The organism is [Zimmermannella] faecalis ATCC 13722, assembly GCF_000381765.1.
Taxonomy (GTDB): domain Bacteria; phylum Actinomycetota; class Actinomycetes; order Actinomycetales; family Microbacteriaceae; genus Gulosibacter; species Gulosibacter faecalis.
In genome coordinates this window covers 57,672-114,992 of record NZ_KB907074.1, presented here as the reverse complement: position 1 = coordinate 114,992, position 57,321 = coordinate 57,672, and the positions used below count along the sequence as shown (strand labels likewise).

Below are 57,321 nucleotides of genomic sequence, written 5' to 3'. Positions count from 1 at the left end.
ATGACGACCGGAACGACCTGCACGGGCCGCTCGCACTCGAGAATCATGCGGGCGATGCCGGTGCGGCCGCGGTAGAGCCGGGCGTCGGGGCTGCGCGTGCCCTCGGGGTAGATGCCGAGCCATTCGCCGCGGTTGAGCACCTCGAGGCCAGTGCGCAGCGAGGCCTCAGAAGCCTTGCCGCCGGAGCGGTCAATCGAGAGCATCCCCGTCGACTTAAAGAACCAGCGCACGAACGTGCCCTTGATGCCTTTCCCCGTGAAGTACTCCGACTTTGCAAGGAAGTAAATGCGGCGGCGCAACACGAGCGGGAGCAAAAACGAGTCGATCACCGAGAGGTGGTTCGACGCGAAAATCACGGCGCCCTTCTTCTTCGGCAGATGCTCGGCTCCCACAATATCCGGGCCAAAAAGGCTGCGGAGGATGGGGCCAGCCACAATGTGCTTGAGCAGCCAATAAATCATGCGGGACCATACCTCCAATTGCGCGACTGCAATCATACCCGCCTGGCATACCCTCACGGCGCCGCCGCCTAGAATGATGCGAACGCAAGCGCACCGTGAACACTCAACGAGGAGGCACCCCGGATGTCCGAGAGCCCAAAGGCCGAGATCACACGAGATGGGAATCGGGTCATCGAACGCGTCTCTCCCCCGATCGTGCCGGCGGACCCCGAACTCAACATCACCGACCTCCTGCTGCGACAGGTCGACCTGCGCCCGAACGCGCCGCTCTTCGCGGTGCCGGAGGGCGACGGCTGGCGCAACATTTCGACTGCCGAGTTCGCGTCCGACGTGAACGCCATCGCGAAGGGACTCATCGCCGCCGGTGTGCAGCCGGGAGACCGCATCGCGTTTCTCTGCGTCACGAGCTACGAGTGGACGCTCGTGGACTACGCGCTGCTCACCGCGGGCGCCGTCATGGTGCCCGTCTACGAGACGAGCTCGCCCGCGCAGCTGCAGTGGATGCTCACCGACTCCGGGGCGAAGGGCCTCATGGTGGAGGATGACGCGCTCGGCTCGCTCTACGACAGCATCTCCGCCGACGCCCCCAAACTCACGTGGCGATGGAACCTCGCGAACGGCGCGCTCGACGAGCTGCGCTCCGCCGGCACCGAGGTGACGGATGCGCAGCTCGAGCAGGCGCGCAGCGCGGCGAAGGCTGACGACGTTGCGACGATCATCTATACGTCGGGCTCGACCGGCCGCCCGAAGGGCACCGTGCTCACCCACAGCAATTTCGTCGAGCTCGTGCGGAACGTGGAGTCGCCGCTTGGCGCGCTCGTGCGCAAGCCCGAGGCGTCGACGCTGCTGTTCGTCACGCTCGCGCACGTGTTTGCCCGGTTCATCTCGATCCTCTGTGTCTCGACCGGTGTCAAGGTGGGGCACCAGCACGACACGACGCAGCTCGTGCAGTCGCTCGGAACCTTCCACCCGACGTTCCTGCTCGCGGTTCCCCGCGTGTTCGAGAAGGTCTACAACTCGGCGCTGCAGAAGGCGACCGAGGGCGGCAAGCGGAAGATCTTCGAGCGGGCCGTCAAGGTTGGTGTCGCGTACTCTCGTGCGCTCGACGAGGGCAAGGTGCCGCTCGGCATCCGCCTTCAGTTCAAGCTCTTCGACAAGCTCGTGTTCGCGAAGCTGCGGGAGACCCTTGGCGGTCGCGTCGAGCACGCCGTATCGGGTTCGGCCCCGCTCGGCCTGTTCTTGGGGCACTTCTACCGCGCGCTTGGCGTGCAGGTGCTCGAGGGCTACGGGCTCACCGAGACGACCGCGCCGGTTTCAGTGAACCTGCCGGGCGCGTTCAAGATCGGCACCGTCGGCCCGCCCCTGCCGGGCGTCAGCGTGCGCATCGCCGACGACGGCGAGGTGCTCGTGAAGGGGGTCGATGTGTTCCGCGAGTACCTCAACAACCCCGAGGCCACGACCGAGGCGTTCACCGAGGACGGCTGGTTCCGCACGGGTGACGTCGGTTCGCTCGACGACGACGGGTACCTCACGATCACGGGACGCACGAAGGACATCATCGTGACCGCCGGTGGCAAGAACGTGTCGCCCGCGACGTTCGAGGATCCGATCCGTTCCGACGCCATCGTGGGCGAGTGCGTGCTCGTGGGCGATCAGAAGCCGTTCATCGCGGCGATCATCACCCTCGACCCCGAGATGCTGCCGAAGTGGCTCGAGACGCAGGGGCTGAACCCGAACATGTCGCTCGCCGAGGCGTCGACGCACGACCGCGTGCGATCGCACCTGCAGTCGGTCATCGACCGCGCGAACACGCAGGTATCGCGCGCCGAGTCGATCCGCGAGTTCCGCGTGCTCGACTACGTATTCTCGATCGAAGACGGCACGCTTACGCCGAAGCTCTCGATCAAGCGCAAGGTCGTGCTCGAGCGCGTCGCGCCCGTGATCGCTGAGATCTACTCGAAGACGAGTTCGGTCCCGACGCTGTAGCGCACCCCTCGCCGAGAGCGGCTGGTTCTTAGAACCAGTCGCTCTCGCGGATTTCCCGCAGGGCGCGGCGGCGCTCATCCTTCGAGAGCGTGTCGACGTACACCGTCCCGTCGAGGTGGTCACACTCGTGCTGCAGCATCTGCGCCATGAGGCCGTCGCCCTCGAGCACGATCTCGTTACCGTCGAGATCGGTGCCGCGCACGCGAGCGTGCGGGTATCGCTTCGTCTTGAACCAGAGTCCAGGCACTGAGAGGCAGCCCTCGTCGATCTCCTCGGGCTCGCCCGAGAGCTCCTCGACGACCGGGTTGAGGATGTACCCGACCTTGCCCTCAACGTTGTAGCTAAAGGCGCGCAGCGAGACGCCGATCTGCGGCGCGGCGACGCCGGCGCGGCCATCCATGTCGGTCGTCTCGACGAGGTCGGCGACGAGCCCGCGGATGCGGTCGTCAATCGTCGTGATCGGGTCGGCCTTCGTGCGCAGTACGGGGTCGCCGTAGTACCGGATTTCGCGGATGGTCACGCGCTCAGTTCCTCCTCCGCCTTCAACAGGGCGTTTTCGATGATTTCGGTTGCGGCCGGGTGCGGCCAGTACTGCCCGCGCGCGAGTCCGCGCACGGATTGCACGAAGCTCGCGGCCTGCACGAGCGGTTGCAGCAGAATCGGCGCGTCGGGGCCGATGATGTGCGCGCCGAGGAGCTTTCCGCTCTCGCGCTCGACGACGAGCTTCGCGAAGCTCGTCGTGTCGTCGAGGGCCCAGCCCCACGCGGTCCAGCCGTAGTCGTGCCGCACCTCGAAGGCGTCGAGGCCAGCCTCGCGAGCGGTATCGAGCGTTTGCCCGAAGTGGGCGACTTCGGGGGCGGTGAACACGGCGTACGGCACCGGCCCGAGGGTATTCGCGACGAGCGGCTCCCCCGCGCGCTCGCGCAGCAGGTTGGTCGCGACGATGCGCGCATCCTGGTTCGCGACGTGCTTGAGCTGGTGCGGCGAGCTCACGTCGCCCAGGGCATAGATTCCTTCGACGGCAGCGCCGTCGCGCACGACCCGCTGAAACTCGTCGACCTCGAGTAGGCCGTCGGACGCAACGTCGAAACCGGCCGCGGCCGCGGCGACCCGGTCGGTGTTCGGAACCCGGCCGGCGGCGACGAGCACGAGCGAGGTGTCGAGCTCGGTTCCGTCGGAGAGCTCGAGGTGCACGCCCGCCTCGGTCGTGCGCGACGAGGCGACCTCGACGCCGCAGCGCAGGTCCCACTGCTCGCCCGCGAGCTTCGTGAACGTCTCGGAGACGTCGGCATCGCCCGAGCGCAGCGGCGCCGAGCGGACGAGCTGGGTCACCTCGGCACCGAATGACGAGTACACGGCCGCGAACTCGCACGCGACGGCGCCACCGCCGATGACGACGACGCGGTCTGGGAGCGCGTCGAGGCGCAGTGCGTCGTCGCTCGAGATCACGCGGTCGCCGAACGGGATGGACGCGAGCTCGCGTGGTCGCGAACCGGCGGCCACGACGATCCGGTCGCCATGAAGTCGACGGCCCGACGTCGTGCGCAGCTCACGCTCCCCCGTGAAGACAACGGTTTCGCGCACGAGCGAGATATTCGGTTCGCCGTGATCGCGGTACTCCTCGCCGCTGTGCGAGATCGCGTCGATGCGGCCGAACACGCGGTCGCGCACGGACGGCCAGTCGAGCGTGGCCGTGCCGCTAACGCCGAGGTGTTCGCCAGTGCGCACGTCGCGGGCGACGTCGGCGGGGTGCACGAACATCTTCGTCGGGATGCAGCCGGCGTTGAGGCACGTGCCGCCGAACCAGCGGCCATCGTCGACGATCGCGATGCGCCAGTTGGCGAACTCGGGCGACGCGATCGTGTTTCCCGATCCCGCCCCAATGATGATGAGGTCGAACGATTCGGTCGCGCTGGCAGTCGCCACGGGCATCCCCTTTCGTGCCGGGGATGCCCGTGCGCGCCTACGAGTCGCTCGTCACACCCCGGTGGAGTCGTCGGGTCGGATGACGGCAACGAGGTCGCCGTTGTCAACCGACTGCGGTGCCTGGAGCACCACCCGGTCAATCGTACCCGCGCACCCGGCGGTGATCGCCGCCTCCATCTTCATGGCCTCGATCGTTGCGATCTGATCGCCCTGCTCGACGTGCTGGCCCTCCTCAATGCGCACCGTGACGGTGCCCGAGAACGGCGCGGCAACGTGGCCGGCGTTCGATGGGTCGGCCTTCTCGCGCTCGACCTCCTCGACCTTGATGCTCCGATCGCGCACGAGCACGGGGCGCAGCTGGCCGTTCAGGGTCGCCATGACGGTGCGGGTACCCGACTCGTCGGGCTCGCCGATCGCCTCGAGCGTGATGAACAGGTCGACGCCGCGCTCGAGCTGCACCCGGTACTCCTCGCCCGGCTCGAGGCCGTAGAGGTAGTCGAGCGTGTCGACCATCGAGAGGTCGCCGAACAGGTCGCGAATGTCATCGAAGATCGCCGTGGGCTGTGGGAAGAGCAGCCGGTTCAGTGCCGCGCGACGCGTCGCCGAGTCGGCATCGAGGGCGGCCTCGTCGGCCGCCGTGAGTGGCTTCACGTCGACGTTGGGGTTCTGGCCGCGCAGCGCCTTCGTGCGGAACGGTTCCGGCCAGCCGCCGGGCAGGTCGCCGAGCTCGCCCGCGAGGAACCCGATGACCGACGCGGGCACGTCGTAGTTCTCGGGGTGTTCCTCGAAGTCCTTCGGGTCGGCGTTCACCGCGACAAGGTGGAGGGCGAGGTCACCCACGACCTTCGACGACGGCGTCACCTTCGGCAGTCGGCCGAGGATCCGGTCGGCGGCCTCGTACATGTCTTCGATGCGCTCGAAGTCGTTCGCGAGGCCGAGGGCGATCGCCTGCTGGCGCAGGTTCGACAGCTGCCCGCCGGGAATCTCGTGGCGGTAGACGCGACCCGTGGGCGACGGCAGGCCCGACTCGAACGGGCGGTAGATCGCGCGCACGGCCTCCCAGTACGGCTCGAGGTCGGTGACGGCCTCGAGGTCGATGCCGGTGTCGCGCTCGGTGTTCGCGAGGGCGGCGACGAGCGCGCTCATCGACACCTGGCTCGTCGTGCCCGACATGGGCGCGGCCGCGACGTCGACGGCGTCGACCCCGGCGCTCGCCGCGGCGACGAGCGTCGCAAGCTGGCCGCCCGCCGTGTCGTGCGTGTGGAGGTGCACGGGCAGGTCGAAGCGTTCGCGCAGCGCCGTGACGAGCTTCGCCGCTGCTGCGGGCCGCAGCAGGCCGGCCATGTCCTTGATCGCGAGCACGTGCGCCCCGGCGTCGACGATACGGTCGGCGAGCTCGAGGTAGTAGTCGAGCGTGTAGAGCGACTCGTTCGGGTCGAGCAGGTTGCCGGTGTAGCACATCGCAACCTCGGCGACGGTCGTGCCGGTCGCGCGCACGGCCTCGATCGCGGGGCGCATCTGCTCGACGTCATTGAGCGCGTCGAAGATGCGGAAAATGTCGACGCCCGTCTCGGCCGCCTCGCGCACGAACGCGTCGGTGAGCTTCGTCGGGTACGGCGTGTACCCAACGGTGTTGCGCCCGCGCAGCAGCATCTGGATCGGGAGGTTCGGCATCGCCTCGCTGAGCTGCGCGAGACGGGCCCACGGGTCTTCCCCGAGGAACCGCAGCGCCACGTCGTAGGTCGCGCCGCCCCACGCCTCGACCGAGAGCAGCTGCGGCAGCTGGCGCGACACGAACGGGGCTGCTTCGAGCAGGTCGGCGGTTCGCACGCGAGTCGCGAGCAGCGACTGGTGCGCGTCGCGGAACGTCGTGTCGGTGACGCGCAACTGCGTGTCGTCGCGCAGGCGCTTCGCCCAGGCCTCGGGGCCGAGTTCGCGCAGGAGCTGCCGCTCCCCCGCGGGCGCCTCGGCCTCGCCGAGGGCGGGAAGCTTCACCTTCGGCTGCAGGTCGCCGGGGCGCTCACCGTTCGGCTTGTTGACGGTGACGTCGGCGAGCCAGTTGAGAATCTTCGTGCCGCGGTTCGCCGACTTGCGGTACTGCAGCAGCTCGGGTCGCTTCTCGATGAAGTCGGTCGAGACCTCCCCCGCGATGAAGGTGGGGTCGGCGAGCACCTTCTCGATGAAGGGGATGTTCGTCGCGATGCCGCGGATGCGGAATTCTCGCAGGGCGCGCAGCGCGCGGCGCACCGCGGTCTGGAAGTCGCTTCCGTGCGCGATGAGCTTGAGCAGCAGCGAGTCGAAGTAGGGCAGCACCTCGGCACCCGTCGCGACCGTGCCGCCGTCGATGCGGATGCCCGAGCCACCCGCCGACCGGTAGGCGGTGATCGTGCCTGAGTCGGGGCGGAATCCCTGCGAGGGGTCTTCGGTCGTGATGCGCGCCTGGATCGCGTATCCGCGCCGCTGAATCGTCGGCTGCGTGAGCCCGAGCTCTTCGAGGGTCTCGCCCGACGCGATGCGCATCTGCGACTGCACGAGGTCGACGTCGGTGATTTCTTCGGTGACGGTGTGCTCGACCTGAATGCGCGGGTTCATCTCGATGAACACGTGCTGGCCCGCGCGGTCACCCTCGGTGTCGACGAGGAACTCGACGGTGCCGGCATTGACGTAGTCGATCGACTCGGCGAACTTCACGGCGTCGCGGTAGATCGCGTCGCGGATGCCCTGGTCGAGGTTCGGGGCGGGGGCGATCTCGATGACCTTCTGGTGGCGTCGCTGCACCGAGCAGTCACGCTCGAACAGGTGCACGGTCGAACCCGACTCGTCGGCGAGCACTTGCACCTCGATGTGGCGCGGGCGCAGCACGGCCTGCTCGATGAACATCGTGGCGTCGCCGAACGCGCTCTTCGCCTCGTTCATTGCCGACTCGAGCGCGTCGCGGAGGTCTTCCTTGCGCTCGACGCGGCGCATGCCGCGACCGCCACCGCCCGCGACCGCCTTTGCGAACACGGGGTAGCCGATCTCGTCGGCCGCCGCGATGAGCGCCTCGATGTCGGTCGAGGGCTCGCTCGAGGCGAGCACGGGCACGCCCGCGGCGATTGCTTGCTCCTTCGCGTGCACCTTGTTGCCCGCCGAGGCGAGTACGGTCTGCGACGGACCAATGAACTTGATGCCGTTGTCGGCGCAGGCCTTCGCGAAGTCGGCGTTCTCTGACAGGAACCCGTAGCCCGGGTAAATCGCGTCGGCCCCCGAGAGCTTCGCGACGCGAATAATCTCATCGATGTTGAGGTACGCCTGAACGGGCGACCCCTCTGAGCCAATCTCGTAGGCCTCGTCGGCCTTGAGGCGGTGGAGCGAATTCCGGTCTTCGAACGGGTAGACGGCAACCGTCTTCGCTCCGAGTTCGACGGCGGCACGGAATCCGCGAATTGCAATTTCACCGCGGTTCGCGACGAGTACCTTCTTGAACACGCTTCCCCTCACTCTTCCGGGTCTCGGAAGTGGCTGTACTTCGTTGTCTGGGTGGAATCACAGTAACCCGCTGAAGGCCCGGAGTTAACAAGCTGTACACACGAATTGGAACGCGCCGTCACAGCGTTGTGTCGGCCCCCAGGGAAAACGCCGAGATCGCGAACGATTCATACAAGTTCGCGATCTCGGGAAAGAAATTGGTTAGCTGACGCGCTTCCGGCGACGCGCCGCGAGCTCGTCTTCGGGCTCGGCCTGCTCGGTCTCGATGTCGACGAGGTTCGTCTCAACCTCGCGGAGCACCTGGCCGACGAAGATGCCGAAGACGCCCTGGCCGCGCTGCACGAGGTCGATGACCTGGTCGTTTGAGGTGCAGAGGTAGACGCTCGCGCCATCGGACATGAGGGTCGTCTGCGCGAGGTCGGTAATGCCGGCGTCGTGGAGCTGCTCGACGGCGACGCGAATCTGCTGCAGCGAAATGCCCGTCTCAAGCAGGCGCTTCACGAGCTTCAGTACGAGGATGTCGCGGAACGAGTACAGCCGCTGCGACCCCGAGCCCGACGCATTCTTGATGGTCGGCTCGACGAGCTGCGTGCGTGCCCAGTAGTCGAGCTGTCGATACGTGATGCCCGCGACCCGTGCGGCAACGGCGCCGCGGTACCCGAGGTTCGGGTCGAGGTCGGGAAGCCCGTCGGTGAACAGCAGCTCTCCGTGCAACGGCTGCCCGTCTGCATCTTCGCGTGCGCCCATGGCGTGTCCCTTTCCAACCGAGCCGTGCCGGTCTGCTGTGTGCGCGATGTCGCGCAAGTGCGTTGCAGTCAGTCTTACGCTTCGCCTCAGACGCGCGGGCGCGGCTCGCCGAGCAAGTCGCGCATTGCACATCCAAGATGAAGGTCGGCTCATCCCAGTGTAGGCGAGCCCGCGTCGTTCATCGAGGTCGAATTACAACGATGAAATCGTGTCATTGATCGGCGCACTAGCGCGGTGACTCGCCGCAACCCTCAAGTTCAAGTTGAGGGTGAGACCAAACCGTGATCTGCGGCCGCGTCGGTTACCCGCGGCGGTCGCGCAGACCCTGCCGCAGCAGCGACGTGCGCACTCGCTCGAGCGCGGTGGCGAGCTCGTCGGCCTTCGCGTCGGCCCGGGCCTTCGCCGACGCATCGCGGCCACGCTTGAGCGGCGTGATCGCGCGCTCGACGAGGCCGAGATCGTGCTGCGCCGCCGAGCGGTACGGGCGCAGGTGGCGCGGCTGGATGCCCGACTGCTCGAGCTCGACGAGGGTTGAGAGGAGGACGAGCTCGTCTTCGCCATAGCGCATGGCGCGCGCGATGAGGCCAGCGGTGTGCGCCGCCTCGAGCAGATCGCGTGAGGCGCCCGAGCGCTGCAGCAGCTCGTCGCGCCGCAGCTCGAGCCCCGTCTCGAGAATCCCGAGGGCGGCCGCGGGATTCGATTCGGCGGGCTGGCGCGACGCCGCGGTAGCGCCCGGAAGCTTCGGCGACTCGCCGCGGTCGACCGCCTCGAGGTACTCGCCGATCACCTTGAGCGGGAGGTAGTGATCGCGCTGCAGCGAGAGCACAACGCGGATGCGCTGCACGTCTTGGTCGGAGTACTTGCGGTAGCCCTTCTCGGTGCGCGCGGGATGCACGAGCCCCTGTTCCTCGAGAAACCGAATCTTCGAAGGCGTGAGCTCGGGATGCTCAGCGCCGAGGCGCTGCAGCACCTGCCCAATCGAGAGTTTCGGTGTCGAGCCAGCTGGCCCGGCAGCCGCGGTTGAGGCGGCCACGGGCTACTGCGCCGACTGTGCGGTGGGAACGTCGAGGGGCGAGGCGTAGAAGGTGAGTCGGTACTTGCCGATCTGTACTTCGCCGCCATTCGAAAGCTGGGCCTGGTTGATGCTCTCGCCGTTGTAGTACGTGCCGTTGAGCGAGCCGAGGTCGCGCACCTGGAACGTGCGACCCGTGCGCGTGAACTCGGCGTGACGGCGCGAGACGGTCACGTCGTCGAGGAAGATCTCGGCGTTCGGGTGACGCCCGGCGATCTGCAGGTCTGTGTCGAGCAGGAACCGCGCACCGACATTGCTCCCCCGGCGAACGATGAGCAGGGCCGAACCCGACGGCAGCGCGCCGATCGAGTCCATCTCCTCCTTCGAGACGCCACCCGCAATGAGTGCGGCGAGCTGGGCGCTGAAGTCTCCCGTGAACGACATCGTCGACGACTGCTCTGCTGACGCGTCGGCGTTGCCGCGGGCCTGATTCAGGTCGCGCTCGTCGTTCTGCGACATGTATTCCTCCTGCTCGATGAGAGCAATCAGCTTAGCGCACGCCGAAACAAGGAAGGTGGGCGCGGGCCAGTAAACTCACGGTCATTATGGACGACCGGTACGACAACGACCCGATTGCCCGGATGCGCGAATCGCGCCGCCCGAAGGGACCGCGGCCGGTCGCCGCTCGCAAGGGGATGTGGCTCGAAGATCCCGGCACCGAGTTCTTCGGTCAACTCGTCGGCGCCGACCGCGAGACGGTGACCCTGCGTGACGCCGACGGCGCGCAGCGCAAGTTCCCTCGGCACGGCCTGTTCTTCGACGACGACGGCGCCGTCACCCTGAAGTTCGGCGCGCCGCGATCCAAGACACCTTCCCGGAGCGCCTCGGGCTCGGTGTACGTCGAGGGGGCGCGAGCCCGCGTCGCTCGAGCCGGGCGCATCTTCGTCGAGGGCCGCCACGACGCCGAGCTCGTCGAGAAGGTGTGGGGGCACGACCTGCGCATCGAGGGCGTCGCGGTCGAGTATCTCGAGGGTGCCGACCACCTCGAGGAGGTACTGCGCGAGTTCGCCCCAGGCGGCGAGCGCCGCGCGGGCATCCTGCTCGACCACCTCGTCGCAGGTTCGAAAGAGACCCGCATCGCCGATGGCATCATGCGCCAGTTCGGGAGCGACTGCGTGCTCGTGCTCGGGCATCCCTATATCGACGTGTGGCAAGCGGTGCGACCCGAGCGGCTCGGGATGCGCGAGTGGCCGTACATCCCGCGCGGGCAGTCGTGGAAGCACGGCATCTGCGCGCACCTTGGCTGGCCGCACGAGGAGCAGGCCGACATCGCGCGCGCCTGGCAGCGCATCCTCGGCCAGGTACGCAACTGGAACGACCTCGAGCCGTCGGTGATCGGCCGCGTCGAGGAACTCATCGACTTTGTAACGGCGCCGGGCGCGTAACGCGACCGGCTCCAGATCTCGACAAGGCGTAGAGTTATGCCATGTCGATTCGAGTGTGGCAGGCCCTGCGACTCATCCTTCCGGCCGTGTGGCTCGGCCTCATCATCGCCATTGACCTCATCGAGGCGCCGCTGAAGTTTCAGGCGCCCGGCATCACGATTCCGCTCGGGCTCGGGATCGGCCGGCTCGTGTTCCTCGCGATGAACTTCACCGAACTCGTCATTGCGCTCGTGCTCGTCATTGCACTCTGGCGTGGCCGGGCGGATCGCCGCTCATGGTGGCTCGCGATCAGTGTTGTCGCGGTGTTCGCCGTGAAGTTCACAATTATTCGCCCTTTGCTCGCCCGACACACGAACGAAGTGCTGGCAGGTGGCGAGGGAGGCTCGCTCACCCACTACTTCTATATCGGCGCCGATGCCGTGTTGTTCGTGCTGCTCGTGTGGTTCCTCGTCACCCAGGCCCGGCGGCTCGTCGGCGTGCGCGAGGAGCGTGTCGTAGGCTCGCGCTAGCCTGCGAGCATGCGCATCCTGCACACCTCTGACTGGCACATCGGCCGCACCTTTCACGGTGAGTCGACTCTCGAGCACCTCGACACGGTGCTCCGCGCCCTGACCGACTTCGTGCCCGAGCACGGGGTCGATGTCGTCGTCGTCGCTGGCGACATCTTCGACTCCGCGGCGCCGGCGGCCGGTGCCTTCGACTTCCTTTCCGACGCCCTGCAGCGGCTGCGTGCGACGGGCGCCGTGGTCGTCGTGTCGAGCGGCAACCACGACTCCGCCGCACGCCTGCGCTTCCCGGCCGCGTGGGCGCGACTCGCGGGCATCCATATCTCGGCCGACCCGGCGCAGCCCGTGGCACCGGTCGAGCTCCACGATTCGCACGGCACGGTGCGCTGCTACCCCATCCCCTACCTCGAGCCGGCGCTCGTTCGTCATCTCCCAGGCGCCGAGGCGGTGCGCACCCAAGAAGACGCGCTGCGCTGGGCGACCGACGCCGTCCGCGCCGACGTCGAGGCGAACGGCGCCGACGGCGACCGCACGCTCGTGCTCGCACACTGCTTCGCCGCCGGGGTGCCCGAGACGACCCCCGGCGACGACATCGAGCGCGACCTCACGGCCGGCGGCATCGACGTCGTGCCCACGTCGCTCTTCGACGGCTTCGACTACGTCGCGCTCGGGCACATTCACTCGCACGTCGAGTTGACCGAGCGCGTGCGGTACTCGGGCGCGCCGCTGCACTACTCCTTTAGCGAGGCGGGTGCCCCGCGCGGCGTGTGGCTCGTCGACCTCGACGGCGACGGTTTTGCCGGAGCACGGTGGCTCGATCTCCCCGTACCGAGGGCGCTCGCCCGGCTGCGCGGTGAACTCGAAGCCCTGCTGCACGACGACGACGCGGCCGCCGCCGAGGGCGATTGGGTGCAAGCGCAGCTGACCGACGCGGCGCGGCCGATCGACGCGATGCGCCGCCTTCGCACGAGGTTCCCCCACGCGGTGCATCTCGAATACGACCCACCGAATGTCAGCGCGAACGCGACCGCGCACCTCGAGCTGCTCGCCGAGCACACGAGCGACGAGCAGCGTCTGCGCGGATTCATCGAGTTCGTGCGCGGCGAGGCGGCGACCCCGGCCGAACTGCGCGAACTCGACGACCTGCTCACCGAGGCACGCTCGAAGGAGGCGCAGCGATGAGGATGCTCCAGCTCGCGTTCCGCGGCTTCGGCCCGTACCGCGACGCCCAGACCATCGATTTCGCCGGCCTCGCCGACGACGGCCTCTTTCTCATCACCGGCAAGACGGGCGCCGGCAAATCGACCGTGCTCGACGCGATCGCCTTCGCGCTCTACGGCAGCGTGCCGCGCTATGACGGCTCAGTGGGCCGAGTGCGCAGCACGTTCGCGAGCCTCGACGACCCGACTGACGTCACCCTCGAGTTCGAGCACGGCGGCGAGCGGTACCGCATCGCGCGTTCCCCCGAATACGAGCGCCGCAAGAAGCGGGCCGGCGAGGGCACGACGACGCAGGCGGCGACCCAACAACTCGACCGCTGGGATGCGGTTGCCGACGATTGGATCGGCGTCGCGACGAAGGCGGGTGTTGTCGCCGAGGAGCTCGCGCGCATTTTCCCGCTCACTGGCGACGAGTTCTTTCAGGTCGTGCTCCTCGCGCAGGGCGACTTCCAACGCTTCCTGCACGCCGATTCGCAGGGCCGGCAGGAGCTGCTCCGCAAGCTGTTCCGCACGCAGCACTACCGCGACCTGCGCGAGCTCGCGCAGGAGCGTTCCCGTGCCGCCGCGCAGGAATTGCATGACCTGCAGCAATCACTGCGGGCGATCGCTCGCGAACTCGAACTCGGCGACGACGACGCGGCCGTCACCGAGGAATCCCTCACCAGCCTGGCGACGGAAGTCGCCGCCGAGGTCATGAGGTCGGAGGCCGAACTCGAGTCAGCGCGCACGGCGAGCGATGCCGCGGCCAAGCGGTTGCGCGAGCTTGAACGCCAGCTCGAACGTCAGCAGCGCCGCGCGGCGGCGACCGCGCAGCTCGAACGCCTCGAGGCCGAACGCGACGCGATCGTCCGCGAGGTCGACGAACCGTTGCGTCGCGACCGGCTCGCATCTCCCCTCATGCCCGTCCTCGAGGCGCACGCACGCGCCGAGCGGGCCCGAGCCGACGGCGTTCGGGCGCACGAGGCCGCCGCCGCGGCCCTCGACGCGCGACTCGCGCGCGACGACGCAGCCGAGCTGCGCGAGCCTGTCGCATCGGGCGCCGACCTGCCAACGTGCACCGCCGTCCTCGAGCAACTGCGTGAACACCTCGGCACCCTTCGCGCCGGCGAGTCCATCGACCAGCGGGTCGATGAAGCACAGCACGAGGTGACCGACACCGAGCGTGCACTCGAGGCCACCCGCACCCAGCTCGCCGAGCTCCGCGCCGCCCGCGGGGGCCGACCAGAGCAGCTTCGCGCCTTCGAACGAACCGTGGCGGAGCTCGAGGCCAAGGCCGAGCAGCTCGAAGCCGCAAACACGCGCGTCTCGGCCCTCGCGGCGCAGCTCGCCGCGGCGCAGGATGCCGCAAAGCTCCGCGAGCGGGCCGAGCAGGCACTCGCCGAGCGCGAGCGGGCCGCCGAGGCGCTCACCCGTGCGTCCGAACGCGACCGCGAGCTCATCGCGCGTCGGCTCGAGGGCAGCGCCGCCGAGCTCGCGAGCAGGCTCACGCCCGGCGAACCCTGCGCCGTCTGCGGCTCGACGACGCATCCTGCCCCCGCCGAGCCCGCGGGCGCGCCCGTCACCGATGCCGATCTCGACGCGTCCTCCCTCGCCGTCCAGGCGGCGAAGGACGTCGATACGGCCGCGCGCGAGGCCTACGACGCGATCTCGACGACCCTCGCGAAGCGAACCGGCGACGCTTCGGGACTCACCCCCGACGAGGCCGCCGCCCGCCATCGCGAGGCACGCGACCACGCGGAACAGCTGCAACGCGCCACGGAGAAGCTCGCGACGACCCGCGAGGCGGCCGCCAAGCTCGAGGCCCGCGACGCCGACGACGCCGTGCGTGAGGTGGAACTCACCGCCCGCGTCGACACGCAACTCGCCGCGTCGGCGGCCGCCGTATCCGAGCTCAGATCCCTCACATCACAGCAGCGGGCGCTCCGCGGCGAGTTCGACAACGTCCGCACGCGCCGCGAGATGACCGAATCAGTGGCCGACGCCCTCGCGGCGACGATCGCTACGCAGCGCGCCGCCGACGCCGCGGCAGACGCCGCCCGCGACGCGGCAACGCGTGCGGCCGAGCGACTCGTGGCAAGCGAGTTTGCCGACGAGGCGCAGGCCCGCGCCGCTGCGCTCTCCGATCAAGCGCGCGGCGAGCTCACCGAGCGCCGCCGCGCCCACGATTCGGGCCTTGACGGCGCCCGCAAGACGCTCGCCGAGCCCGAGCTGCAGCACCTACCCGACGCACCCGTCGAGATCGAGCCTGCCCGCGAGGCCGCGCGGCTGGCCGCCGACGCCCTCGGCGAGGCGCAGCGCGCCCACGGCGCCGCGACCTCCCGGCGCGCCTCCATCGACGCCGCGATCGCCCGCGGCCGCAAGTTGCTGCAGGGCGCGAGCTCGACACTCGCCCGGGCGCGCCTTCGCCAGCAGCTCGCGGGTGAGCTGCGTGGCGACAACGCCCGCAAGCTGAACCTTGAGGCGTACGTGCTCGCGGCGCACCTCGAAGAGATCGTGCAGGCCGCGAACGTTCGGCTCGGCGAGATCACCGCAAACCGCTACTCGCTCGTGCGCGACGACTCCCTCGCCCGGCGGGGCGCCCAGTCGGGCCTCGGCCTCGAGGTCGCCGACATCTACACGGGCATCAGCCGCACGCCGCAGTCACTCTCGGGCGGCGAAACGTTCCTCGTTTCGCTCGCGCTCGCGCTCGGACTCGCCGACGTCGTGTCGGCGCAGGCCGGCGGCATCAGCCTCGACACCCTGTTCATCGACGAGGGCTTCGGCTCGCTCGACGCCGAAACCCTCGAGACCGCGATGCGCACGCTCGACCACCTGCGCGCATCCGGCCGTACCGTCGGCGTCATCAGCCACGTCACCTCGATGCACGAACGGATTCCCACCCACATCGAGGTGCGGCAACTCGACGACGGCTCGAGCAGGCTCGAGACCCGCGATGCGGGTTAGCGCACGTGGATTCCTTCGAGGAAGCCGCGCACGTCACGAAGCTCTTCCATCGACACCTCGTGGCCGAGCTCCGGGTACCGGTGGATCGTCGCGCGCGTGTGCGTGCGCAGCCACTCCTCGGTGAGCTTGAACGCGGCGCGTGAGATCGACGAGTCGTCCTGCTCGCCCCAGCCGAAGAACACGGGGCAGTCAAGCTCGGTGAGGCGCTGATCGGACTCTACGGAGCTCTTCTCGGTCGGCAGCACGAAGCCCGACAGCAGCACTGCCGCGGGTACCCGCTCGGGTCGCGCGCGCATGAGTTCGGCGGCCATGACCGCGCCCTGCGAGAACCCGATCGGTACGATCTTGCCCTTCGGCAGCTTCTCATCGAGCGTCGCGAGCAGCAGCTCGAGCGACTTCGCGATCGCCTCGTCGTCGAGCGCGTCGAGCTCCTCGCTGATGTGGCCACGCTTCGTTTTCGCGTCGAACGGGAACCACGCGGCGCCCGTCATCTGCGGCACCGGCAGCGGGGCGCGAATCGAAAGAATGTCCCAGTTCGGCGGCACGTCGAGGGGGCTGATGAGCCCGAACAGATCCTGCTCATTCGCGCCGAACCCGTGCAGCAACAGCAGCGTCGGCCCGCCACGCAATCCGGTCGGTGAAATCGTGTGCAAAGTGGTCATAGCGCGATTCAAGCACCGCCTGCTTGCGCTTCGTCTGAAGAAAACGGCCCGCACCACAAATTGGCGCGGGCCGTTATCAGTTCGTTGGACTACTCGGCGGTTTCGCCGCCCTGTTTCGGAGCTGCCGGAGCCGCCGGCGCCGCGCCGCGCATGCCCCGCGCGAGTGCGTCGCCCGTGCGCTCGCCCTCAACGCTCGACTGAATGAGCGCGCCAAGGTCGATGCCCGTCGCGTTCTTAATCGCGTCGAACGGCGCGCGCATCGTCGCGGCCGACTCGGCGACCTGGTGCTGAGCGCCACCGTCGGTCGTGATGACGGTGTAGCCGTCGATCGCCTGCTGCGCCTTCGCGAACTCGGCAACCATCGGCACGAGCTGGTCGATGAGGCGCTGCGTGATGAGCGCCTGCTCGTGCTTCTCTACCGCCTCACCGAGGGCGAGCTGCGAGGCCGCCTCAGCCTCACCGGCCTTGCGGATCGCTTCGGCCTCCGCCTCGGCTTCGACCCGGCGGGCGTGCGCGTCGGCGTCCGCCTTCGCGCGGCGAGCGGTCGCCTCGGCCTCGGCGGCCGTCGTGCGGGCAACGGCCTCACCGCGGGCCGCGGTCGTGCGGGCGGCCGCGTCGGCCTCCGAGACGAGCTTGCGGGTCTCGGCCTCCTTGCTCTGCTGGTACGCGGTGGCGTCGGCACGGCGTTCCTGCTCGTAGAGGGTCGCGTCGGCGACCTTCTTCACCTCGGCGTCGAGCTGCGACTGCTTGTTCTGCGCCTCCTGCTCGAGCACGGCCTGCTGGAGCTCGGCACGGCGCAGCGCCTCGGCCTGCTCAGCCTCCGCGTTCGCGCGGCCAACCTTCGCCTTCGCGGCAGCCTCGGACTCCTGGAACGCGGTGCGCTCGTAGAGGGTTTCGGTGTTCGTCTCGATCTGGCGCTTCGCGACGGCACGCTCGGCGTCGATCTTCGCGGTGTCGGCCTCGCGGTGCACGCGCTGGAGCTCCTGTGCACCGAGCGCCTCGATGTAGCCGCCCTGATCGGTGATGCCGAGAATCTGGAACGAGTCGAGCACGAGGCCCTGGCGCTCGAGGTCGGCCTCAATACCCTCGGCGATCTGCTCGGCGAGCGCCTTGCGGTCTTTCATGAGCGTCTCAACGGTGAGCGTCGCGACGACGCCGCGCAGCGCACCCTCGAGCACCTCAGTCGTGAAGGCCTCGATCGCGCGGTCCTGCGAAAGGAAGCGCTCGGCGGCGCGACGGATCGCCTCGGGCGCCGAACCGACCTTGACGAGCGCGATGCCCTCAACGTCAACCGTGACACCGTTCGCCGCCTGCGCGGTCGGCTTGATCTCGATCGACCGCGAGCGCAGCGAGAGCTTCGACGAGCGCTGCGTGAACGGGTTCACGAAGAGGCCACCACCCGAGATCACCTCGATCTTCGAGTGCTCTTGGCCCCGTTTCGCCTTGCCGGTGATCACGAGGGCCTCGTCGGCGGCGGCCGTGCGATACCAGGTGCGGGAAATAATGATGAAGACGATGAGCGCGATGATCGCGACGGCGATCACCACGACGAGGATGATGACGCCGAGCGCGCCAGCAAAGATGTCCACAGGGGGTCCTTTCACAACGAGGAACGCGCGCCCCGCTGCGGCGTGAGGCGTCGCTCCTCAACTGTGGCACGCGCATCCGCCGCGATCGAGTGGCGCGAGATGTATCGACATCACCCGCGAGGCGGATGCGCGTTGTTACGATCGGGCGGATGCCGCAGGACACGCCTTTCGATCTCGTTCGCATCGGCCGTGGCCTTCCCGCGGCCGGGCTCGTCGGGCAGCTCGGCGCCTCGCTCGCGGAACCGGGCTCGCGCGCCGTGGTCGCGGCCCCGCCCGGTTCGGGCAAGACGACCGTCGTTCCTCCCGCCGTCGCGGAGCTCGTGGGCGCCGGCTCGCGTGTGGTCGTGACGCAGCCGCGCCGGGTCGCGACGCGCGCGGCAGCCGCTCGGCTCGCCGAGCTCACGGGCACGCCGCTCGGCGAGCTCGTCGGCTACTCGGTGCGTGGCGAGCGCAAGCTCGAGCGCGGCGCCCGCATCGAGTTCGTGACGGCGGGGCTGCTCGTGCGCCGACTGCTCGCCGACCCGGAACTTCCGGGCGTCGCCGCGGTCGTGCTCGACGAGGTGCACGAGCGCTCGCTCGACGGCGACCTCGCGGTTGGGCTCCTCGGCGAGGTTGCCCAGCTGCGCGACGACCTGCGTCTCGTCGCGATGTCGGCGACCCTCGATGCGGAGCGGTGGGCGACGTTGCTCGACGCCGAGGTGTGCGAGGTGGAGGTCGCGCCGCATCCGCTCGAGGTGCGCTGGGCGCCGCCGCCCCGCGACGCGCCCGCGCTCGACGCGCGCGGCGTCACGCGCGGGTTCCTCGACCACGTCACTCGGGTGACCGCCGACGCGTTCTCGGCCCTGACCGACCCGGCCGCGAGCGCGCTCGTGTTCGTGCCGGGCGGCCGCGAGGTGGATGCGGTGGTGACGGGCCTGCGCGCTCGCGGCATGGATGCGGCGCCGCTCACGGGATCGCTTTCGCTCGCGGAGCAGCAGCGGGTGCTGCGCCCGACCGGACGGGGCCGCGTGATCGTCGCGACCTCGATCGCCGAGACCTCGCTCACGGTGCCCGACGTGCGGCTGGTCGTCGACTCCGGGCTCGCGCGCGAGCCCCGCGTCGACCTTGCCCGCGACATGCCGCAGCTCGTGACGGTGTCGGTCTCGCGCGCGGCCGCGACCCAGCGCGCGGGGCGCGCGGCGCGCGTGGGACCGGGCACGGCCATCCGCTGCCTCGCCGAACTCGACTGGGCGCGCCTGCCGCGCGAGGCGACACCCGAGATCGAGACCGCCGACCTCGCGCCCATGGCCCTCACGCTCGCGGCGTGGGGCACCCCCGACAGGGCCGACCTCCCCCTGCCCGAGGCACCACCCGCGGCGGCCCTGCGGCGAGCGCAGACGACGCTGCGAAGCCTCGGCGCGCTCGACGACCGGGGCATCACCCCACTCGGCCGCCGGCTCGCGACGATCCCCGCGCATCCCCGCATTGCCCGCGCGCTCGTCGATTCGGCGCGCGACCTCGGGCCGCGCCGGGCCGCCGAGTACGCGGCCGCGCTCGAATCTGACCGCCGCGCCCCGGGCGCCGACCTCGCGAAGCTGCTGCGCGACCTGCGCGCCGAACACGGTGGTGCCGGCGCCCGCTGGCGGGCCGACGCGAAGCGGCTCGCGTCGCTCGTGCCCGAGCGCACCGGCGCGGGCGCGGGCGACCGGATGAGCGACGACGCGGGGCTCGCACAGTTTGTCGCCCTCGCGTATCCCGAACGCCTCGCGCGAGCCCGCGGCGGCGGGTATCAGCTCGCCTCGGGCACCGGCGCGACGATCCCGCCCGGGAGTCCGCTCGCGGGCCAGCCGTGGCTCGCGGTTGCCGAGGTTGCCCGCGCGACGACGCGCGACGGGTCGGGGGCGGTGATCCGCCAGGCGATTCCGATCGATGAGGCAACCGCGCTGGCGGCCGCCGAGACGCTCCTGCACGAGGAGGTCGACACCCGGTGGGAGGGCGGTCGTGTGCGGGCGAGCCACCGGGAGCTGCTCGGCGCGATTGTGCTGCGCGAGTCACCGCAGCGGCCCGACGAGGCCGCGGCACGCGACTGCGTCGCCCGCGAAATCGCGCGCACCGGGCTCGGGATGCTCACGTGGCGCGATGCGGCCGCCAGGCTCCGGCGTCGGCTCGCGCTGCTGCACCGCGTGCTCGGAGCCCCCTGGCCCGACGTTGACGACCGGGCGCTCCTCGCGCGGCTCGACGAGTGGTTCGTGCCCGAACTCGATCGGCTCGCGGGCGGCACCGCGGCGAGTGCGATCGACCTGCTCGACCCGCTGCGGCGGCTCCTCCCCTGGCCCGAGGCGGGCCGACTCGATGAGCTCGCGCCCGAATCGCTCGAGGTACCGACGGGGTCGCGCGTGCAACTGCAGTATCCGGAGGTGGGCGACGACGGCCCGCCGGTGCTCGCGGTGAAGCTGCAGGAGTGCTTCGGCCTTGTCGAAACGCCGCGCATCGCCGAGGGCCGGGTGCCGGTGCTGCTACACCTGCTCAGTCCGGCCCGGCGGCCGCTCGCCGTGACCGACGACCTCGCCTCGTTCTGGGCGGGTCCGTATGCGCAGGTTCGGGCCGAGATGCGCGGACGCTACCCGAAGCATCCCTGGCCCGATGATCCGCTGACCGCCCTGCCGATGCGGGGCACGAAGCGCTCGGGTCGCTAGCTCAGCGTGCCGCCAGCGGCGAGGCGCATGAGGTCGCTCGAAAGATCGATCTCGTCGTTCCCGGAGCTCTTCGCACTGCCGAAGTCGTGCTGGTACGTGTCCCAGTTCGTTTCGCGCAGGCGCTTCGCGAAGCGCGATTCCATGAGCAGCCACAGCTCGCCCGCGGCGCGGCGGAAGCGGCTCGCGAAGGCCGGATCGTTCCAGTCTTCCGTCGCGGCGAATAGCGACGTCGGAGTCACGAGTGCGCGCAGGTACGCGAACTGCGAGCGCATCTGTCCGTCGATTACGAGGGCGTGCCGGCTCGTACCGGCGGTCGCGCCGAGCACGACGGGCGTGCCGATGAGCAGGTCGCGGTCGAGCACCTGAAAGAACCCGCTGAACAGGCCCGAGGCCTCGGCCTTATAGACCGGCGTCGCGGCGATGACCGCGTCGGCTTCGGCAAGCAGCTCACTCGCGCGCTCGAGGCCCTCACCCCGAAGGCCCGTCACCAGCCCGTTGCCGATCTCCTGCGCGAGGTCGCGCAGCCCGATCGCCGCAACCTCGAGTTCGGCCCCCGACGAATCGGCGAGGCGCGTGAGCTCTTCGACCACGCGGTCGGCGAGCATCGCGGTCGACGACGGGTTCGATGTGCCCGCGTTCACGACGACGACGCGGAAGCGCTCGGTGCTGGGGCTCGGGGTTTCGGTCATGACGGAAATAGTCCTCTCAACTCTTCTGCAACGTGCAACGCGAATCGGCGCGCGAAGATTCCGGGAGGAACCTTCCCGCGCCGGTCGCGCTATTCGGCCTCGCGGGCGGCCGTGACCTCATCGGTGTCGAGGTAGGGCGAGCCGCCCGTGACGTTGTCGCCGCGGTTCGCCTGCGGCCGGGGCTGGCGAACCGGGCCGTCACCGTACTTCTTCTGCACGAGCAGCTCGTGCGTCGGCGCCGGGGCCGACTCGGGGTCACGCCGGCCCTCGAGCTCCTTGCGCACGACCGGGATCACCTCGCCACCGAGCAGTTCGAGCTGGTCGAGCACCATGCCGAGCGGAAGCCCCGCGTGGTCTTGCAGGAACAGCTGGCGCTGGTAGTCGCCGAAGAGGTCGTGGAAGCCGAGGATCTTGTCGATGACCTCCTGCACGCTGCCGACGGCGAGCGGGGTCGCCTGCGAGAACTGCTCGAGCGACGGCCCGTTGCCGTAGACCGGCGCCTCGTCGAAGTAGGGGCGGAACTCGCGGTACGCGTCCTGCGACTTCTTCGCGATGAACGCCTGCCCGCCGAGGCCGACGATGGCGTCCTTCTTCGTGCCGTGACCGTAGTGCTCGAAGCGCTCGCGGTAGAAGTTCGCGAGGCGCAGCGAGTGCTCGGGCGGCCAGAAGATGAAGTTCGCGAAGTAGCCGTTGCCATAGAACGCGGCCTGCTCGGCGACTTCGGGCGTACGAATCGAGCCATGCCACACGAACGGAGGCACGTCGTCGAGGGGGCGCGGCGTCGACGTGAAGCCGTTGAGCGGCCCGCGGAACTTCCCCGACCAGTTCACGACGTCTTCGCGCCAGAGGCGGTGCAGGAGGTTGTAGTTCTCGAGCGCGAGCGGCAGCCCCTGGCGGATGTCCTGCCCGAACCACGGGTACACGGGTGCGGTGTTCCCGCGGCCGAGCATGAGGTCCATCCGGCCGTCGGCGACGTGCTGCAGCATGGCGTACTCCTCGGCGATGCGCACCGGGTCGTTTGTCGTGATGAGCGTCGTCGAGGTGGTGAGGATGAGCTTCTCAGTCTGCGCTGCGATCGCCGCGAGCAGCGTCGTCGGTGAGGAGGAGAAGAAGGGCGGGTTGTGGTGCTCGCCGATCGCGAAGACGTCGAGCCCGACCTCTTCGGTCTTCTTCGCGATCTCGATCGCGGCACGGATGCGCTCGGCCTCGCTCGGCGTCTCGCCGGTGACCGGATTGCGGGTGACGTCGCTCACGGACATGATGCCGAACTGCATGGCGTTCTCCTCAATTGGATTGATGTATGCGTTTACATGGAGTTGGAACGCGGCTTCGCCCGAAGCTATTCCGAAAAACCGAAGGTTGCCTCGAACTCGTCGCAGATCGGCCCCACACGCCGGGCGGAGGGCCGCTCCACGGTAGGCTTTACCCCATGACGCCTCGCGTAGATAGCCAGAACCCTGAGGCGCACGACGCCCCCGAGACCGACCAGCCCACCTTCGCCGAGCTCGGCCTCTCGGAGCCCGTCCTCGAAGCAATCCGCGAGATCGGGTACGAGACCCCCTCCCCGATCCAGGCGGCGACGATCCCCGTGCTGCTCGAGGGGCGCGACGTCGTCGGGCTCGCGCAGACCGGAACGGGCAAGACCGCGGCATTCGCGCTCCCCGTGCTCTCGCGCATCCACGGCGGCGCCCACAAGCCGCAGGCGCTCGTGCTCTCCCCCACCCGTGAACTCGCACTGCAGGTCGCCGAGGCCTTCGAGAGCTATGCGACGAAGGTGCCCGACGTGCGCATGGTGCCGATCTACGGCGGCGCGCCGTACGGCGCCCAGCTCAGCTCGCTGCGCCGCGGCGTCGATGTCGTCGTCGGCACGCCCGGCCGCATCATGGATCACCTCAAGCGCGGCAGCCTCGACCTCTCTGAGATCAAGTTCCTCGTGCTCGACGAGGCCGACGAGATGCTGAAGATGGGCTTCGCGGAGGACGTCGAGACGATCCTCGCCGACACGCCCGCCGAAAAGCAGGTCGCCCTCTTCTCGGCGACGATGCCGCCGCAGATTCGCCGCATCTCGCAGCAGTACCTCAACGACGCCGCCGAGATCACGGTGAAGTCGACGACGCAGACGTCGAAGAACATCTCGCAGCGCTACCTCGTCGTGCCCTACCACCAGAAGGTCGACGCGCTCACGCGCATCCTCGAGGTGGAGGAGTACGAGGGCCTCATCGCGTTCGTGCGCACGAAGAGCGAGACCGAACAGCTCGCCGACAAGCTCCGTGCCCGCGGTATTTCGGCGAGCGCGATCAACGGCGACATCGCGCAGAACCAGCGCGAGCGCCTCGTGAGCGATCTGAAGTCGGGCAAGCTCGACGTGCTCGTCGCGACCGACGTCGCCGCGCGCGGCCTCGACGTCGACCGCATCACCCACGTCGTGAACTTCGACATTCCGACCGACCCCGAGTCGTACGTGCACCGCATCGGCCGCACCGGCCGCGCAGGCCGCACGGGCGCCGCGATCAGCTTCGTCACGCCGCGCGAGCGCCGCCTGCTCAACCACATCGAGCGCGTCACGCGCCAGCCGATGGAGCAGATGCGTCTCCCCTCGGTCGCCGACATCAACGAGACACGCCTGAGCCGCTTCGACGAGGCGATCACGAACGCCCTCGAAGAGACCGACCGTATCGCCGCCTTCCGCGACATCATCGACCACTACGTGCGCCACCACGACGTGCCCGAGGCCGACGTCGCCGCCGCACTCGCGGTCGTCTCGCAGGGCGACGACCCGCTGCTGCTCGACCCGAACGACGACCCCATGCAGAACCTCCCCGAGTTCGGCGGCCGCGGCGAGCGCGACCGTGGTGACCGGGGCGACCGCCGCGACTCAGGCCGCCGCGAGCGCCGCGAGTCGAACCAGAACCTCACCGCGTACCGCATCGAGGTCGGCAAACGCCACCGTGTCGAGCCGCGTCAGATCGTCGGCGCGCTCGCGAACGAGGGCGGGCTCGGGCGCGACGACATCGGCGCGATCAACATCTTCCCGGCGTTCACGATCGTCGAGCTGCCCCGCGGCCTTTCGCGCGACGACCTCGACCGACTGGGCGCGATTCGCGTCGCCGGTCAGACGATCGACATTCGCCCCGACAACGGGCCTCGCAAGAGCCGCAAGCGTGACGACGACTTCCGCGGCGGACGCGGCGGCGGTGGCGGGTACGGCGGCGGCGGATACGGCGGTCGCAACAGCGGCGGCCGTGGCGGCTACCGCGGTGGCCGAGGCGGTGGCGGGGGCCGCGACCGCTACTAGTGGAGGCACCCGCGCTGCTCGCGCTGTTCTTCGGCGCGTTGCTCCTCCCCGTCGTACTCATCCCCTATGTGGGCTGGAGTAATCGACGAGGGGTAACCGGCCCCGGCCACGCGCTCATCAGCGCGGCCGGGGTCGTGTACTTCGCGGCGCTGCGGGTGCTCACGATCTTCCCGCCGCCTGACTCCGACCTCCTCGAGCACGTCGCCATCGGCGTCGCCGCCTTCATACCGTTCGGGGCGCTCGTCCGCTATCTCTTCGGAGCGCGCGTCGTCACCACGGTCGCCATCGGCGTCGCGGTGTCGCTCGCGATCGAGACGACGCAGGTCACGGGCGTCTTCGGCCTCAACCCGAGCGCTTCCGGGCCCTTCGACGTCGTCGATCTGCTCGCGAACACGGTCGGGGCGCTCATTGGTTGCGCGCTTGCCCCGCTACTCGCGCGGGTGCCGGGACAGCACCGCCACGATCCGCACGAACCCGCCAGGGTCACGGCCGGTCGGCGGCTGGTCGCGGGCGCAGTCGATGCCGTGACGGTGTTCGGGGTCGGCTTCGGTCTTCCGCTATCGTTCGATCTCGCTCTCGCCCTCGCGTACCCGGCGACGTTTGAAACCATGCCGCTCCACGCACACATCGACTGGGTGTATGCGGGCACCGTTGTCGTGTCTGCCACACTCGCGTACTTCGTCGTGCCCGCCGCAATCGGCGCGACGTTCGGCCAGCGGCTCGCCTACCTTCGGGTCGTGCAGACCGACGGCGCATCGCCCGGGGTCGCTCGCACGCTCATCCGCTTCATCGCTGGCGGCGGCACCTACTTCGTGCTCATCGCGCTCTCCACTCTCGAGGTTCCCGTCACCGCGTGGCTCGCGCACACGTGGGCGGTCGTCGCCATCCTCGCGATCCTCATTTTCAGCTCGCGTGGCGTGAGCGGCTGGGCAGCAGACCTCCGCCTAATCGATGCCCGCGACCCCGACACCGCGCGCGCCGCAGGTGCCCGCGACGGTGAGCCGCGACGCATGAGCGCCGCGGTGCTCGCGCTCGGTGGCATCGTGTATCTCGGGTTCGCGTTGTTGCTCGGGCTCGCGTCACTCCTGCCGGTGGCTGGGCTGGGGCTCGGCCTGCTGGGCGCGATCGCCCTGCTCGGCGCGACCCTGTGGTTTGCGGGCTATCTGCTCGTCGCCGGCATGACGACGCTGCGCCGCGAGGGCCGCACCGTGTCGAACCTGCTCGGCATCGCGGCGGTCGTGGGAGTGATCGGTGTTGCCGCGGTCTTCGTCGTCGCGGTGCTACTGCAGGTCGGCTGGCTCATCGTCGTAACGGTTGCTGCCCTCGGCCTCACCGCGTACCTCGCGTTCGTGTTCTTCGCGTTCCTCGGGTACGGCCAGGTCTTCGCACGTCTGCGGCCTCGAGCGGGGTTCGACGCGGTCGTCGTGCTCGGTTCGAAGGTGTTCGGCGATCGCGTGCCGCCGCTGCTCGCTGCCCGTATCGACCGCGGACTCGAGGCGCAGCGGCAGGAACTCGCCGAAGGTCGCCGCCCCGTGCTCATCTGCTCGGGCGGCAAGGGTGACGACGAACAGGTCGCCGAGGGCGAGGCGATGGCCCGCTACGCGATCGAACACGGCGCCGAGCGCTCGCTCGTGCGCGCCGAGGCCGCCTCGACGAACACCGACGAAAACCTGCGGTTCAGCCTCGACCTCTTGCGTCGCGAGGGCCGAGGAGAGCAGTTGCTCGTCGCGACGAACGACTACCACGCGTTCCGCGCGGCGATGCTCTCGCGCAGGCTCCGCATCGACGCGCAGGTCGTCGGCGCAAAGACCGCGAGGGACTACTTTCCCTCGGCTGTGCTGCGCGAATACATTGCCGTGCTCGTACTCGAGAAGTGGACCCACCTCGTGCTGGGCGGCGTCACCGCACTCAGCGCACTGCTTGCCTGGATGATCGTTCGGTTCTAGGGAATCGAACGAATGTGACGCGATATGGCGCGTGCGTGACGGCGCGCAGTCACGCACGGTCATGCTCCGCAACGTGGTACGCGATCTCGTGCGCGTGACGAACGCCCCTGCCTAGCGTGTCGGTCAACCAACACCACGACGAAGGGCAGCACCATGACCATCACCACTCCACAAACCGACCGCTGGCAGGACGCGGCCACTCCAACAAGCGCGGCCGATTGGCTTGCTCGTGCCCAGGAGGTCGCCGATGTGCTCGCCGTCGATGCCCTCGAGCGCGACCGGGCGAACGCGGCCCCGTACGCCGAGGTCGAGCTGCTGAAGGCCTCGGGTCTCGTGACCCTGCTCGGCCCTCGCGAGTTCGGTGGCGGTGGGGAGACCTGGGCAACGGCCTACCGAGTGATCCGCATCGTTTCGCGTGCCGACGGCTCGATCGGGCAGTTGCTCGGCTACCACTACCTTTGGGCGTGGGCGGCGCGCCTCGTCGCCACCGACGAGCAGATCGCCGCGGTCGAAGAACTCGCGACCTCGACCAACGCCCTGTATGGCGGCGCCGTGAACCCGCGCGACGGCGACCTCACGATTCGCGAAGACGGCGACGAGCTCGTGTTCTCAGGGCGCAAGTCATTCTCGACCGGTGGCCGCGTCGCCGACCTCACGGTGCTTGAGGGCGTGCTCGAGGGCACCGACACGCACATCTTCGCGATCGTGCCTACCGCGCAAGAGGGCATCGTGTTCGCCGGCGACTGGGATGCGCTCGGCCAGCGCCTCACCGAGTCCGGTTCGGTTGAGATCCGCGACGTTCGCGTGCCCTGGTCAGCCGCGGCAGGCTTCGTCGACGGCGAGTTTCAGCCGCTCGTCTACAACACGTTGAACGTCCCGGCCATTCAGCTCGTGTTCGCCAACCTCTACCTCGGAATTGCCGAGGGCGCGCTCGCCGCCGCCGCAGAGTACACGCGCACGACGACCCGGGCCTGGCCCTACGGCGGCGACAACAAGGCGAGCGCGACCGAGGAGTGGTATCTGCTCGAGGGCTACGGAGTGCTGCAGTCGCGCCTCTGGGCGGACGAAGCCCTCCTCGATGCCGTCAACACCGAGGCGAGCGAGATCCTCCACGCGCCGCGCGAGCAGCTCACCGAGCGCCGTCGCGGCGAGCTCGCCGTGCGCGTGGCTGCCGCAAAGCTGCGCCTCGTTGATGACGGCCTCGAGGTCGCGAACCGCATCTTCGAGCTCACCGGTGCCCGAGCATCCGCGAGTTCGGTCGGACTCGATATCTATTGGCGCAATCTCCGTACGCACAGCCTCCACGACCCCATCGCGTACAAGAAGCGCGAGGTCGGCGACTACGCACTGCTCGGTCAGATTCCCGAGCCGACCTGGTATAGCTAACCAGCTGCGGCGAGCCGCCCGACGCGGCCCGCGAGCGCCTCGAGCGGGCCGCGGTCGAAGCGGCGCAGGTACAGCGGGCAGGCGATGAGCAGCACGACGACCGTGACGAACCAGGCGAGGTTGCTCAGTGGCAGCTGCGCACCGGGCCAGAGCAGCGCGAGGGAAAGGATGTGCGCCGAGTAGCTCGTGAGCGGCATCGCGCCGAGCGCGCCCAGCGGCCGGAGCACGGGCGCGAGCGCGGCGGGTAGGCAGAGGCAGACGCCGAGCACCCCAAACGCGAAGCCGGCCGAGGCGATGAGTTCGATCGTGCTCCCGCTGTGGGCCGTGATGTCGAGCAGCGCGCGTACGACGATCGCCGACGCCGAGTCCGGGTCGCCGGCGGATTCGAGATCGTAAATGAGGTCGAAGGCGAGCACGCCGACGCCCTGCGCGAGCAGCCACACCCCGAATCCAAGCACCGCCATTGCGAGCGCGTTCGTGATGCGTGTGATGTCGCCGCGCCCAATCGCGAGGCCGAGCAGCAGCAGTGGCAGCCACGTCGTGAGCGGATACATCCCGCCGATCAGGAAGTTGAGCCCCGGCGCGTAGGTGAGCCCGCCGAGATACATGAGGCACATGCCGAGCGACGGCCCGGCGAGCCCGATGCCCGCTGCGATGATCACCAGGGTTCGGGGCCGCAGCCGCAGGAACGGCAACACGAGCAGATACAGCAGTCCGTAGAAGGTGAGGATGATCGCGACGACGGTGCCGAGGGCCTCAAGCACGAGGCCGACCCCGAAGATGACGGCGCCCCGCCCGACGAGGCGCAATCGCAGCGTCGGCATCTCGTGCGGTTCGGGGATGCGCGTTCGGCCCGTCATGATCGCGATCGAGACGCCCGCGAGCAGTCCGAACAGGATCGACGGGTTGCCGTGAATCACGCCGAGCCACGTCGAGGGCTCGGTGAGCCAGAACTCGGGCACGTCGCCGGCGTGCGCGCCGATCATGCCGATGATCGCGAGCGCCCGCGCGTAGTCGAGGCCGTGGATGCGCACGGGGCGGGGTGGCAGGTCGCGCGAGGTCATGTCGCTAGAACAGTCCCGGATACGCGTCGTGGAGCGCGGCGACGGCACGGTCGAACGCGGCCCGGTTCGTGACGGCGCCCTCGCGGCGCATGCCGTCGTCGGTGACGCGGAGCAGCCGGTCGGGGTTCATGAAGCTCTCGCGGCCGCTTGAGTCCCAGCCGCCCGTGCCGATCGAGACGTACCCGCGGTGCTGCTTCGTCGAGAGGTAGCAGCCGAGCACCGACGTGGCGTCGAGGCGGGCGAGGATTAGCACGGGCCGGTCTTTGCCGCGGCCGTCGTTCTCGACGTACGGCACCCAGGTCCACACGACCTCGCCGGGGTCGGGTGCGCCGTCACGGTCGGGCGCGTAGCTCGTCGTGACGCCGCGCACGGCATCGGCACGAATCTCGCGGGTGGCGCCGCTGCCGTATTGGCCGGGGCTCGCATCCTGCTGCTGCGACTGTGGCCGAGACTGCGTCTTGCCAGCAGGCTTCGGCGACGATTTCGTCGAGACCGCCCGCACGACCGCGCCGAGGAGCTGTCGCCCCACGCGACCCCAGTTGATGTTCGCCATGTTCGCCTCTCGTCAGCGTGGTGTGTGCGTTGCGGCGCCTAGCCTACGTCTTCGGCCACGTGCTCGAGCGCATCCTCGATGAGGTGGCTCACGTGAAGGTCGGCGAGCTCGTACACCGACTCGCGACCGTGTCGCACGGCGCGCACGAGCTCTGCTTCGCGGAGCATGCGCAGGTGCTGCGACACGAGCGGCTGCGACATCGAGGTGGCCTCGACGAGTGCCGTCACGGTAGCCGGCTCCTCGCGAATGCGGCGCAGGAGCCGCAGGCGCGACTCGCTGCCGAGCACTTTGAACAGCCGGGCGGCTTTCGTCACGGCGAGATCGGGGTGCATTGTTCAAGACTACTGGCGCACATGCGCGCCTACACTCGGGTCATGGCGAGCGAGATCAAGACCCGGCCCACCGACCGCGACCCGCGCGAGTTCATTGCGGAGCTGCCAACGCAGCGGCGCCGCGATGAGGGCATCGTGCTGCTCGAGCTGTTCGCCGAGGTGTCGGGCGAGCCCGGGCGCATGTGGGGCCCCACGATGATCGGCTTCGGTGAGATCGACTACACGAACACGCTCGGCACGAACACGTGGTTCAAGATCGGCTTCAGCCCCCGTAGGGCGAAGCTATCGCTCTACGGACTGAACGAGTTCCCCGGCCAGCGCGAGATCATCGACACGCGACTCGGCAAGCACACCCTCGGAGTGTCGTGCCTCTACGTGAACGGACTACGCGACGTCGACGCCGACGCACTGCGCGAGCTCGTGCAGATCGGGTGGGATGCGCAGCTCGGCATCTCCGAGCGCTAGCGGGGCCTAACTCAGCCCCGCCTCGGCCAGCCAGTCGGCAGCGATGTCGGGCGTCGACCGCTGCTCCTGCGTGCTCTCGACGTTCATCGAAACGAGGTCATCGGCCGACAGCTGCGCGCTCACTTGGTTGATCACGTCGGCGGCCGCGGGGTCGAGGTCGGCGCTCGCGATCGGCACGACCTGTGACGCGAGGAAGAGCGATTCGGGGTCGTCGAGCACGACGAGCCCCTCGGTCTCAATGCGCGGGTCGGCCGTGTACACGTTCGCGACGTCGACCGTGCCGGCGAGGAGGTCTTCGACCGTCGTGTCGCCCGTCGCCTGGAACTCGACCTCGACGCCGTACACGTCGGCGAGCCCGCTGGGCCCGTATGGGCGCTCTGCGAGCTCGGGCGGGCCGCCGAGCGTGAGCGTGCCGTCGACGTCCGCGAGGTCGGAGATTGAACTCAGCCCGTTCGCCTCGGCAAACTCGGCGGTGACGGTGTAGGAGTCCTGGTCGCTCGCCTCGGCCTGGTCGAGCGCCTGCAGGCCCTCGGGCAGTGCGTCGGCGAGCGCCTCGTAGACGGCCTCGCTCTCGCGCTCGTCGGCTTCGGGGTCGAAGTACTGCAGCAGGTTGCCGGTGTACTCGGGGAACAGCGTGATCGAGCCCTGCTCGAGCTCGGGCAGGTAGTTCTCCCGCTGGCCGCTGTTGAAGCTGCGGTCGACGGTGAACCCTGCTCCCTCAAGCGCCTGCGCGTAGATTTCGGCGACGATCTCGTTCGAGTAGTAGGTCTGCGAGCCGATGACGATCGTGTCGCCCGAGGCGGCGCCCTCGGTGGCGTCGGTTTCGCCGAGGGGGTCGGCGCTCGCGCAGCCGGCGAGCGAGGCGGCGAAGAGCACGGCGGCGCCCAGGCCCAGCGTGGAGCGGAGTGTGCGGTTGATCATGGGGTCCTCCGGTTGGCTTCGGATGTGGTCAAGGCTACTCGCGGGTGCCGCGCGCGACGGCGGCGCGCTGCGCGACCGCGAGCAGCAGGTCGAGCGCGAGGGCGAGCGCCACGACGAGCACGGCACCGCCGAGCACCTGCGGATAATCGCGCAGTGCGAGGCCCGAGATGATCGGGAGCCCGAGCCCGCCGAGTCCGAGGTATGCGGCGATCGTGACGGTCGCGACGACCTGGAGCGTTGCGGTGCGCAGGCCGCCGACGAGGAGCGGCAGCCCGAGCGGCACCTCCACGCGGGCGAACACCTGCCACTCGGTCATGCCGACGCTGCGCGCTGCGTCGACGACGCGCGGATCGATCGCCTCGATGCCGCTGTAGGCGCCCGCGAGGAGCGACGGAATCGCGAGGATCACGAACGTGATGAGCGCCGCCTCGCTGCGCTGCGTCACGCCAAGCAGCAGCACGAGGAGCACGAGCAGGCCAAACGACGGAATCGCGCGGGCCGCGCCAGTCACGGCGACGGCGATCTCGCGGCCGCGGCCCGTGTGCCCGATGTACCAGCCGAGCGGTACGGCGAGCAGTGCCGCCACCGCGACCGCGACCGCCGTCGTGCCGAGGTGCTGGCCGAGCAGCGCGAGAAGCGACCCGGCCCCCTGCCACTGCTCGGGGGCGAGGAGCCACGCGAAGGCCTCGAGGAAGAAGTTCATGCGCGCCGCCAGGGGGTGAGCATCCGCCCCGCGAGCATGAGCACGAGGTCGAGCACGAGTGCGATCACGACGACCGCACCGACGCCCGCGAGCACCTCCGCGATGATGCGTCGCTGCAGTCCGTTCGTGAAGAGGTAGCCGAGGTTCTCGACGCCGACGAGGATGCCGACGGTCGCGAGCGCGACGGTGCTCACCGAGGCGACGCGCAGGCCCGCGACGAGCACCGGCACCGCGAGGCGGAGGTCAACTTCGAAGAACCTGCGCACGCCCGCGTATCCCACCGCCCGCGCGGCCTGGCGCACGTCGGGGTCGACCGAGTCGAGAGCGTCGACGACCGAGCGGACGAGAATCGCGAGGCCGTAGAGCGTGAGGGCGACGACGAGGTTCGTCTCGCTCGACGCGGGATACCCGGCGATGAGCGGCAGAATCACGAGCAGCGCGAGCGAGGGCACGGTGTAGAGCAGGCCCGTGATGCCGGTGAGGAGCCCGCGCAGCGGCCGATACCGCCACGCCGCCCAGCCGATTGGGATCGACAGGATGAGCGCGACGGCGAGCGCGACGGCGCTCTGCCGTGCGTGCACGAGCGTGAGCCGGCCGATGAGGTCGAGGTTGTCAATGACCCAGTTCACGTCAGCCTTCGTCGAGCACGCCCTGCGTGCGCCCCTGCGCATCGACCACGACGGTGCCGTGGCGCGTGCGGCGCAGGTGCAGCGCGCGTTTGCCGCGCTCGGCGCCGATGATCTTCGCGACAAAGTCGGTCGCGGGCGCCTCGATGATCTCGCTCGGGCTGCCGACCTGCAGGCGCTCGGCGCCCTTCGCGAGAATGACGACCTGATCGCCAAGCAGGAACGCCTCGTCGATGTCGTGCGTCACGAACACGACCGTCTTGTCGAGCTCCCGCTGGAGCCGAATGAGCTCCTGCTGGAGCTCGGCGCGCACGATGGGGTCGACGGCGCCGAAGGGCTCATCCATGAGCAGGATGTTCGGCTCCGCCGCGAGCCCTCGGGCGACGCCAACGCGCTGCTGCTGCCCGCCCGAGAGCTCGCTCGGATACCGGTCGGCGAGCTCGGGGTCGAGCCCGACGGTCGCCATGAGTTCGGGCACGCGGGCGCGCGCCTCGCGCCTCGCGACACCCCGCAACCGCGGCACGGTCGCGATGTTGTCGGCGACCGTGAAGTGCGGCATGAGCCCCGAGTTCTGCATGACGTAGCCGATGCCGCGGCGCAGCTCGACAGGGTTGAGCTGCGACACCGGTTCGCCATCGATCTCGATGACGCCCGAGGTCGGTTCGACCATGCGGTTGATCATGCGCAGCAGCGTCGTCTTGCCGCAGCCCGACGACCCGACGAACACGGTTGTTTTGCCCGACGGGATCGTGAGGCTGAAGTCGTCGACCGCGGCGGCCTCGGCGCCGTAGCGCTTCGTGACGTTTCGGAACTCGATCATTGGGCCGCCAATCGCCGGGGTGCTCGCCCGAGCCTACCGGTGCCCTAGCGGTGGGCGCGCAGGTAAGGCCCAGGCACGAGGCCCGCGTCGTAGCGCAGCTCGCGCTGCGCCTCGATCGCGAAGCGCGGGTTGCGGAGCATCTCGCGCCCGACGAGCACGGCGTCGGCCTGACCCGTGAGCAGCACGTGCTCGGCCTGCAGCGGGTGGTTGATCATGCCGACTGCGGCCGTCGGCATGCCCGCCTCGGCCCGCACGCGCTCCGCGAACTCGGTCTGGTAGCCGGGCCCGACCGGAATCTCGGCGAGCACGTTGCCGCCCGTCGACACGTCGAGCAGGTCGACGCCGTGCCCACGCAGCCACGTGGCTAGCTGCACCGTGTCCTCGACCGTGACGCCGCCGGCGGTCCAGTCGGTCGCCGAGACGCGCACGAACACCGGCATCGTTTCGGGGACCTCGGCGCGCACGGCGTCGACGATCTCGAGGTGCAAGCGCGCGCGGTTCTCGAGCGAGCCGCCGTAGTCGTCGGTGCGCTCGTTCGACAGCGGCGAGAAGAACTCGTGGAGCAGGTAGCCGTGGGCGGCGTGGATCTCGACGAAGTCGAAGCCTGCCTCGACCGCCCGACGTGCCGCATCCACGAACCCCTGTCGCACGGCGGCGATGCCGTCGGCGTCGAGGGCGCGGGGCGTTGCAAGGCCGTCGAACGCGATCGCCGACGGGGCGACGGTCTCCCAGCCACCGTCTTCGATCGGCACCGAGCCCGACTTCCCGCCAGTGTCGTACTCGCGGTACGTGCTCGCCTTGCGGCCCGCGTGCGCGAGCTGCACGCCGATCGCCGCGCCTTGTGAGTGCGCGAAGTCGACGATGGGGCGCAGGGCATCGCGCTGCTCGTCGTTCCAGAGCCCGAGGTCCTCGCGGGCGATGCGCCCTTCTGGCACGACCCCGGTCGCCTCGACGATGATCGCGCCGGCGCCGCCGATCGCGAACTGGCCGAGGTGCGCGAAGTGCCAGGCCGTCGCGACGCCGTCGTGTGATTCCACCTGGTACTGACACATCGGCGGCACCCAGATGCGGTTGCGGAATTCGACTCCGCGCAGCGTGAGTGGCTCGAACAGCTTGTGGGACATGGCTGGCTCCTTGTGGGTCGCACAGTACGGATGGACTCGTACGGCAACCAACGGGCCCGGCCCGGTATTCCCGTCGTCTACGTCGCGGCCTCGGGCCGGTGCGCGAGCAGCTCGAGCACGGCGGCCATGAGCGGCGTCTCGTGCTGGCTGCGGCGCGCGACCGTGTAGACGGTGCGGGCCTCGGCCGCGCCGAGCTCGATGAGGCGCGTGCCCTCGAGCAGGTGGGCGGGCGTGAGCGCCGGGAGGAACCCGACCGCGACGCCCGAGCGCGCGAGGTTGTGGTGCACGAGCACGTCCGACGACTCGTAGCGGATGCGCGGCTCGAAGCCCAGGCGTCGACAGAGCGCGACCGCCCAGTCGCGCGTCGGGGTTCCGGGCATCTCGACGACCCAGTCGAGGTCGGCGACGTCGCGCGGACCCGTCACCTCGAAGTCGAGGTCGTTTGGCACAACTAGGAGCATGGGGTCGGTGAACAGCACGGTCTCGACGAGGTCCGGGTGGTGCGGGAACGTTTGCCCCCGGTAGCGCTCGACAATGCCGAGGTCGGAGTCGCGTGAGATGACGCGCTCGCGGGCGACGTCGGCGTCGGCCTGCACGAGCGTCACGTGCGCCTCGGGGTGCGCGTCCCGCAGCCCGCGCACGAGTTCCGGCACCATCGCGAGGCACGCGCTCTCATACGCCGCGACCGCGAGCGTGCCGCGCACCTCATCGTGCGACGCCGACACCGCGCTGCGCGCGCCCTCCCACTCGCGCAGCACGGCCTGCGCTCGTTCGAGCAGCACGAGCCCTTGCGGCGTGAGACGCACTCGCCGCCCGTCAGGTTCGAGCAGCGGCGCCTCGAAGTCGCGCTCGAGCTGGGCGAGCTGCTGCGACACCGCCGACGTGCTGTATTGCAGCCGCTTCGCGACCGCCGAGACCGTGCCGAGCCGATCGAGTTCGATGAGCATTCGGAGCCGTTTCATCTCACTCATGCCACCCACTCCGTTCGTTAAGTAATACGCAACATTATTGTCTTAGTATTGCAGCTTTTACTTAGAGGTCGCGAGCCCTAACGTTGGCCATGTGACCGATCTCGTAATGCCCACCACCGGCGCTATTCAGGTGCTCCCGCAGCAGCAGCGGCAGGCCGTCTCGGCGGCGACCGCACCGCGCCGCGCGACGCCGGTCGGCATCGCGACGTCGGTCATTGCCTCGGTCTCGTTTGCGGCACTCTTCGGCGTCCCGAGCATGATCGACGGGCTCGGCCCGTTCGCGACGTTCGGCTGGCGCATCCTCGCCGCCCTGCCCTTCATGGCGCTCATTCTCACGCTCATGCGCGTGTGGCCCGAGGTTCGCGCGACCTTCGCGCGCATCCGCCGTCGCCCGACGCTCGCGCTCGTTCTCGTCGCCGATGCGCTGCTCTTTGGCCTGCAGACCTTTCTGTTCGCGTGGGGGCCGATGACCGGCAACGCGCTCGCCGTCTCGATGGGCTATTTCTTGCTCCCGCTCGTGCTCGTCGCGCTTGGCGTGGTGCTCTACCGTGAGCGCCTGAGCGGGTTCGGCATCGCCGCGGTCGCGTTCGCGCTCGGCGGCGTCATCATCGCGCTGACGACCGGCGCAAGCGTCGGCTGGGCGACCTTCGCCGTCGCGCTCGGCTATCCCGCCTACTTTGTGCTGCGTCGCCGCTTCGACCTCGACTCCCCCGCCGCACTCGCCCTCGAAATGACCGTGCTCGCGCCGATCGCCCTCGTGTTCGTGCTGCAGCCCGCCGATGCCGGCGCCATGGTCGCCTCGCCCGCCAACTGGGTGGGCGTGGCGCTTCTCGGCCTGCTCACCGCGATCGGGTTCTCGACCTACTCACTCGCTCAGAAGGGCCTGCCGATGAGCCTGTTCGGCATGCTCAGCTACCTCGAGCCCGTGCTGCTCGTCGTCGTATCGGTTGCGATCCTCGCCGAACCCCTCGGCCTCGCCGACGCCCTCACCTACGGCGCGATCGGCATCGCTATTGTGCTGCTCGGCCTTGACGGCCTCCCGAAGCGGCTGCGCCGGGATGCGCGCCGCGAGGCCCGAGCGCGCCGTCGCGCCCGTCGCTCGGCCGTGTCAGACTCCCGGTCGAAGCGCGTGCTGGCCTCGCGCAAACGCTGATTCGCCTCTATTGTCAGTACAAACTGACTAGACGCGAGGAGCACCGATGACCCGCACCACCTACCGCATCGACACGATTCCGGGCGACGGCATTGGCGTCGACGTAACCGCCTCGGCGGTCGCCTGCGTCGACGCGATCGCCGAACGCCACGACTTCGCTGTCGAGTGGCGCGAGCGCGATTGGGGCACCGATCGCTATCGCAACACGGGTCGCATGATGCCGGTCGACGGCATCGAGCAGCTGCGGGATGGCGACGCGACGTTCCTCGGCGCGGTCGGCACGCCCGACGTGCCCGACGACGTGACGCTGTGGGGGCTGCTGATTCCGATTCGTCGCGAGTTCGACCAGTACGTCAACCTACGCCCGATGCGTCTGCTGCCGGGCCTCACGAGCGCCGTGCAGGGCGCCGACGATCTCGATATCGTCGTCGTGCGCGAGAACGTCGAGGGCGAGTACAGCTCGATCGGCGGCCGGTTCGGGCGCGGCGATGCGGAGACCGCGGTGCAGGAGGCCGTGTTCACGCGCGCCGGTGTGGCCCGCGTCGCGAAGTTCGCGACCGACCTCGCGGCGAAGCGCGGCGGCGCGCTCGTGTCGGCGACGAAGTCGAACGGCATCATTCACACGATGCCGTTCTGGGACGAGGTCGTCGCCGAGACGGCGGCCGGCACCGGCGTCGAGATCGACAAGGTGCTCATCGATGCCCTCGCGGCCCGCCTCGTCATGAAGCCGACGAGCATCCGCACGATCGTCGCCTCGAATCTGTTCGGCGACATCCTCTCCGACCTCGTCGCGGGCATCGCGGGTTCGATCGGCATCGCCCCGAGCGGCAACCTCGACCCCGAACACCGCTACCCGTCGATGTTCGAGCCCGTGCACGGCTCGGCCCCCGACATTGCCGGCAAGGGCATCGCGAACCCGGTCGGCGCGATCTGGGCGAGCGCCATGATGCTCGAGCACCTCGGCGAAACCGAGGCGGCCGCCTCGCTCACGACGGCGTTCGAGTCGGTGCTCGCCGACGGCGTGCGCACCCCCGACCTCGGCGGCGACGCGACGACCCAGTCGTTCACCGACGCCGTCATCGCGAAGGTGCGCGCCTCAGCAAGCTAGGCGGCAGCGTCTGCGCCCATCACGTCGGCCCACGGCTCGACGTGATGGCGCCACTGCAGGCGCACCGTCACGGCGCCCTCGGCGACATCGGCCACCTCGATGCCTGCCGTGCGGAATGCGGCGGCGACCTCGTCTTCGAGCTCGCCACCGCGAACCGTCAACAGCACGTCAACGGGCGCCTGCTCGTCGAACTCCTCCCATGCGTTCACCCAGAGCACGACGGCGCCGCGCTGGCCCTCACGTTGGGGCACATCGGCGTGGTCGGTGAACACGCCCGCATCGATGTCCTCGTCTTCGAGCTCGTCGAGGGCAGTGAAGAAGCGGTCGGTGTCGGTGGCCTCGTCGACCCACTCGTCAGCGGCCTCGGCGGCCGACTCCCAGATCACGCGCACAAGTTCGAGCGTCGCGGCGTCAGCGTCGGCTTCGAGCGCGGCGACGAACGCCTCGGGCAGCTCGTCGTCGTCCTCGTCGTCAAGGTATTCGACGAGCAGTTCCTGCGCATCGTCCGGGTCAAGGATCTCCCCCGTCAGCACCCGCAGATAGAGATCGTCGAGAAACCAGTACGCCTCTACGTCGTCGCCGAATCCGGCGATAGCGGGCGTCGAGTCCAGTAGATTGCGCTCAAGTGACATGCCGCGAAGGTACCGCCCGCGAATGGCACGCAGCCGACGCGGAGGTTACCGAATGCTGTGTGTTAACTCAGGATCGGGAGCTGCAGCGGGTAGCGGAACGGACGACCGCCGGAGGTGCGCACCGCACCCCAGATACCGAAGATGAACGTGAGCGCGCTCGCCGCGATGATGAGCAGGATGCCGATCGGCAGCAGGATGATCGTGAAGCAGAGAATCCAGCCGAGCACCGACATGATCCACGCCGAAATCTGGAAGTTGAACGCGCCAGCCGCGGCCGAGCGCACGAAGCGCGAGTTGTTGCGGTAGATCAGCCACACGATGAGCGGGCCGAGAATCGACAGCCATCCCGCCGAGATGAGGGCGGCAATCGGCGCCGCGAGGTGGGCCAGCATCGCGGCGGTGCGTTCCTGGGTGGTGGTGTTCTGCGGCTGGTCGGTACTCACGAGTACTCCAATGCTGTGGGGCGGATACGCACAGCATCCCACGCGCAGGTTGCGGATCGCCGATGGTCGCGGTCTAGCGACGCTTGATGCGCATTGGCGCCTTGCGGATGCGTCGCTCGTCGCGCAGCCACACCGCGCCGGTCTCGCGCCGTTCGGCGCGCGTCGTGAACCGGTAGCGGTAGGCGACGACGCGAATCCAGGTTGGCCGCTCACCCCCGAACGGGTCGTGGCGCAGGAGCTGGAGCGTCTGCGGGTCGGCTTCGAGGAGGCGCCCGAGGAACGTCGTGAACCAGCCCTCGAGCGGCCGGCCGAGCGGGAGGAACCACATGAGCCAGTCGAGCCGCAGATGCCTCGGCGCGACCTGTGGCGGCCGGCGGCGGGTGTCGCCCGGCTTGCCGGAGAACTCGTACTCGTGCCAGGTCGCGCTCGCCGGGTCGTCGTCGCGCGTGCCCTCGATGACGTACTCGACGCGCCGCTTCGTGACCGTGCCGAACGCGCCGTATGCGTTCGCGAGCTGCAGCCGGTTGAACGAGCCGTTCATCACCTGCCGTCCGCTCGGGAAGAAGAGATTGCGAACGGCCGGCCAGCTGAGCCAGACGTAGCCCGCGAACACGATGCCCGTGATGATCAGCCAGTAGAGGGGAATCTCGGGCGACGCAACGGTTGCCGGCGCCGAGGCCCACGGCACGGCGAGGCCCGACGCGGCGATGACGATCGTGGCCCAGTTGAGCCAGGCGAAGTTGCCCGTGAGCACGAGCCAGAGTTGCGTCGCGATCATGATCGCCGCGGCCGCGGTGCCGATCATGGCCGGTACCGGCCCCGGCACCCAGTACCCGAGCAGGGGCACGGCGAGCAGCCACGGCACGATGAGCTGCGCGAAGTGATTGCCGAGCACCTCGAGCTTGTGAAACCAGCGCGGCAACAGGTGCGCCTGGCGACTCAGCGGGCCGGGCAGCGGCTGCGTCTCGTGGTGGTACGTCAGGGCGGTGAGGTCGCGCCATTCGCGACCACCGCGGAGCTTGATCATGCCGGCCCCGAACTCGAGCCGGAACAGCAGCCACCAGAACAGCACGATCACGAACACGGTGGGTGGTTCGTGCGCCGAGCCGAGGAACGCCGCGAGAAAGCCGACCTCGAGCAGCAGCAGCTCCCAGCCGAATCCGTAGAAGGCCTGCCCGAGCGAGGTGATCGATCGGTATCCCGCCCACAGGGCGAGGAACGCCGCCATCGCGACGGGCGGCGGACCGAGTTGTGGGACACCTGCGACGAGCAGCGCCGCGATGACGAGCATGCCGACGCAGAGGATGCGCAGGCGGCGGTCGGTGTAGCGCACGTAGCGGAAGATCGTGAAGCGCAGTCGCCGTCGTCGGCTCGGTGAGCTTGCCGCCCAGTCGAGGAGTTTCGGCGCGGGCTGCAGGCCGCGCTCGCCGAGTAGCGCGGGAAATTGCCGCAAGGTCGACCAGAACGCGACGAAGTAGAGCGCCGCGATGCCCCGTTGCAGCACCTCGCGGGCGATGACGTAGTCGATCGCCGACAGCCCCTCCATGCCGCCAGGCTACCCGGCGACATGCGGATGGGTCGCTAGAACGGCGGCGGATCATCACGCCCCACGAATCTCGGGCCCGGTGGCCCGGGCACCATCTCGATCACCTGGCCGAACGGCGATATCCACGCGAATCTGCCTCCGCCGAGGTTGCGCAGTCGCCACGGCGTCGCGTGTTTCCCGAGATGGTGGCGTTTACAGAGTGGCCCGAGGTTGTCGGGGTCGGTTTTCCCACCCGCCGCGCGGGGCTCCGTGTGGTCGAGCTCGCAGATTCGCGCGGGGCGCGAGCATCCCGGGAACACGCACGTCATGTCGCGGGCGCGGATCATGCGCCGCAGCGACGCGGGCGGTTCGTAGATGTCGGCGGTGATGACGTGGCCCGAGATCGGGTGGGTGAGGATGCGCTGCAGCTGCGCGTCGGCTGCGAACTCGCGTGCCTCGCGGGCGCTCATTGGCGAGAGCCCGTTGAGCATCGCGACGTCGCCGCGCTGGAACGCGTTGCTGTTGCGGCACGCGGTCGCGAGCCCGGGGTCGAGCAGCTGCAGGATCGGCACGACGACCTGCACGGATGCGCGCACGCGCCGCGCTCCCTCGCTCGGCGAGTTGAGGATCGACTCGGGCGTGGCCGTGAGGAGCGTTTCGACAAACACGTCGGCCGTAATTTGGTCGACAGTGCGTGGGTCGGCCTCGAAGTCCGGATCGTCGCGCCGCTCGCGAGCCTCGGCCAGGTGGTCGGCGCGGAGTGCCTTTGCCTGTTGCCGCATGAGGTCGTCGATCGCCGCCGCCTGCCCCGCGGGAAGGTACGCCGTTAGCCAGGCCATGCCGTGCTCGCCCGGTTGCACCGTGACGTGCCGCCGTGCGAACTCTCGCTCGTGGGCCCGTTCGAACTCGTCGCGGGTCAGCTTCGCCGCGAGCTGTTCGGCCTTGCGATGGGTCTGCGGCACGGTGTGCGTCTTCGCGTAGTCGAACAGCGTGCGGCCGTACTCGTCGAGCCGTTCCTCGGGCAGCGCACCGTGGTGTTGCACGAGGGGTCGCAGCTGCTCGGCGAATATCTCGCCCGCCTCGAGCGCCTCATACCAGTACGGGAACTTCGTGCACACCGTGTATGCATCATCGATCTTTCGCAGCACCGACGCCTCGGTGAGCCGGCGCGACACCGCGAAGTCGGCGGCGAGGGCGCGCAGGTTAAGCCGGAACGTCTGTTCTCGGCTCGTGTGCGGCGGGCGCGACTCGGCTTCGAGCTCCGTGCGGCGCTGGGCGGCCGCATAGAGGAATGCGAACGTGCGTACCTCGGCGGCCTGGAGTCGCGCGAGTGTGGGCCCCGCATCCTGCCAGGCGCCGTGCACGGCCACGAGCTGCGCCTGCAGTTCGTCGCGAGGCGGCTCGGGGGTCTCGCCGATGAGCCTCGGGTCGGTTTCGTGGTCGTGTTCGTGGTCGTCGTGGTCGTGCATCGGTCACCTCCTCGCCGAATCGCCTCGCGCATCCGGTGTGGCTGCGCGATTGGCCTCGTGAATTCAGTTGACCACGAGCCTCCGACATCGATTCGTGCACGCCTTCGGCCAGCGGTCGCGACACCCCTTCGGGCGCCTCAGAGAAGTGCGCCACGAGCCTCCGACATCGCGACCGACATCACTGCAGACGCGCAAACCCGTCAGCGAATAACGCGATACCGACCACAGAGAAATGCCCGGTTACGTGCAACATCGACGAGCTCGAGTTCAAGTTCGCGCGGCAGCACCGGCGACCCAGCGCCGAGCGTAACGGGCGCGTACTGCAGCCACACCTCGTCGAGCAGACCCGCGTCGGCGAACTGCCCCGCAAGGTCTCCGCCACCGACGATCCAGAGGTCGCGTCCCGACGCCGCCGCGGTCATGTCTGCGTACACCTCGCGCACGTCGCCCGAGGTGAAACGTACGTCGGCGCCGGCGGGAGGCGCAAGGTCGCGGTGGGTGAACACCCACGTCGGCTGCGCGTATGACCAGACGGGGTCGTGCGCGCGCACCCACTCGTACGTCGTCGCACCCATCGCGAGCGCGCCGATGTCGGCCACGAACCCCGGGTACGCCATCGGCCCCTCGTCGTCGAAGTCTTGTTTGAGTAGCCAGTCGAGCGAGTGCTCGGGCGTCGCGATGAAACCGTCGAGGCTCGTCGCTGTGTAATAGTGCGTCGTCATGGTGCGACCTAGTCGAGGCGTTTGAAGCGCACGCTCGACCAGGTGTCGTCGAGCGAGATGTTCCCGTTGAGGGTCCACCCGACCTCCTGCGCGCGCTCCCAGATGCGGTCGCGGTTGATGTCGGAACGATTGCCCTTCGGATACCCGACCCAGATCGCGCGCGGCATGTGGAGCTTTGGAAACTCGTCGCGCAGCAGCCCGTCGAGTTCTTCGCGGTCGCGGGCGAACATGACGACGACCCCGTCGGTGTCTCCCTCGATGCCAACGAGTTGCGTCACACCCTCCGGCAGTGGATCGAGCAGGGCGCGCTGCTCGGGCGTCGACGGCCCGAACACGAGTTCGCTGTGTGGTTTGACCTGCAGTTTCTCGGCGACGGTGCGTGGCATGGGTGACCTCCCTGTCAACGGCCTCGTGCGGTTGAGTCTACGCAGGGCGGATCACGCGCTCTCGAGTAAATCGCGCAGCCGCGCGAGGTCGGCCGCAACTGCGGCGCAGTCACGCGCGTAGGCCTCATCGGTGACGCCCGCCTCTCGAGCGACCGTGAATACGATCTCGCTGCCGCCGTCGCGCGCGGTCACTCGCAGCGGGTTGCGGGTGACGCTGCCGTCGGGAAACACGACGTCGTGGTCGAGCACGCCGTCGGCGACGTCGCCCACGAAGCGCACCTCGACCTCGCCCGTTGGCGAGTCTGTGAGCCAGCGGCCGTCCTCGTTCCGGATGCCTAAGCTCAACCCTGCCGCCCACTTCGGCAGGTTCGCCGGATCGCCCGCGAATGCGGCAACTGCGCCCGGCATGGCGCGAATGGTCTGGGAGATGCGTCGTGCGTCTGGTGACATGGCGCAAGTAGAACAGACGTCTCCGACAGCCGGATGCGCGCCCGAGCACGTGTGCGTGCCCGGCTACTCGCGAAGCAGCATGATGCCGGTCTGCGAGTTCCAGATGCGGTCTTCGTCCGGGTAGTCACTCTCCGGGAAGTTCTCATCGGGAATGTCGAGTTCGATGCCGGCCGCGCAGTACGACCCGAATGGCGCGTCGCCCTGCGAGATCGGTACGCACCCCTCGCTCGTCGGCTCCAGGAGTTCGAGATTCACCGACGGATCGCCGTTGTCGTAGGTCGACGACGGCCACTCGATCGTGACGCAGCCGATGGCGACGGGGCTGTCGGGCGCCGCGCACCAACGGCCGTTCACGTCGGCGGGCGTGACTTCGCCGGCGTCACCCGTTTCCGTCTCGGTCGGCGTCGCGTCTGGCGCGGGCTCCGCAGTCTGCGCCGGCGTCTGCTCGGGCTGCTCGGTTTCGACCGCCGGCTGCGTGCCGTCAACGATCGGGTCTTCTGATTCGGCTTGGCACCCAGTGAGGACCAGCGCGACGGCGGCGGCGATGGCAAGAATTCGGATGCGGTGGTGATTCGTCATGACTGAGCTCCCCCTCTGCGGCATGAACGACCTGCGCTCGACCCTACGACTCGTTGTTCGCCGACAACAGGCACAGCGCATAACGATCCAGTTCGCGCGACGAGAGCCATGTCGCAGGCTCGCGCTAGCGTTCGCCGCACCCACGTAAGCAGCCTTGGGAAGGATGCGACCATGCCCATGAATCCCGTCGAACACCTCGAAACCCTGCTCACCAACCTCTGCACGAACACTCGCCCCGACGCCGCGCACCTCACGCTCCCAGGAGGCCGGGTCGGCATTAAGTTTGCCGACCAGCCGACCCTCACGAGAACTGTCGGCCCGTCGCGCGTCCGGCGCCTTTTGGAACTCGCTGATCCGCTGGGAGACACCGGGCACACGTGGCGTGTGCCACCCGAACGAATCGAGCTCATCAAACAGTGGCAGCCGCGCGTCGCCGATGTGTTGCCCGACGCCCGCATGCTGCTCGGAATGCCATCGACCGCGCATCTGGATGCGCACCTCGACGGTCTGCTCGTGCACGGGCCGGGGCCGGTCACGCTCGCCACCGACCACATCAATCGTCCTGACGCGGTCGGACGGCTGCTGGTGCAGCTCGATTCCTCCCACGTCGGTGGCTATTTCGAGGTTGAGCTCGACAAGACCTATGACCGGCCCTGGCAAGCCTGCGCCCATCGACTCGACGATGAGCTGGGCGTCTCCGATGTGACCCATGGCCATCTTCTGCACCTCAGCTTCGTGCTCACGTCGAACGAACCGGTCTATGGTGCCGCCGACCGAATCGATGACCTCGCCGCACTCCTCACGCGCAACATCCCTGCGAAGCGCCCGCAGCAGCACTGGGGCGCCCGCACCTCGTCTCCAGAACCAGTCGCGCTACTCCTGAGCGACGACTACTCCGACTTGGAGCTCCTCGACGGAACTCTTCGTGCGACCGACGAGACGCTCGTCCGAACGGTGTGCGCCGCCGCGTCCAAGGCGGGATACGCGTGGGCCTACGCCGGCGGCCGGTTGCGAGCCACAGACAGCGGCTACTACTACTCCCCGGAACCGGTGCCGAACACGTTCCGCGTCAATTGGTGGAACGACGCCGAGTGCCCCGGTCCTGTCGACCTGACGCTGAGGCGCAACCGCCTTTTGGACCCGCAGCGTCTCATCGAGGCCGACTACGAAGCGCTGAAGACGCGACCAAAGCACGAACCCTACTGGGATGAGCCGAACGACTATGCCTCCCGAACGGCACTGCTCCTCTGGCCGCACGAGGTGAGTGACGAGCTTCGCGCCAGTTTGAGGCCGAGCTGGGCGGTTGATTCAGCACTCGCCGCGCTGAAGTCGAGGGGCGTGACAAGGGCGAAGCAACTCCTGAGTCACGTCGCCGACTACCTGGCCGACAAAGACCGGGCGCGCGCAGAAAACTCGGACTACTCGCGTCGACAACGGGCGACGGCATCGACCGACCCGGTGTTCTAGCCGCCGAGCGCCGCCGCGGCGCGCAGCAGGAACGCGTCGCGGCCGGGCCGTGCGGCGAGATGTACCGACTGCGGCAGGTCGCAGCCGTCGACCCACATCGGCAAGGCGATGCCCGGCCAGCCGAGCACGTTCCAGATGACCGTGACCGACGAGAGCTCTCGGCTCGGGCCCGGGTCGGTGAACCGCGGCGCGAGCACGGGTGAGGTCGGGGCGATGAGCACGTCGGTATCGGCGAACTCGGCCTCAAATGCCTCGCGCACGCGTGCGATCTCGGCCTGCCCGGCCGCGTACTCGGCGTCGGTGATGTCGGCACCCGAGCGCACCTTGTCGAGAATCTCGGGCTGGAACCGCTCAGGGGCCGTACGGACCCGCTCCTCGTGCAGGTCGTAGGCCTCGCGCGAGCGCACGATGCGGTAGAGCTCGGCAAAGTCAACATCACGGCCGTCGACTTGCGGCAGCCGCGCCGGGGTTGCCCCGAGCATCCTGACCGCCGTGTCGTGGGGCACGCCCGCGGGCGCGTCGACCACGGTCGCGCGCAGGTCGCCGAGGGCGAGAAACGTCGGTGCCGCCTCGTCGGCGCCGCCTGCGGCACCGAGCACGCCAATCGCGTCAAGCACGAGGCGTGAATCGTCAATGCCGGCCGTCAGCAGCCCGAGCGTGTCGAACGATTCCGAAAGGGGGAACGCACCGGCAGCATCGATGAGCCCGAGCGTCGGTTTGAACCCGACCACGCCGCAGAGTGCCGCCGGCAGGCGAACCGAACCGGCCGTATCTGACCCCACCGCGAACGGCACGATGCCGAGGACGACCGCGGCCGCCGAGCCCGAGCTGGAGCCGCCCGGTACGCGCTCGGGGTCGTGCGGGTTGGGCACGGCACCGAACGCGCCGACGTCGCCGCGGATGCCGTACGAGAACTCCTGCGCGTTCGTCTTGCCAATGAGCACGGTGCCCGCCTCGCGCAGGCGCCGCACGATATCGGCGTCGGTCGTGGGCACGTCGTCGCGGAAGAACTCCGACGCCATCGTCGTGCGCAGCCCGGCCGTCGCAATGACGTCTTTCACCGCGGTCGGCACGCCGTCGATCGCGCTCCGGGGCGTGCCCGCGGCCCGGCGGGCGTCGGCCTCAGCTGCGGCGCCCAGGGCCCCGGCATCGTCGATCGTGATGAACGCGCCGTCGGCCGCGTGCGCCCGGCGCAGCGCCTCGGTCACGAGCTCGACCGAGGTCACCTCACCCGCCGCGAGCTGCCGCGCGACCTCGACCGTGCTAACCACATCCGACCCAGCCACTCCGAACCCAGCCACGCGTCTCCCTTTCGCTTTTCGCGGGCTCACGACCCCCACACGGCATTCGCCGCGACGATCGCGAGCTGCACCTCGTCGTCTTGCACTCGCAACCGTAGCGCCCCGGCGAACTCGTTGCGTGCAACCACGTGCACGCGCGCGCCGGGCACGATGCCAAGCTCCTCGAGATACCGCAGCAGGGCAGGCTCGTGGTCGGAGACGCGCACGATGGTCACGTCGCTCCCCTGCGCGAACTCGCTCAACCGGTCGGCACGGGGACGATCGAGCCGCCCCGCCTTATCGGGGATCGGGTCGCCGTGCGGATCGTGGTCGGGGAACCCGAGCAGGTCATCGATGCGGTCGAGCAGCCGCTCCGACACCGCGTGCTCGAGGTGCTCGGCCTCGTCGTGCACTTCGTCCCACCCGAACCCGAACTGTTCGACGAGCAGCGTCTCGATGAGCCGGTGGCGCCGCACCATCTGCAGCGCAATAACCCGGCCGTCGTCGGTGAGCGTCGCCGAGCCGTACGGCTCGTGCAGAATGAGCCCGCGCCGCGCGAGGCGGTTGAGCGCGCCCGACACCGACGACGGCACCGTGCCCGTCGCGGCGACGAGCTCGGCCGGGGTCGCGCCCCGCCCATCCCATTCCTCGGCCTTCCAAATCAGCCGCAGGTAGTCCTCTTCAACCCGACTGCTGCCCGTCTGCACCGCTTTCACGCATCCATTCTGGCCGACGCCCGCGACGCACGGCCCGAATCTTCAGAGCCTGGGCTGGTACCGGCAACGGGCAGCGGCCCTCCCGCATCCGCGACCCCCGCACCACCACGCGCGAACGGTGCCCGCAGCGTCGCCACGATGTCGCGTCGGTGCACGACGAGCAGCAGTGCGGCGACCGCCAGCTGCACGAGCGAGAGCACGTAGCGCCCCTCGGTGTCGGTGATGAAGAACTGCAGCGCAAAGATCGCGGCGAGCGCGATCGCCGACCACCGGTGGAACCGCAGCCCGACGATGATCGCGACGCCCATGACGGTCTGCGCGCCGGTGAGCACGAACTCTTCGATCTGCCGAGCGTCGAGTTCGAGCGCGCCGCCGCCACCGCCGAGCCAGTGCGCGACCGGCAGCGAGCCGACGAGCAGGCTCCACTGGTTGATCTTTGAAGCGATGAGCGTACCGATCGCGGCCGCACCCATGCCGCGCAGCGCGAACAGCACCGCGACGATGAACTCCGGCGCCTCCGAGGCGAGCGGCGCGAGCCACTGCACGAGGAAGTACGGGTCGAACCCGAGCGCGGTACCAGACTCGACGAGGCTCGTCGCGAACGGCTCGGCCGACAGCAGGATGATCGCGGCCGCACCCACGAACAGCGACGTGAACGTGATGCGGCGCGCCCGCTGCGGCAGGTCTGCGATTCGCTTCGCGGTGCCGACAAACTCTTCTTCGCGCTCGTCGTCTTGCTGGCCCGACCGCCAGAGGTACACGACAAACGCGCCAATGAGCACGAGCCCGAACCAGATCGGAATCTCGCCGAGCAACGGAATCGCGAACGCGAGCACCGCGAGCAGCGCGAGGAACCCGACGTCGAAGCGCGCCGTCTCGGGCAGGTTGAGCGTGTGCGTCTTCGCGGCACGGCGGGCCCGGAGCGCGCGATTCGCGACCCAGATCGCGATGAGCACGACGAGCGGCCAGCCGAACCCGAGCAGCAACCGGTTTGAGCCGGTCATGTTCGCGGCGGCGTAGTGGAGGAACTCCGGGTCAGACCCCGACCGGAACGCGTAGAACAGGTCGACCGCATATTCGGGAAGCACCGCGATGAGCGCGAGGATCGCGATCGCGAGCCCACCCGAAATGTCCTTCTGCGCCGCCTCGGCTGCCCAGGCGAGCACGAACGATGCGGCGACGACGGCCGCGCCAAACACGAGCGCGTCAACGACGGGATGCACCGACAGACCGGCGAGGCGGAAGACGATCGCGGGCAGCGCGATCGCGAGGCACACCGCGAGCCGGCCGACGAGCCCCATCGGCAGGCCACGGCGCGCGGACGTGGGTGTGGCGGGCGTGGGCGCGGTTCGCGTGGTGGACATGCGGGGCTCCTCGGTCGGTCACGGCCGACGCACACGCGATGCGGATGCACTTCGGCCAGGGAATGGCCGAAGGTCTCGCTCGCCCCGTGGCGGGGTGGCGCGCCGGGTGCCCGAGGCACCAGTGTGTCGACGACGTCGCAAACCCGCGGACGCGGGCGGGAACTACTCCCCTTCGATGCCCCCTACCCTTCCAAGCCGTGCGCCGGGCGTACATCGAAAAGCGAATGTTCGTGCGCACGAAATCACCGATGACGGCCGCCGGAAAACGACGACGTCCCGGGCTCGGAGCGGTACGCATCCACGCGTATCCGCCCCGAAACCCGGGACGCGAGCTAGGCCGTCGGCCTAGAAGGCCCTGCGCCTAGTAGTACATGCCCTGGCGGTAGTCCCAGCTGAGGAAGTGCTCGGCGAGGAGCTCCATGATCTCGGTGTTGTAGAGGCCGCGGCGAATGAGTACGGGCGCGGGCGACACGAGACGCTCGCCCTTCTGCTCGGGCACGAGGGTGCCGTCGGCGTCGACCATCGACACCATGACGCCCTGCTCGTAGCGGGTCTCAACGGTCTCGTTCGGCTGAATCGAGGCGACGTAGTCGTCGGCCTCGATCACGAGGTCGGCTTCGCCGTCGATCTGCTCGCCGATGCCCTCGACGAGGCCTCGATTGCCCTTGCCCGACGGGTTCGCCGAGCTCGCGAAGATGAGCTGCTTGTGGGTCTCCCACATGTAGCGGGCGAGGTTCTCGCCGGGCACGCCGAACTTCACGACGAAGCAGCTCGTGCCGCGCGCGTCCATGACGAGCTCTTCGGCGCCCTCGGGGATGTACTTCTTGCCCTCTTCCGACCACGGCAGAATGCAGCCGAGCAGAATGTCGCCGTTCCAGTGCGCTTCGTAGAACGCGTCGATCTCGGGGTTGAGCTGCGCGAGCGTGCGCAGCTCGTCGAGCGAGCCGCAGAGCACGACCGCGGGCTTGTTGCGCTTGCGGTTCTTCGCCGCAAACTTGCGCTCGAGGCCCGCGAGGTCGGTCGTCGCGACGATGTAGCCAACCTTCGTCGGGCTCACCACCATGCCGCCGCCGGCCTCGAGGATCTCGACCGCCTCGGGCTGAACCTCACCGTTCCAGCGAACGTGCTTCGCAACCATCAACCTGCTCCTTCTCCCGGGGCCGCCGGGAATCGTCTCGTGGGTGTGCCGCGCGCCCGAGCGGGCCCGCAAAACGCATACCAACCAAACTTAGCCGGGTTCGGGGCGGCGGCGCCACATCGACGCCCCGCCCCGGGCCCCGGTTAGCCGCGCCGCGTGGCGTCCTGCACCTCGCCGATGAGCTCCTCGACGATGTCTTCGAGGAACAGCGCACCCGTCAACCGGCCCTGCGCGTCGGCGACGCGCGCGATGTGCGTGCCGCGGGCGCGGATCTCGCCGAGCGCCTGCTCGAGCTCGGCGTCGGCGCGCACGGTGACGAGGGGGCGGATGCGGTCGGCCGGGATCGGCGCATCGACCGCCTCGGGCGCGGTGAGGTCGAGCACGTCTTTGAGGTGCACGTACGAGGTCGGCACCCCGGCCGTGTCGGCGAGCACGTAGCGCGAGTAGCCGCGCTCGGCGACGGCGCGCTGCACGTTACGGGGCGTCGCCCCGACGGGCAGCAGCACGAGGGCGGCGAGCGGAACCTCGACGTCGGCGACGCGCTTCTCGGTGAACTCGAACGCGGCGACGACGGTGCCCGAGTCGTCGACGAGGGTGCCCTCGCGGGTCGACTCTTCGACGATCGTCGCGACCTGGTCGATCGTGTACGCGCTCGTCGCCTCGTCCTTCGGCTCGACGCGGCACAGCCGCAGAAAGCCGTTGGCGATCCAGTTGAGCAGCGTGATGAGCGGGCGCACGATGCGGCTCACGAGCACGAGCGGCGGCGCCAGGATGAGCGCGGCGCGGTCGGGCACCGAGAACGCGATGTTCTTCGGCACCATCTCGCCGAACACGACGTGGAGGAACGTGACGAGCAGCAGCGCGACGACGAACGCGACGATCGTGACGACGTCGGCGGTGAGCCCGGTCCAGCCGAGGGCGCCCTCGAGCAGGTGGTGAATCGCGGGCTCCGAGACGTTGAGAATCACGAGCGAGCACACGGTGATGCCGAGCTGGCTCGTCGCGAGCATGAGCGTCGCGTGTTCCATCGCCCAGAGCGTGGTTTTCGCCGCGCGGTTGCCCTGCGCGGCGCGGGGCTCGATCTGCGAGCGGCGGGCTGAGATCACCGCGAACTCGGCGCCCACGAAGAACGCGTTGACGATCAACAGCACGAACAGCCAGATGATGCCGGGGAGGTACTCGCTCATCGGGTTTCCTCCTCGTGTTCGTGGCGGTCGGCTCTCGTGGCGTGCTCGCCGAAGTCGTCGAGCAGGCGTTCGCGGGTGCCGCCGGCGAAGGCGGGGTCGGTGTCGCGGTCGCGCGGCAGGTAGCGCAGGCGGTCGATGCGCGGGCCGACCATGCGCTCGACGCGCAGGCGCCCGTGTTCGGTCTCGACGTCATCACCGACCGAAGGGATGCGCCCGAGTGTCTCGAGCACGAAGCCCGCGACGGTCTCGTAGTCGTCGCTCTCGGGCACGCGCACGCCGGCGCGCTCCCAGAGCTCGTCGGGGCGGAGGGCCGCGCTGAAGAGAATCGTCTCGGTGCCGCGGCTTACGCCGTCGTGCGCGGGGGCCGGGGCGTCGTGCTCGTCGCGGAGTTCGCCGACGAGCTCTTCGACGAGGTCTTCGAGCGTGACGATGCCGGCGGTGCCGCCGTGCTCGTCGACGACGACCGCGATCTGATAGCCGCGGCCGCGGAGGGTGCCGAGCAGCTGGCCGACGCCGGCCGACTCGGGCACGAGCAGGGGCGGCGTCGCGATGCTCGCGGCGGCGGTCGTGTCGCGGTCTTCGAAGGGCACGCCGTACGCGGCCTTCACGTGCACGATGCCGAGGATGTCGTCACTGTCGCGGCCGGCGAGCGGGAAGCGCGAGTGGCCCGTGCGCTCGGCCTCGGCCACCACATCCGCCGCCGTCGCGTCGCCCGCGAGCGCGAGCATGCGCACGCGCGGGGTCATGACCGACTCGGCGGTGCGCTCCGAGAACGTCAGCGTGCGGTGGAGCATGGCGGCGTCATCGTGGTCGAGCGTGCCCTGGAGCGCCGAGCGGCGAATGAGAAAGCTCAGCTCTTCGGCACTGCGGGCGCCCGAGAGTTCTTCTTTCGGCTCGATGCCGACCGCGCGGATCACCGCGTTCGCCGTGCCGTTGAACAGCAGCACGACGGGTTTGAAGAACCAGGTGAAGCCGATCTGCAGCGGCGCGACGATCTTCGCGGTCGCGAGCGGCACGGCGAGGGCGAAGTTCTTCGGGATCAGCTCGCCGAAGATCATCGAGAACAGTGTCGCGATGACGATCGCGACAATCGCGCCGACCGCCGCCGCGCCGCCGCCCGTGACGCCGAGCGAGGCGAGCGGGTCGCGCAGCAGCGAGCTGATCGCGGGCTCGAACGTGTACCCGGCGAGCAGGGTCGTGAGCGTGATGCCGAGCTGCGCCGATGAGAGGTGGGTCGACGTGACGCGCAGCGCGTTGATGGTCGGCGTCAGGCGCTTCTCGCCGCGGCTGCGGCGGCGCTCGAGGTCGGGCCGGTCAAGGTTGACGAGGGAGAACTCGGATGCGACGAAGACGCCGGTTCCGAGGGTGAGGAGCACGCCGGCGAGGATGCCCCAGAGTTCGGTGTTCATCGCTCACCCCGCTGATTCGTCCGCTGTGACGGTGGTGGGGTGAGCTTCGGACTATGCCCGGGAGAATCTTCCATGCGCATATCTTACGAATACGCAATTGACGCGAAGCTGCGTATCCGGTGGGCCGGATACGCAGCTTCGCGTCGTCGCAGCGTCGCTAGGCGTTGCCGAGCCAGCGGCCGCGCAGCATCGTGCTCTGGTACGTGTTGCCGTTGCGGGCGTCGAGCTCGCTCGCGATGCTGAGCACCTCGGCGCGCAGCGAGTCCGCGCGCTCAGGGTCAATTTGGTAGCCGCCGAGGGCGCGGGCGATGACCGCGTAGGTCGCGAGTTCTTCCTTCACGCCGTTGTCGATGTTCGACTCGACCGCGTCGATCGCCCACGAGCGCGCCTCGGGGTGCTGGAGCAGGCTCTCGAGCAGCACCCAGCCGGGCACGTTGCCGAACGACTCGACGTCGCGGTCGATCGACTCGAGCTCGTCGAGCACGTCGCGGCTGATGTCCTGTTCGCCGCGCAGGAACCACGCGGTCCACGCGAGCGCGGCGCGCTGCTGCTCGGGGTTCGTGGTCTCGTCGAACACGGCCCGCGCGAGCGTCGCCGCGTACTGCGGCGCGTACGGCTCGGCCAGGCGCACGAGCTGCAGCAGCGACTCGTACTGATCGGTGTCGTCGCGTTCGGCCTCGGCGCGGGTCGTCACCTCGCCAGCGAGCGTCTGCAGTCGGGCGGCATCGCCGAGGTACGAGGCGACGACCGCCTGCGCGACCGCGAGGTGCACGGTCGGTGCGTCGAGGCGCTCGCGCAGCTCGTGTTCGACGTACATGAGCTGCGAGATCCGATCAAGCGAGATCTTCGGCTCGCACATCCCGAGCTCGACGATGGTCGGATACACGGCAAACGACGAGTCGAGCAGGCCCTGCTGCACGGTGGCGTGGGTGCGGCTGAGTTCCTCTTGCGCGACGGCGTAGTGCTCGACCGCGCCGACAAAGTCGCCGTGCGTGCCCGCGTAGAGCGCGCGGAATAGGCGGGCCCCGAACGTCGCCGACGTGAGGTGAACGTCGTTTGCACGCGCGTAGATTTCCTCGGTGAGGGCGTCAGCCTCCTCGCTCGAGGCCGCCTCGATGATCGCCATCGGCCGCGTGCTCACCTCAACGAAGCGGTCCTTCAGCGCGATGGGCGAGTCTTCGAGGGTCACGCCGTCGGCGTGACGCGGGAACCAGCCGGCCTTGAGAATCGCGAGGGCACGCTCCTCGGGGTCGTCCCAGACCTCGGCGTCGTCGAGCACGGCGGGCCGCGGACCCTCGGGCAGACCGGCGAACCAGAACTCGGTGACCTCGCGGGTCGACACGTCGCTGCCCGACCGCTCGTCGCTTCGGCGGGCGCCCTCGAGCGCGACGGCCCTGAGCAGCTCCCCTTCTTCGCCCTCGGGCTCGGCGAGCAGGCGCGTGCGGGCCGCGGCCGCGACGTTGCTCCAGTCGGAGCCGTCGTACAGCAGCTGCGAGAGGGTCCAGTCGGCGCCGGCCTGCGCGTCCTCGGGGAAGGCCTCGAGCGCCGTGAGCGCGTCGTCGACGACGATGTTGCGAATCATCCAGTCGCCGCCGAACTGCTCGCGAAGTTCGCCGCCGATCGTCGCGGCAACGTCGCGGCGGCCGACGCGCGCATAGAGCAGTGCGAGGCGAGCGCGCAGCCCGGCCAGCTCGTCGACCTCGGGATGGTTCGGGTCAAGCGGGCCGGGGCGAACACCGAGCCGTGCGAACCGCTCCTCGAGCAGCTGAAGCGCGCGGGCCGGGTCGACGCGCATGACGATCGCGGTCTCGATCTGCGTCGTCGGAAGGTAGTCGAGCGTCCAGCCCTCACTGCCGGCCGCGTGCCACCGGTCGAGCCAGTCGAAGGTCGCCGTGGCGTCGCCCTTCTCGGCGGCAAGCACCGCTTGCGCCAGCCAGATGTCGGCGAGGTTCAGCCCGCGGGCCTTCGTCGTCTCCTCGACGAGGCCGATGACCCGCTCGATGCGCTCGAGCGGCACCCTCGGGTCGTCGACGAGCGTGTCGGCGAGCGAGCTCACGGAGCCGAGGAACCGCTCGAGGTTCTCGGGGTGAATGTGGTCGCCGTAGCGCGCGATGATCTGCATGAGGCGTGCGTAGGCTTCGAGCGCCTCGTTCGGCAGGCCGCCGAGCAGGTACGTCGTGTACTGGCCGAAGCGGGCGCTCGCCGCGAGGTGCGGCACGCCCTCGGCCTCACAGTCGGCCGCCTGCTGCTCCCAGGCCTCGATCTTGCCGAGGTCCTCCGGCATATCCCAGATCTCGGAGCTGCGGTCGATGAGGGCGCTGACTCGCTCGGCCTGTTCGCCCTCGAGATTCTTCACTTCGTCATAGCGGATCATGCTGGTCTCAGCTCTCTTCGTGGGTCGGGTTCTCGGGAGTGGTTGCGTGCGCTTGCTGCGCGGGGCTGGCGGATGCGGCGAGCAGAATCGACTGCAGGGCGCCAGCGAGCGTGTGCTGCTGCTCGGGTTCGAGGCGCAGGCCGCCCTGGAGCAGGCTCATGAGGTGGAGCGCGCGCACGGCCTCGTCGCGGGTGTCGGGTGCGAGCCCGCCGTCGAGTGCGCGCACGGCCGGGGCGCGGAGGTTGAGCACGAGCTTTGCGCGACGGTCGGGTTTCGGCTTCGCCGTGGTCGACAGCAGGTCGGCCCACGGGTCGTCGACGGCGTCGTCAAAGGTGAACGCGTCGAGCTTGCCGGGCACGTGCAGCACCATGAGCGAGTCGGGCCGGAACGACCGCACCTCGACGGCGATCGCCTCGAGGTCGAGCACGCGCTCGGTTGCGACCCGGATGCGCTCCGCGAGTTCGCGATCGGCCTCGGCCGGGGCGGGCAGGTCGTCGAGCACGCGCTCGAGGTTGAACGGGGACAGCGAGACGCGGCTCTGCGCCTTGTCGTACGCGCGGAGCACCTTCGTGCCGTCGACGTAGCCGCCGTTCACGAGTATCCCGCCCTGCGCCGCAATGAGCGGGGCGTACGTGTTGAATTCACCGACGGTGGCGGCATAGGCGACGTGGCCGGGCAGCCGGGTAAACACGAGCGAGCCGGCGCTCGTCTCCCAGAGGTAGTGGCGGGCGACGAAGTCGAGCATGTCGGGGTCGGCGGCGGCCATCGAGAGCAGGCTCGCGGAGTGCGCCTCCATGAAGGCGGCGAACAGTTCGGGTGCGTTTTCCGATAGCGCCTCGAGCTGTGCGCGAATCTGGCGACCGATTTCGTCGCGCACGGTCTCGAGCGCCGTCGATTCCTGGAACGCCTCGCGCGAGGCGGTGAGCGCGAGGTCGCCCGAGTCGAGGGCGACGCGCACGAACGTCGCCCAGTCGGGCACGAGCTGCTTGTTCGCGTCGTCGACGAACATGCCGTGCGAGTAAACGATGTCACCGCCGCGCTTGCTGCTGCCGCTCGCCGACGGGGCGACGTACGCGACGCCGTTGACGCCATGCGTCACGCCCTCGAGCCGGAACATCACGAGCGGAGTGAACCCGAATTCGCGCTCGCACCACTCGCTCGCGCCGGCGCCGTCGAGCTCGTGCGGCAGGCGGCGCAGGCTCACGAGCTCGCTCGTCGCGGTGGGCGATTCGAAGAAGACGATCGGCACGTCGAGGTGTCGCGCGAAGCGTTCGGCGAGCACGCGCACGCGCCCGGGCGCGGTCCATTCCCACTCGTCGGGGCGGGCGTGCACGCAAACCTCGGAGCCGGGCTCGGCTAAGGGCTCGTCGGACGGGCGGACGGTGTAGGTGCCGTCGCCGTAACCGACCCACTGCATCGTCGGCGCGTTCGGGTCGCGGGCGCTGCGGCTGCGCACCTCGATCGCGTCACCGACGAGGAAGCACGAGAGCAGGCCGATGCCGAACTGGCCGAGGTAGTCGCGGCGCGCGGCGGCGAACTCGCGGCGCTTGCTCGAGGCGCCGATCGTGGCGAGCAGGCCGCGCGCCTCGTCTTCGGTGAGGCCAATGCCGTAGTCACGCACGACGATCGAGCGGCTCGCGTCGTCGACGAGCACCTCGATCGGTGCACGCTGCATGCCCTCGAAGGCGTTCGGCTCGACCCGCAGGCGCCCGATGACGGCGTCGCGGGCGTTCTGGAGCAGCTCGCGCACGTACACCCGCGGGCTCGAGTAGAGGTGATGCGAGAGGATCTCGACGATGCCGCGCAGGTCTACTTGGAAGTTTTCCTTCGTCACTCGGCCAAGACTACGGAGGCGACCTCGAAGGTTCGCCGCACATTGGCACGAATCCGCCCGCGGATGTACGGGGTTGCGCGCCGGGGCTTACTCACGGATGCAGGCGGTCACCCGCACGCGTCGTAGCGGTACCCGTCGTCGCCGGGCGTCACGAGGTCTCGATCGCGGAGGATCGTCCTCGCGGGCGCGTCGGCGCACGCCTCGACGAACGGCCGCGGGAGGTTGTCGACGTATTCGATGTTGAGCACGGCGTCGCCGTACGCGTCGGTGTAGGCCTCGCACTCGGCGTAGGCGGCGCACTCCTCGCTCACCGCGAAGTCGAAGCCCGCGTCGTCGCGCAGGCGCTCGGCGAACTCGGCGGCGTTCTTCTGACCGACCGCGAGCCCATGGGCGTGGGCGTCGGCGACGAGCACCGCCGCGAGCGCGGTCGCGTCGTCGACCGTGAAGGCGTCGCCCGAGCGGGTGAAGCTGTCGAGGTTGTCGAACTCGACGGCCGCGAATCCGTCGGCCGCGCAGTCGGCGGTCCAGTCGCCGAGTACGTCGGCAATCG

At 69.3% G+C, this 57,321-nt stretch carries 50 protein-coding genes (2 of these 50 running past the window's edge); 13 read left to right on the top strand and 37 right to left on the bottom strand.

Features of this window, described 5'->3' with window-relative positions:
* Positions 1-461, bottom strand: partial view of a lysophospholipid acyltransferase family protein gene (locus tag G328_RS13545; protein WP_019617385.1) — the 5' portion only. The gene continues 229 nt to the left of window position 1, outside the view; 461 of the gene's 690 nt are visible here — the first part of the coding sequence; the start codon lies at positions 459-461; its stop codon lies off the left edge, out of view.
* A 123-nt stretch (positions 462-584) separates the two neighbouring features.
* On the opposite strand from G328_RS13545, the gene G328_RS0100520 reads away from it, so the two are divergent.
* On the top strand, positions 585-2,447 hold the full coding sequence (locus G328_RS0100520; RefSeq protein WP_019617384.1) for an AMP-dependent synthetase/ligase: 1,863 nt from the start codon (positions 585-587) through the stop codon (positions 2,445-2,447).
* A 28-nt stretch (positions 2,448-2,475) separates the two neighbouring features.
* Here G328_RS0100520 and def read toward each other — a convergent pair whose 3' ends face one another.
* The 6 genes from def to G328_RS0100490 form a co-directional block, all read right to left on the bottom strand.
* Complete coding sequence (gene def, locus G328_RS0100515; RefSeq protein WP_019617383.1) at positions 2,476-2,967, bottom strand: peptide deformylase; 492 nt, start codon at positions 2,965-2,967, stop codon at positions 2,476-2,478.
* Complete coding sequence (locus tag G328_RS0100510; protein WP_235619831.1) at positions 2,964-4,373, bottom strand: mycothione reductase; 1,410 nt, start codon at positions 4,371-4,373, stop codon at positions 2,964-2,966. Before G328_RS0100510 ends, def begins: the two co-directional genes overlap by 4 nt.
* 51 nt (positions 4,374-4,424) lie before the next feature.
* Positions 4,425-7,841, bottom strand: a complete 3,417-nt coding sequence (locus G328_RS0100505; RefSeq protein WP_019617381.1) for a pyruvate carboxylase — start codon at positions 7,839-7,841, stop codon at positions 4,425-4,427.
* A 201-nt stretch (positions 7,842-8,042) separates the two neighbouring features.
* Positions 8,043-8,588, bottom strand: a complete 546-nt coding sequence (locus G328_RS0100500; RefSeq protein WP_019617380.1) for a MerR family transcriptional regulator — start codon at positions 8,586-8,588, stop codon at positions 8,043-8,045.
* 301 nt (positions 8,589-8,889) lie between these two features.
* Positions 8,890-9,621 carry a transcriptional regulator FtsR gene (gene ftsR, locus G328_RS0100495; RefSeq protein WP_026339534.1) on the bottom strand — a complete coding sequence of 244 codons (732 nt, stop codon included), beginning with the start codon at positions 9,619-9,621 and terminating at the stop codon, positions 8,890-8,892.
* Positions 9,622-9,624: 3 nt separating this feature from the next.
* Positions 9,625-10,119: an FHA domain-containing protein gene (locus G328_RS0100490; protein WP_019617378.1), complete on the bottom strand. Its 495-nt coding sequence runs from the start codon at positions 10,117-10,119 to the stop codon at positions 9,625-9,627.
* An 86-nt stretch (positions 10,120-10,205) separates the two neighbouring features.
* Here G328_RS0100490 and G328_RS0100485 point away from each other — a divergent pair, with 86 nt between their 5' ends.
* From G328_RS0100485 to G328_RS0100470, 4 genes are read left to right on the top strand one after another with little or no spacing between them, the layout of a single operon-like run.
* A complete protein-coding gene (locus tag G328_RS0100485) occupies positions 10,206-11,045 on the top strand; it encodes a DUF3097 family protein (RefSeq protein ID WP_019617377.1) in 840 nt (279 codons plus the stop codon).
* 41 nt (positions 11,046-11,086) lie between these two features.
* A complete protein-coding gene (locus tag G328_RS0100480) occupies positions 11,087-11,554 on the top strand; it encodes a hypothetical protein (RefSeq protein ID WP_019617376.1) in 468 nt (155 codons plus the stop codon).
* Between the two features lie 9 nt (positions 11,555-11,563).
* Positions 11,564-12,733: an exonuclease SbcCD subunit D gene (locus G328_RS0100475; RefSeq protein WP_019617375.1), complete on the top strand. Its 1,170-nt coding sequence runs from the start codon at positions 11,564-11,566 to the stop codon at positions 12,731-12,733.
* A complete protein-coding gene (locus tag G328_RS0100470) occupies positions 12,730-15,714 on the top strand; it encodes an AAA family ATPase (RefSeq protein ID WP_083919492.1) in 2,985 nt (994 codons plus the stop codon). The genes G328_RS0100475 and G328_RS0100470 overlap by 4 nt, the downstream gene beginning before the upstream one ends.
* Here the strand turns inward: G328_RS0100470 and G328_RS0100465 are convergent.
* Both G328_RS0100465 and G328_RS13540 read right to left on the bottom strand, forming a co-directional pair.
* The gene (locus tag G328_RS0100465; protein ID WP_040904430.1) at positions 15,711-16,376 is read right to left on the bottom strand and encodes an alpha/beta hydrolase; all 666 of its coding nucleotides are present in this window, start codon (positions 16,374-16,376) and stop codon (positions 15,711-15,713) included. The two genes, G328_RS0100470 and G328_RS0100465, sit on opposite strands and share 4 nt — an antisense overlap.
* A gap of 89 nt (positions 16,377-16,465) precedes the next feature.
* Positions 16,466-17,965, bottom strand: coding sequence for an SPFH domain-containing protein (locus G328_RS13540; RefSeq protein WP_019617372.1), 1,500 nt, complete (start codon positions 17,963-17,965; stop codon positions 16,466-16,468).
* A 149-nt stretch (positions 17,966-18,114) separates the two neighbouring features.
* Here G328_RS13540 and hrpB point away from each other — a divergent pair, with 149 nt between their 5' ends.
* A complete protein-coding gene (hrpB, locus tag G328_RS0100455) occupies positions 18,115-20,640 on the top strand; it encodes an ATP-dependent helicase HrpB (RefSeq protein ID WP_019617371.1) in 2,526 nt (841 codons plus the stop codon).
* Here the strand turns inward: hrpB and G328_RS0100450 are convergent.
* Both G328_RS0100450 and G328_RS0100445 read right to left on the bottom strand, forming a co-directional pair.
* Positions 20,637-21,329, bottom strand: coding sequence for a CE1759 family FMN reductase (locus G328_RS0100450; RefSeq protein ID WP_019617370.1), 693 nt, complete (start codon positions 21,327-21,329; stop codon positions 20,637-20,639). The genes hrpB and G328_RS0100450 overlap by 4 nt on opposite strands.
* Before the next feature lie 89 nt (positions 21,330-21,418).
* A complete protein-coding gene (locus G328_RS0100445) occupies positions 21,419-22,603 on the bottom strand; it encodes a CE1758 family FMN-dependent luciferase-like monooxygenase (protein ID WP_019617369.1) in 1,185 nt (394 codons plus the stop codon).
* Between the two features lie 155 nt (positions 22,604-22,758).
* Here G328_RS0100445 and G328_RS0100440 point away from each other — a divergent pair, with 155 nt between their 5' ends.
* The 3 genes from G328_RS0100440 (at position 22,759) to G328_RS0100425 (ending at position 27,956) form a co-directional block, all read left to right on the top strand.
* Positions 22,759-24,624, top strand: coding sequence for a DEAD/DEAH box helicase (locus G328_RS0100440; RefSeq protein ID WP_019617368.1), 1,866 nt, complete (start codon positions 22,759-22,761; stop codon positions 24,622-24,624).
* Complete coding sequence (locus tag G328_RS15570; protein ID WP_019617367.1) at positions 24,624-26,570, top strand: ElyC/SanA/YdcF family protein; 1,947 nt, start codon at positions 24,624-24,626, stop codon at positions 26,568-26,570. The genes G328_RS0100440 and G328_RS15570 overlap by 1 nt, the downstream gene beginning before the upstream one ends.
* A 153-nt stretch (positions 26,571-26,723) precedes the next feature.
* On the top strand, positions 26,724-27,956 hold the full coding sequence (locus G328_RS0100425) for an acyl-CoA dehydrogenase family protein (protein ID WP_026339532.1): 1,233 nt from the start codon (positions 26,724-26,726) through the stop codon (positions 27,954-27,956).
* Here the strand turns inward: G328_RS0100425 and G328_RS0100420 are convergent.
* The 3 genes from G328_RS0100420 to G328_RS0100410 are packed head-to-tail and all read right to left on the bottom strand — an operon-like array spanning position 27,953 to position 29,905.
* Entirely contained in the window at positions 27,953-29,020 is a 1,068-nt protein-coding gene (locus G328_RS0100420) for a heparan-alpha-glucosaminide N-acetyltransferase domain-containing protein (protein WP_019617365.1), read from the bottom strand. The genes G328_RS0100425 and G328_RS0100420 overlap by 4 nt on opposite strands.
* Before the next feature lie 4 nt (positions 29,021-29,024).
* Positions 29,025-29,573: a hypothetical protein gene (locus G328_RS13530; RefSeq protein WP_019617364.1), complete on the bottom strand. Its 549-nt coding sequence runs from the start codon at positions 29,571-29,573 to the stop codon at positions 29,025-29,027.
* Positions 29,574-29,611: 38 nt separating this feature from the next.
* Complete coding sequence (locus G328_RS0100410; protein ID WP_019617363.1) at positions 29,612-29,905, bottom strand: ArsR/SmtB family transcription factor; 294 nt, start codon at positions 29,903-29,905, stop codon at positions 29,612-29,614.
* Between the two features lie 42 nt (positions 29,906-29,947).
* Here G328_RS0100410 and G328_RS0100405 point away from each other — a divergent pair, with 42 nt between their 5' ends.
* Positions 29,948-30,370, top strand: a complete 423-nt coding sequence (locus G328_RS0100405) for a DUF1801 domain-containing protein (protein ID WP_040904429.1) — start codon at positions 29,948-29,950, stop codon at positions 30,368-30,370.
* A 6-nt stretch (positions 30,371-30,376) separates the two neighbouring features.
* Here the strand turns inward: G328_RS0100405 and G328_RS0100400 are convergent, their stop codons facing one another.
* The 6 genes from G328_RS0100400 to G328_RS13520 all read right to left on the bottom strand — a co-directional run bounded on the left by G328_RS0100400 (position 30,377) and on the right by G328_RS13520 (position 35,535).
* A complete protein-coding gene (locus G328_RS0100400) occupies positions 30,377-31,291 on the bottom strand; it encodes a glycine betaine ABC transporter substrate-binding protein (protein WP_019617361.1) in 915 nt (304 codons plus the stop codon).
* A gap of 34 nt (positions 31,292-31,325) precedes the next feature.
* Positions 31,326-31,994 carry an ABC transporter permease gene (locus G328_RS0100395; protein ID WP_019617360.1) on the bottom strand — a complete coding sequence of 223 codons (669 nt, stop codon included), beginning with the start codon at positions 31,992-31,994 and terminating at the stop codon, positions 31,326-31,328.
* Positions 31,991-32,623 (bottom strand): ABC transporter permease, encoded by a 633-nt coding sequence (locus G328_RS13525; protein ID WP_019617359.1) that lies wholly within the window; start codon positions 32,621-32,623, stop codon positions 31,991-31,993. The genes G328_RS0100395 and G328_RS13525 overlap by 4 nt, the downstream gene beginning before the upstream one ends.
* 1 nt (position 32,624) lies before the next feature.
* Positions 32,625-33,440 (bottom strand): ABC transporter ATP-binding protein, encoded by an 816-nt coding sequence (locus G328_RS0100385; RefSeq protein ID WP_019617358.1) that lies wholly within the window; start codon positions 33,438-33,440, stop codon positions 32,625-32,627.
* Positions 33,441-33,484: 44 nt separating this feature from the next.
* Positions 33,485-34,564 (bottom strand): NADH:flavin oxidoreductase/NADH oxidase, encoded by a 1,080-nt coding sequence (locus tag G328_RS0100380; RefSeq protein ID WP_019617357.1) that lies wholly within the window; start codon positions 34,562-34,564, stop codon positions 33,485-33,487.
* 77 nt (positions 34,565-34,641) lie between these two features.
* Complete coding sequence (locus tag G328_RS13520) at positions 34,642-35,535, bottom strand: LysR family transcriptional regulator (protein ID WP_019617356.1); 894 nt, start codon at positions 35,533-35,535, stop codon at positions 34,642-34,644.
* 91 nt (positions 35,536-35,626) lie between these two features.
* On the opposite strand from G328_RS13520, the gene rarD reads away from it, so the two are divergent.
* Both rarD and G328_RS0100365 read left to right on the top strand, forming a co-directional pair.
* The gene (gene rarD, locus G328_RS13515) at positions 35,627-36,688 is read left to right on the top strand and encodes an EamA family transporter RarD (protein ID WP_154651488.1); all 1,062 of its coding nucleotides are present in this window, start codon (positions 35,627-35,629) and stop codon (positions 36,686-36,688) included.
* Between the two features lie 46 nt (positions 36,689-36,734).
* On the top strand, positions 36,735-37,796 hold the full coding sequence (locus tag G328_RS0100365) for a tartrate dehydrogenase (RefSeq protein WP_019617354.1): 1,062 nt from the start codon (positions 36,735-36,737) through the stop codon (positions 37,794-37,796).
* Here the strand turns inward: G328_RS0100365 and G328_RS0100360 are convergent.
* The 8 genes from G328_RS0100360 to G328_RS0100325 form a co-directional block, all read right to left on the bottom strand.
* Positions 37,793-38,428: a hypothetical protein gene (locus tag G328_RS0100360; protein WP_019617353.1), complete on the bottom strand. Its 636-nt coding sequence runs from the start codon at positions 38,426-38,428 to the stop codon at positions 37,793-37,795. The genes G328_RS0100365 and G328_RS0100360 overlap by 4 nt on opposite strands.
* A 62-nt stretch (positions 38,429-38,490) precedes the next feature.
* The gene (locus G328_RS0100355; protein ID WP_019617352.1) at positions 38,491-38,871 is read right to left on the bottom strand and encodes a DUF4870 domain-containing protein; all 381 of its coding nucleotides are present in this window, start codon (positions 38,869-38,871) and stop codon (positions 38,491-38,493) included.
* A gap of 73 nt (positions 38,872-38,944) precedes the next feature.
* Positions 38,945-40,417, bottom strand: coding sequence for a lipase maturation factor family protein (locus G328_RS0100350; RefSeq protein WP_019617351.1), 1,473 nt, complete (start codon positions 40,415-40,417; stop codon positions 38,945-38,947).
* Positions 40,418-40,452: 35 nt separating this feature from the next.
* Complete coding sequence (locus G328_RS0100345) at positions 40,453-41,865, bottom strand: HNH endonuclease signature motif containing protein (RefSeq protein ID WP_019617350.1); 1,413 nt, start codon at positions 41,863-41,865, stop codon at positions 40,453-40,455.
* A gap of 200 nt (positions 41,866-42,065) precedes the next feature.
* Complete coding sequence (locus G328_RS0100340) at positions 42,066-42,587, bottom strand: dihydrofolate reductase family protein (RefSeq protein WP_019617349.1); 522 nt, start codon at positions 42,585-42,587, stop codon at positions 42,066-42,068.
* An 8-nt stretch (positions 42,588-42,595) separates the two neighbouring features.
* On the bottom strand, positions 42,596-42,973 hold the full coding sequence (locus G328_RS0100335; protein WP_019617348.1) for a DUF3052 family protein: 378 nt from the start codon (positions 42,971-42,973) through the stop codon (positions 42,596-42,598).
* 51 nt (positions 42,974-43,024) lie between these two features.
* Positions 43,025-43,423 (bottom strand): polyketide cyclase, encoded by a 399-nt coding sequence (locus G328_RS0100330; RefSeq protein ID WP_026339531.1) that lies wholly within the window; start codon positions 43,421-43,423, stop codon positions 43,025-43,027.
* A 63-nt stretch (positions 43,424-43,486) separates the two neighbouring features.
* Positions 43,487-44,002: a hypothetical protein gene (locus G328_RS0100325; protein ID WP_019617346.1), complete on the bottom strand. Its 516-nt coding sequence runs from the start codon at positions 44,000-44,002 to the stop codon at positions 43,487-43,489.
* Positions 44,003-44,179: 177 nt separating this feature from the next.
* Here G328_RS0100325 and G328_RS0100320 point away from each other — a divergent pair, with 177 nt between their 5' ends.
* Positions 44,180-45,469, top strand: a complete 1,290-nt coding sequence (locus G328_RS0100320; protein ID WP_154651487.1) for a hypothetical protein — start codon at positions 44,180-44,182, stop codon at positions 45,467-45,469.
* On the opposite strand, the gene G328_RS13510 is transcribed toward G328_RS0100320, so the two are convergent.
* The 9 genes from G328_RS13510 to G328_RS0100275 all read right to left on the bottom strand — a co-directional run.
* Complete coding sequence (locus G328_RS13510; protein ID WP_187325712.1) at positions 45,466-46,770, bottom strand: amidase; 1,305 nt, start codon at positions 46,768-46,770, stop codon at positions 45,466-45,468. The two genes, G328_RS0100320 and G328_RS13510, sit on opposite strands and share 4 nt — an antisense overlap.
* A gap of 26 nt (positions 46,771-46,796) precedes the next feature.
* Complete coding sequence (locus G328_RS0100310) at positions 46,797-47,465, bottom strand: metal-dependent transcriptional regulator (protein WP_019617343.1); 669 nt, start codon at positions 47,463-47,465, stop codon at positions 46,797-46,799.
* Entirely contained in the window at positions 47,462-48,829 is a 1,368-nt protein-coding gene (locus tag G328_RS0100305) for a sodium:proton exchanger (RefSeq protein WP_222828622.1), read from the bottom strand. Before G328_RS0100305 ends, G328_RS0100310 begins: the two co-directional genes overlap by 4 nt.
* Positions 48,830-49,190: 361 nt before the next feature.
* Positions 49,191-49,967, bottom strand: a complete 777-nt coding sequence (locus tag G328_RS0100300; protein ID WP_019617341.1) for an L-threonylcarbamoyladenylate synthase — start codon at positions 49,965-49,967, stop codon at positions 49,191-49,193.
* Between the two features lie 143 nt (positions 49,968-50,110).
* Positions 50,111-51,154 (bottom strand): hemolysin family protein, encoded by a 1,044-nt coding sequence (locus tag G328_RS0100295; RefSeq protein ID WP_019617340.1) that lies wholly within the window; start codon positions 51,152-51,154, stop codon positions 50,111-50,113.
* Positions 51,151-52,563 (bottom strand): hemolysin family protein, encoded by a 1,413-nt coding sequence (locus G328_RS0100290; RefSeq protein WP_019617339.1) that lies wholly within the window; start codon positions 52,561-52,563, stop codon positions 51,151-51,153. The genes G328_RS0100295 and G328_RS0100290 overlap by 4 nt, the downstream gene beginning before the upstream one ends.
* 157 nt (positions 52,564-52,720) lie before the next feature.
* The gene (locus G328_RS0100285) at positions 52,721-54,937 is read right to left on the bottom strand and encodes a hypothetical protein (protein WP_019617338.1); all 2,217 of its coding nucleotides are present in this window, start codon (positions 54,935-54,937) and stop codon (positions 52,721-52,723) included.
* Positions 54,938-54,944: 7 nt separating this feature from the next.
* Positions 54,945-56,771, bottom strand: coding sequence for an HSP90 family protein (locus G328_RS13505; protein ID WP_019617337.1), 1,827 nt, complete (start codon positions 56,769-56,771; stop codon positions 54,945-54,947).
* 107 nt (positions 56,772-56,878) lie between these two features.
* On the bottom strand, positions 56,879-57,321 hold the 3' portion of the coding sequence (locus G328_RS0100275) for an endo alpha-1,4 polygalactosaminidase (RefSeq protein WP_235619830.1). The gene runs 388 nt beyond the window's last position; only the last 443 of its 831 coding nucleotides appear in the window; its start codon lies beyond the right edge, outside the window; its stop codon occupies positions 56,879-56,881.

What these genes read in the sequence shown, in the direction of transcription:
- G328_RS0100520 (WP_019617384.1), top strand. Translation starts at nt 585, where the DNA reads ATGTCCGAGAGCCCAAAGGCCGAGATCACACGAGATGGGAATCGGGTC.
- G328_RS0100500 (WP_019617380.1), bottom strand. Translation starts at nt 8,588, where the DNA reads ATGGGCGCACGCGAAGATGCAGACGGGCAGCCGTTGCACGGAGAGCTG.
- G328_RS0100490 (WP_019617378.1), bottom strand. Translation starts at nt 10,119, where the DNA reads ATGTCGCAGAACGACGAGCGCGACCTGAATCAGGCCCGCGGCAACGCC.
- G328_RS0100485 (WP_019617377.1), top strand. Translation starts at nt 10,206, where the DNA reads ATGGACGACCGGTACGACAACGACCCGATTGCCCGGATGCGCGAATCG.
- G328_RS0100480 (WP_019617376.1), top strand. Translation starts at nt 11,087, where the DNA reads ATGTCGATTCGAGTGTGGCAGGCCCTGCGACTCATCCTTCCGGCCGTG.
- G328_RS0100475 (WP_019617375.1), top strand. Translation starts at nt 11,564, where the DNA reads ATGCGCATCCTGCACACCTCTGACTGGCACATCGGCCGCACCTTTCAC.
- G328_RS0100470 (WP_083919492.1), top strand. Translation starts at nt 12,730, where the DNA reads ATGAGGATGCTCCAGCTCGCGTTCCGCGGCTTCGGCCCGTACCGCGAC.
- G328_RS0100465 (WP_040904430.1), bottom strand. Translation starts at nt 16,376, where the DNA reads ATGACCACTTTGCACACGATTTCACCGACCGGATTGCGTGGCGGGCCG.
- hrpB (WP_019617371.1), top strand. Translation starts at nt 18,115, where the DNA reads ATGCCGCAGGACACGCCTTTCGATCTCGTTCGCATCGGCCGTGGCCTT.
- G328_RS0100450 (WP_019617370.1), bottom strand. Translation starts at nt 21,329, where the DNA reads ATGACCGAAACCCCGAGCCCCAGCACCGAGCGCTTCCGCGTCGTCGTC.
- G328_RS0100445 (WP_019617369.1), bottom strand. Translation starts at nt 22,603, where the DNA reads ATGCAGTTCGGCATCATGTCCGTGAGCGACGTCACCCGCAATCCGGTC.
- G328_RS0100440 (WP_019617368.1), top strand. Translation starts at nt 22,759, where the DNA reads ATGACGCCTCGCGTAGATAGCCAGAACCCTGAGGCGCACGACGCCCCC.
- G328_RS0100425 (WP_026339532.1), top strand. Translation starts at nt 26,724, where the DNA reads ATGACCATCACCACTCCACAAACCGACCGCTGGCAGGACGCGGCCACT.
- G328_RS0100420 (WP_019617365.1), bottom strand. Translation starts at nt 29,020, where the DNA reads ATGACCTCGCGCGACCTGCCACCCCGCCCCGTGCGCATCCACGGCCTC.
- G328_RS13530 (WP_019617364.1), bottom strand. Translation starts at nt 29,573, where the DNA reads ATGGCGAACATCAACTGGGGTCGCGTGGGGCGACAGCTCCTCGGCGCG.
- G328_RS0100410 (WP_019617363.1), bottom strand. Translation starts at nt 29,905, where the DNA reads ATGCACCCCGATCTCGCCGTGACGAAAGCCGCCCGGCTGTTCAAAGTG.
- G328_RS0100405 (WP_040904429.1), top strand. Translation starts at nt 29,948, where the DNA reads ATGGCGAGCGAGATCAAGACCCGGCCCACCGACCGCGACCCGCGCGAG.
- G328_RS0100400 (WP_019617361.1), bottom strand. Translation starts at nt 31,291, where the DNA reads ATGATCAACCGCACACTCCGCTCCACGCTGGGCCTGGGCGCCGCCGTG.
- G328_RS0100395 (WP_019617360.1), bottom strand. Translation starts at nt 31,994, where the DNA reads ATGAACTTCTTCCTCGAGGCCTTCGCGTGGCTCCTCGCCCCCGAGCAG.
- G328_RS0100385 (WP_019617358.1), bottom strand. Translation starts at nt 33,440, where the DNA reads ATGATCGAGTTCCGAAACGTCACGAAGCGCTACGGCGCCGAGGCCGCC.
- G328_RS0100380 (WP_019617357.1), bottom strand. Translation starts at nt 34,564, where the DNA reads ATGTCCCACAAGCTGTTCGAGCCACTCACGCTGCGCGGAGTCGAATTC.
- G328_RS13520 (WP_019617356.1), bottom strand. Translation starts at nt 35,535, where the DNA reads ATGAGTGAGATGAAACGGCTCCGAATGCTCATCGAACTCGATCGGCTC.
- G328_RS0100365 (WP_019617354.1), top strand. Translation starts at nt 36,735, where the DNA reads ATGACCCGCACCACCTACCGCATCGACACGATTCCGGGCGACGGCATT.
- G328_RS0100360 (WP_019617353.1), bottom strand. Translation starts at nt 38,428, where the DNA reads ATGTCACTTGAGCGCAATCTACTGGACTCGACGCCCGCTATCGCCGGA.
- G328_RS0100350 (WP_019617351.1), bottom strand. Translation starts at nt 40,417, where the DNA reads ATGGAGGGGCTGTCGGCGATCGACTACGTCATCGCCCGCGAGGTGCTG.
- G328_RS0100345 (WP_019617350.1), bottom strand. Translation starts at nt 41,865, where the DNA reads ATGCACGACCACGACGACCACGAACACGACCACGAAACCGACCCGAGG.
- G328_RS0100340 (WP_019617349.1), bottom strand. Translation starts at nt 42,587, where the DNA reads ATGACGACGCACTATTACACAGCGACGAGCCTCGACGGTTTCATCGCG.
- G328_RS0100335 (WP_019617348.1), bottom strand. Translation starts at nt 42,973, where the DNA reads ATGCCACGCACCGTCGCCGAGAAACTGCAGGTCAAACCACACAGCGAA.
- G328_RS0100330 (WP_026339531.1), bottom strand. Translation starts at nt 43,423, where the DNA reads ATGTCACCAGACGCACGACGCATCTCCCAGACCATTCGCGCCATGCCG.
- G328_RS0100325 (WP_019617346.1), bottom strand. Translation starts at nt 44,002, where the DNA reads ATGACGAATCACCACCGCATCCGAATTCTTGCCATCGCCGCCGCCGTC.
- G328_RS0100320 (WP_154651487.1), top strand. Translation starts at nt 44,180, where the DNA reads ATGAATCCCGTCGAACACCTCGAAACCCTGCTCACCAACCTCTGCACG.
- G328_RS0100305 (WP_222828622.1), bottom strand. Translation starts at nt 48,829, where the DNA reads ATGTCCACCACGCGAACCGCGCCCACGCCCGCCACACCCACGTCCGCG.
- G328_RS0100300 (WP_019617341.1), bottom strand. Translation starts at nt 49,967, where the DNA reads ATGGTTGCGAAGCACGTTCGCTGGAACGGTGAGGTTCAGCCCGAGGCG.
- G328_RS0100295 (WP_019617340.1), bottom strand. Translation starts at nt 51,154, where the DNA reads ATGAGCGAGTACCTCCCCGGCATCATCTGGCTGTTCGTGCTGTTGATC.
- G328_RS0100290 (WP_019617339.1), bottom strand. Translation starts at nt 52,563, where the DNA reads ATGAACACCGAACTCTGGGGCATCCTCGCCGGCGTGCTCCTCACCCTC.
- G328_RS0100285 (WP_019617338.1), bottom strand. Translation starts at nt 54,937, where the DNA reads ATGATCCGCTATGACGAAGTGAAGAATCTCGAGGGCGAACAGGCCGAG.